Annotated in this window: 54 protein-coding genes (2 of these 54 only partly in view); 17 read left to right on the top strand and 37 right to left on the bottom strand. The window is 67.2% G+C overall.

Annotated features, from left to right (window positions below; translation table 11 throughout):
* Positions 1-315 carry the beginning of an acyl-CoA dehydrogenase gene (locus AC1RWI_RS08845; RefSeq protein WP_006162948.1) on the bottom strand. The gene continues 879 nt to the left of window position 1, outside the view, so the window shows 315 of its 1,194 coding nt (coding positions 1-315); its start codon is at positions 313-315; its stop codon lies beyond the left edge, outside the window.
* Positions 316-530: 215 nt separating this feature from the next.
* Between AC1RWI_RS08845 and AC1RWI_RS08840 the strand changes: the two genes are divergently transcribed.
* Positions 531-1,346 (top strand): IclR family transcriptional regulator, encoded by an 816-nt coding sequence (locus tag AC1RWI_RS08840; RefSeq protein ID WP_043348497.1) that lies wholly within the window; start codon positions 531-533, stop codon positions 1,344-1,346.
* Between the two features lie 61 nt (positions 1,347-1,407).
* Here AC1RWI_RS08840 and kynA read toward each other — a convergent pair whose 3' ends face one another.
* The 3 genes from kynA to kynB are packed head-to-tail and all read right to left on the bottom strand — an operon-like array spanning position 1,408 to position 4,272.
* Positions 1,408-2,283, bottom strand: coding sequence for a tryptophan 2,3-dioxygenase (gene kynA, locus AC1RWI_RS08835; RefSeq protein ID WP_043348493.1), 876 nt, complete (start codon positions 2,281-2,283; stop codon positions 1,408-1,410).
* 13 nt (positions 2,284-2,296) lie between these two features.
* Positions 2,297-3,553: a kynureninase gene (gene kynU, locus AC1RWI_RS08830; protein ID WP_043348490.1), complete on the bottom strand. Its 1,257-nt coding sequence runs from the start codon at positions 3,551-3,553 to the stop codon at positions 2,297-2,299.
* A gap of 53 nt (positions 3,554-3,606) precedes the next feature.
* A complete protein-coding gene (kynB, locus tag AC1RWI_RS08825; RefSeq protein ID WP_043348488.1) occupies positions 3,607-4,272 on the bottom strand; it encodes an arylformamidase in 666 nt (221 codons plus the stop codon).
* A 162-nt stretch (positions 4,273-4,434) separates the two neighbouring features.
* Here kynB and AC1RWI_RS08820 point away from each other — a divergent pair, with 162 nt between their 5' ends.
* The gene (locus AC1RWI_RS08820; protein ID WP_043348484.1) at positions 4,435-4,917 is read left to right on the top strand and encodes an Lrp/AsnC family transcriptional regulator; all 483 of its coding nucleotides are present in this window, start codon (positions 4,435-4,437) and stop codon (positions 4,915-4,917) included.
* 13 nt (positions 4,918-4,930) lie between these two features.
* Here AC1RWI_RS08820 and AC1RWI_RS08815 read toward each other — a convergent pair whose 3' ends face one another.
* Both AC1RWI_RS08815 and AC1RWI_RS08810 read right to left on the bottom strand, forming a co-directional pair.
* Positions 4,931-5,395, bottom strand: a complete 465-nt coding sequence (locus AC1RWI_RS08815; protein ID WP_043348480.1) for a MarR family winged helix-turn-helix transcriptional regulator — start codon at positions 5,393-5,395, stop codon at positions 4,931-4,933.
* Between the two features lie 16 nt (positions 5,396-5,411).
* Positions 5,412-5,966 carry a flavin reductase family protein gene (locus tag AC1RWI_RS08810; RefSeq protein ID WP_043348476.1) on the bottom strand — a complete coding sequence of 185 codons (555 nt, stop codon included), beginning with the start codon at positions 5,964-5,966 and terminating at the stop codon, positions 5,412-5,414.
* A 171-nt stretch (positions 5,967-6,137) separates the two neighbouring features.
* Between AC1RWI_RS08810 and AC1RWI_RS08805 the strand changes: the two genes are divergently transcribed.
* The 6 genes from AC1RWI_RS08805 (at position 6,138) to msrA (ending at position 11,897) form a co-directional block, all read left to right on the top strand.
* The gene (locus AC1RWI_RS08805) at positions 6,138-7,244 is read left to right on the top strand and encodes a 2,5-dihydroxypyridine 5,6-dioxygenase NicX family protein (RefSeq protein ID WP_492865790.1); all 1,107 of its coding nucleotides are present in this window, start codon (positions 6,138-6,140) and stop codon (positions 7,242-7,244) included.
* Positions 7,241-8,083, top strand: a complete 843-nt coding sequence (locus AC1RWI_RS08800; RefSeq protein ID WP_052494646.1) for an alpha/beta fold hydrolase — start codon at positions 7,241-7,243, stop codon at positions 8,081-8,083. The genes AC1RWI_RS08805 and AC1RWI_RS08800 overlap by 4 nt, the downstream gene beginning before the upstream one ends.
* 58 nt (positions 8,084-8,141) lie before the next feature.
* Positions 8,142-9,386: an acyl-CoA dehydrogenase family protein gene (locus AC1RWI_RS08795; protein WP_150984131.1), complete on the top strand. Its 1,245-nt coding sequence runs from the start codon at positions 8,142-8,144 to the stop codon at positions 9,384-9,386.
* Positions 9,383-10,936, top strand: coding sequence for a class I adenylate-forming enzyme family protein (locus AC1RWI_RS08790; RefSeq protein ID WP_043348468.1), 1,554 nt, complete (start codon positions 9,383-9,385; stop codon positions 10,934-10,936). Before AC1RWI_RS08795 ends, AC1RWI_RS08790 begins: the two co-directional genes overlap by 4 nt.
* A gap of 92 nt (positions 10,937-11,028) precedes the next feature.
* Entirely contained in the window at positions 11,029-11,304 is a 276-nt protein-coding gene (locus AC1RWI_RS08785; RefSeq protein ID WP_043348464.1) for a hypothetical protein, read from the top strand.
* 50 nt (positions 11,305-11,354) lie between these two features.
* Positions 11,355-11,897 (top strand): peptide-methionine (S)-S-oxide reductase MsrA, encoded by a 543-nt coding sequence (msrA, locus tag AC1RWI_RS08780; protein ID WP_492865787.1) that lies wholly within the window; start codon positions 11,355-11,357, stop codon positions 11,895-11,897.
* Between the two features lie 16 nt (positions 11,898-11,913).
* Here msrA and AC1RWI_RS08775 read toward each other — a convergent pair whose 3' ends face one another.
* The 5 genes from AC1RWI_RS08775 to AC1RWI_RS08755 all read right to left on the bottom strand — a co-directional run bounded on the left by AC1RWI_RS08775 (position 11,914) and on the right by AC1RWI_RS08755 (position 18,935).
* Entirely contained in the window at positions 11,914-12,999 is a 1,086-nt protein-coding gene (locus AC1RWI_RS08775) for a DUF72 domain-containing protein (protein WP_492865785.1), read from the bottom strand.
* 8 nt (positions 13,000-13,007) lie between these two features.
* Positions 13,008-14,240 (bottom strand): class I SAM-dependent methyltransferase, encoded by a 1,233-nt coding sequence (locus tag AC1RWI_RS08770; RefSeq protein ID WP_492865783.1) that lies wholly within the window; start codon positions 14,238-14,240, stop codon positions 13,008-13,010.
* A 170-nt stretch (positions 14,241-14,410) separates the two neighbouring features.
* Positions 14,411-15,049 (bottom strand): pyridoxamine 5'-phosphate oxidase, encoded by a 639-nt coding sequence (gene pdxH / locus AC1RWI_RS08765; RefSeq protein ID WP_043348454.1) that lies wholly within the window; start codon positions 15,047-15,049, stop codon positions 14,411-14,413.
* Between the two features lie 139 nt (positions 15,050-15,188).
* On the bottom strand, positions 15,189-16,382 hold the full coding sequence (locus AC1RWI_RS08760) for an MFS transporter (protein WP_492865781.1): 1,194 nt from the start codon (positions 16,380-16,382) through the stop codon (positions 15,189-15,191).
* Positions 16,383-16,676: 294 nt separating this feature from the next.
* On the bottom strand, positions 16,677-18,935 hold the full coding sequence (locus tag AC1RWI_RS08755; RefSeq protein ID WP_492865779.1) for an AsmA family protein: 2,259 nt from the start codon (positions 18,933-18,935) through the stop codon (positions 16,677-16,679).
* A gap of 188 nt (positions 18,936-19,123) precedes the next feature.
* Here AC1RWI_RS08755 and tcdA point away from each other — a divergent pair, with 188 nt between their 5' ends.
* Complete coding sequence (tcdA, locus tag AC1RWI_RS08750) at positions 19,124-20,023, top strand: tRNA cyclic N6-threonylcarbamoyladenosine(37) synthase TcdA (protein ID WP_236701918.1); 900 nt, start codon at positions 19,124-19,126, stop codon at positions 20,021-20,023.
* A gap of 16 nt (positions 20,024-20,039) precedes the next feature.
* Here tcdA and AC1RWI_RS08745 read toward each other — a convergent pair whose 3' ends face one another.
* Positions 20,040-20,618, bottom strand: a complete 579-nt coding sequence (locus AC1RWI_RS08745) for a P-loop nucleotide/nucleoside kinase family protein (protein WP_492865777.1) — start codon at positions 20,616-20,618, stop codon at positions 20,040-20,042.
* Positions 20,619-20,775: 157 nt separating this feature from the next.
* On the opposite strand from AC1RWI_RS08745, the gene AC1RWI_RS08740 reads away from it, so the two are divergent.
* Positions 20,776-21,225 (top strand): bacteriohemerythrin, encoded by a 450-nt coding sequence (locus AC1RWI_RS08740; protein WP_043348441.1) that lies wholly within the window; start codon positions 20,776-20,778, stop codon positions 21,223-21,225.
* Between the two features lie 5 nt (positions 21,226-21,230).
* Here AC1RWI_RS08740 and AC1RWI_RS08735 read toward each other — a convergent pair whose 3' ends face one another.
* Positions 21,231-21,620: a cupin domain-containing protein gene (locus AC1RWI_RS08735; RefSeq protein ID WP_043348437.1), complete on the bottom strand. Its 390-nt coding sequence runs from the start codon at positions 21,618-21,620 to the stop codon at positions 21,231-21,233.
* A gap of 65 nt (positions 21,621-21,685) precedes the next feature.
* On the bottom strand, positions 21,686-22,531 hold the full coding sequence (gene trxA, locus AC1RWI_RS08730; RefSeq protein ID WP_492865774.1) for a thioredoxin: 846 nt from the start codon (positions 22,529-22,531) through the stop codon (positions 21,686-21,688).
* 260 nt (positions 22,532-22,791) lie between these two features.
* Here trxA and AC1RWI_RS08725 point away from each other — a divergent pair, with 260 nt between their 5' ends.
* Positions 22,792-24,507, top strand: coding sequence for a long-chain fatty acid--CoA ligase (locus tag AC1RWI_RS08725; protein ID WP_043348430.1), 1,716 nt, complete (start codon positions 22,792-22,794; stop codon positions 24,505-24,507).
* 57 nt (positions 24,508-24,564) lie between these two features.
* On the opposite strand, the gene AC1RWI_RS08720 is transcribed toward AC1RWI_RS08725, so the two are convergent.
* Complete coding sequence (locus AC1RWI_RS08720; RefSeq protein ID WP_082054912.1) at positions 24,565-25,368, bottom strand: ankyrin repeat domain-containing protein; 804 nt, start codon at positions 25,366-25,368, stop codon at positions 24,565-24,567.
* Between the two features lie 16 nt (positions 25,369-25,384).
* Entirely contained in the window at positions 25,385-26,089 is a 705-nt protein-coding gene (locus tag AC1RWI_RS08715; protein WP_043352181.1) for a gamma-glutamylcyclotransferase, read from the bottom strand.
* Positions 26,090-26,214: 125 nt separating this feature from the next.
* Between AC1RWI_RS08715 and AC1RWI_RS08710 the strand changes: the two genes are divergently transcribed.
* Both AC1RWI_RS08710 and AC1RWI_RS08705 read left to right on the top strand, forming a co-directional pair.
* Positions 26,215-27,099: a DUF1223 domain-containing protein gene (locus tag AC1RWI_RS08710; RefSeq protein WP_144409827.1), complete on the top strand. Its 885-nt coding sequence runs from the start codon at positions 26,215-26,217 to the stop codon at positions 27,097-27,099.
* Between the two features lie 99 nt (positions 27,100-27,198).
* Positions 27,199-27,519 (top strand): hypothetical protein, encoded by a 321-nt coding sequence (locus AC1RWI_RS08705; RefSeq protein WP_043348426.1) that lies wholly within the window; start codon positions 27,199-27,201, stop codon positions 27,517-27,519.
* 120 nt (positions 27,520-27,639) lie between these two features.
* Here AC1RWI_RS08705 and AC1RWI_RS08700 read toward each other — a convergent pair whose 3' ends face one another.
* The 8 genes from AC1RWI_RS08700 to AC1RWI_RS08665 all read right to left on the bottom strand — a co-directional run bounded on the left by AC1RWI_RS08700 (position 27,640) and on the right by AC1RWI_RS08665 (position 32,987).
* The gene (locus AC1RWI_RS08700; protein ID WP_492865771.1) at positions 27,640-27,987 is read right to left on the bottom strand and encodes an FKBP-type peptidyl-prolyl cis-trans isomerase; all 348 of its coding nucleotides are present in this window, start codon (positions 27,985-27,987) and stop codon (positions 27,640-27,642) included.
* 96 nt (positions 27,988-28,083) lie between these two features.
* Positions 28,084-28,632, bottom strand: coding sequence for a YaeQ family protein (locus tag AC1RWI_RS08695; RefSeq protein ID WP_043348422.1), 549 nt, complete (start codon positions 28,630-28,632; stop codon positions 28,084-28,086).
* A 96-nt stretch (positions 28,633-28,728) separates the two neighbouring features.
* Entirely contained in the window at positions 28,729-29,433 is a 705-nt protein-coding gene (locus AC1RWI_RS08690) for an alpha/beta hydrolase (protein ID WP_052494645.1), read from the bottom strand.
* An 18-nt stretch (positions 29,434-29,451) separates the two neighbouring features.
* Positions 29,452-29,763: a hypothetical protein gene (locus AC1RWI_RS08685; protein WP_043348418.1), complete on the bottom strand. Its 312-nt coding sequence runs from the start codon at positions 29,761-29,763 to the stop codon at positions 29,452-29,454.
* Between the two features lie 145 nt (positions 29,764-29,908).
* A complete protein-coding gene (locus tag AC1RWI_RS08680; protein WP_043348415.1) occupies positions 29,909-30,511 on the bottom strand; it encodes a YceI family protein in 603 nt (200 codons plus the stop codon).
* Positions 30,512-30,522: 11 nt separating this feature from the next.
* A complete protein-coding gene (locus AC1RWI_RS08675; RefSeq protein WP_492865768.1) occupies positions 30,523-30,906 on the bottom strand; it encodes an MAPEG family protein in 384 nt (127 codons plus the stop codon).
* Between the two features lie 79 nt (positions 30,907-30,985).
* Positions 30,986-31,204, bottom strand: a complete 219-nt coding sequence (locus AC1RWI_RS08670) for an RNA-binding S4 domain-containing protein (RefSeq protein WP_043348411.1) — start codon at positions 31,202-31,204, stop codon at positions 30,986-30,988.
* A gap of 4 nt (positions 31,205-31,208) precedes the next feature.
* Positions 31,209-32,987, bottom strand: coding sequence for a glutamine--tRNA ligase/YqeY domain fusion protein (locus tag AC1RWI_RS08665; RefSeq protein WP_492865766.1), 1,779 nt, complete (start codon positions 32,985-32,987; stop codon positions 31,209-31,211).
* A 214-nt stretch (positions 32,988-33,201) separates the two neighbouring features.
* Here AC1RWI_RS08665 and AC1RWI_RS08660 point away from each other — a divergent pair, with 214 nt between their 5' ends.
* Positions 33,202-34,641 (top strand): CoA transferase, encoded by a 1,440-nt coding sequence (locus AC1RWI_RS08660; RefSeq protein WP_492865764.1) that lies wholly within the window; start codon positions 33,202-33,204, stop codon positions 34,639-34,641.
* 64 nt (positions 34,642-34,705) lie between these two features.
* On the opposite strand, the gene AC1RWI_RS08655 is transcribed toward AC1RWI_RS08660, so the two are convergent.
* From AC1RWI_RS08655 to AC1RWI_RS08635, 5 genes are all read right to left on the bottom strand, one after another.
* Positions 34,706-35,323, bottom strand: a complete 618-nt coding sequence (locus AC1RWI_RS08655) for an FMN-binding negative transcriptional regulator (RefSeq protein ID WP_043348400.1) — start codon at positions 35,321-35,323, stop codon at positions 34,706-34,708.
* A gap of 4 nt (positions 35,324-35,327) precedes the next feature.
* On the bottom strand, positions 35,328-35,948 hold the full coding sequence (locus AC1RWI_RS08650; RefSeq protein WP_043348398.1) for a pyridoxamine 5'-phosphate oxidase family protein: 621 nt from the start codon (positions 35,946-35,948) through the stop codon (positions 35,328-35,330).
* 123 nt (positions 35,949-36,071) lie between these two features.
* Positions 36,072-36,932 (bottom strand): PhzF family phenazine biosynthesis protein, encoded by an 861-nt coding sequence (locus tag AC1RWI_RS08645; protein ID WP_492865761.1) that lies wholly within the window; start codon positions 36,930-36,932, stop codon positions 36,072-36,074.
* 264 nt (positions 36,933-37,196) lie between these two features.
* Positions 37,197-38,822 (bottom strand): gamma-glutamyltransferase, encoded by a 1,626-nt coding sequence (ggt, locus tag AC1RWI_RS08640; RefSeq protein ID WP_043348394.1) that lies wholly within the window; start codon positions 38,820-38,822, stop codon positions 37,197-37,199.
* 70 nt (positions 38,823-38,892) lie between these two features.
* The gene (locus AC1RWI_RS08635) at positions 38,893-39,870 is read right to left on the bottom strand and encodes a Bug family tripartite tricarboxylate transporter substrate binding protein (protein WP_492865759.1); all 978 of its coding nucleotides are present in this window, start codon (positions 39,868-39,870) and stop codon (positions 38,893-38,895) included.
* Between the two features lie 259 nt (positions 39,871-40,129).
* Between AC1RWI_RS08635 and AC1RWI_RS08630 the strand changes: the two genes are divergently transcribed.
* Positions 40,130-41,047 carry a LysR substrate-binding domain-containing protein gene (locus tag AC1RWI_RS08630; RefSeq protein WP_043348388.1) on the top strand — a complete coding sequence of 306 codons (918 nt, stop codon included), beginning with the start codon at positions 40,130-40,132 and terminating at the stop codon, positions 41,045-41,047.
* 445 nt (positions 41,048-41,492) lie between these two features.
* Here AC1RWI_RS08630 and AC1RWI_RS08625 read toward each other — a convergent pair whose 3' ends face one another.
* Positions 41,493-42,995 carry a tripartite tricarboxylate transporter permease gene (locus AC1RWI_RS08625; RefSeq protein ID WP_043348385.1) on the bottom strand — a complete coding sequence of 501 codons (1,503 nt, stop codon included), beginning with the start codon at positions 42,993-42,995 and terminating at the stop codon, positions 41,493-41,495.
* A 12-nt stretch (positions 42,996-43,007) separates the two neighbouring features.
* Positions 43,008-43,469: a tripartite tricarboxylate transporter TctB family protein gene (locus tag AC1RWI_RS08620; protein WP_043348382.1), complete on the bottom strand. Its 462-nt coding sequence runs from the start codon at positions 43,467-43,469 to the stop codon at positions 43,008-43,010.
* A 317-nt stretch (positions 43,470-43,786) separates the two neighbouring features.
* Between AC1RWI_RS08620 and AC1RWI_RS08615 the strand changes: the two genes are divergently transcribed.
* Positions 43,787-45,517, top strand: a complete 1,731-nt coding sequence (locus AC1RWI_RS08615) for a potassium/proton antiporter (RefSeq protein ID WP_492865756.1) — start codon at positions 43,787-43,789, stop codon at positions 45,515-45,517.
* Between the two features lie 118 nt (positions 45,518-45,635).
* Here AC1RWI_RS08615 and AC1RWI_RS08610 read toward each other — a convergent pair whose 3' ends face one another.
* The 3 genes from AC1RWI_RS08610 to AC1RWI_RS08600 all read right to left on the bottom strand — a co-directional run bounded on the left by AC1RWI_RS08610 (position 45,636) and on the right by AC1RWI_RS08600 (position 48,569).
* Complete coding sequence (locus tag AC1RWI_RS08610; protein ID WP_492865754.1) at positions 45,636-46,658, bottom strand: tripartite tricarboxylate transporter substrate binding protein; 1,023 nt, start codon at positions 46,656-46,658, stop codon at positions 45,636-45,638.
* Between the two features lie 49 nt (positions 46,659-46,707).
* Positions 46,708-47,163: a DUF2214 family protein gene (locus AC1RWI_RS08605; protein WP_492865752.1), complete on the bottom strand. Its 456-nt coding sequence runs from the start codon at positions 47,161-47,163 to the stop codon at positions 46,708-46,710.
* A gap of 185 nt (positions 47,164-47,348) precedes the next feature.
* On the bottom strand, positions 47,349-48,569 hold the full coding sequence (locus tag AC1RWI_RS08600; RefSeq protein WP_043348367.1) for a CaiB/BaiF CoA transferase family protein: 1,221 nt from the start codon (positions 48,567-48,569) through the stop codon (positions 47,349-47,351).
* Between the two features lie 344 nt (positions 48,570-48,913).
* Between AC1RWI_RS08600 and alaS the strand changes: the two genes are divergently transcribed.
* The gene (alaS, locus tag AC1RWI_RS08595; protein ID WP_492865750.1) at positions 48,914-51,538 is read left to right on the top strand and encodes an alanine--tRNA ligase; all 2,625 of its coding nucleotides are present in this window, start codon (positions 48,914-48,916) and stop codon (positions 51,536-51,538) included.
* Between the two features lie 158 nt (positions 51,539-51,696).
* On the opposite strand, the gene AC1RWI_RS08590 is transcribed toward alaS, so the two are convergent.
* The 3 genes from AC1RWI_RS08590 to AC1RWI_RS08580 form a co-directional block, all read right to left on the bottom strand.
* Positions 51,697-52,458, bottom strand: coding sequence for a slipin family protein (locus tag AC1RWI_RS08590; RefSeq protein ID WP_174422523.1), 762 nt, complete (start codon positions 52,456-52,458; stop codon positions 51,697-51,699).
* Positions 52,459-52,460: 2 nt separating this feature from the next.
* Positions 52,461-53,897 carry an NfeD family protein gene (locus AC1RWI_RS08585; protein WP_043352169.1) on the bottom strand — a complete coding sequence of 479 codons (1,437 nt, stop codon included), beginning with the start codon at positions 53,895-53,897 and terminating at the stop codon, positions 52,461-52,463.
* Positions 53,898-54,006: 109 nt separating this feature from the next.
* On the bottom strand, positions 54,007-54,166 hold the final stretch of the coding sequence (locus AC1RWI_RS08580; protein ID WP_043348365.1) for a LysR family transcriptional regulator. Its footprint extends 719 nt past the window's final position; only the last 160 of its 879 coding nucleotides appear in the window; its start codon lies off the right edge, out of view — the gene reads right to left on this strand; its stop codon occupies positions 54,007-54,009.

The raw sequence follows: 54,166 nt of genomic DNA, 5'->3' as shown, positions 1-54,166 counted from the left end.
CGACTGCACGCTCATCATCGAGCGATAGCCCGAATCCACCCGCTCCACTTCGCGCGCGATCAGGCCGTAGGCCACGTAGTTCAGGCCGGGGCCGCCGTATTCCTCGGGAATGGTGGGGCCGAGCAGGCCCAGCTCGCCCATCTCGCGGAAGATCTCGATGTCGGTCTTCTCATTGCGGAACGATTGCAGTACGCGCGGGGCGAGCTTGTCCTGGCAATAGGCCAGGGCGGCGTCGCGCACCATGCGCTCGTCGGCGCTCAGCTGGTCGTCCAGCAACAGCGGGTCAGCCCAGTGGAATTCGGCGTTGGCAGCCATGTAGGTCTCCTTCGGTAGTGCAGGTCTAGTGCAGATCGGAATGGGCGGCCTCGCGAGCCAACCCTGAATTCAGGAAGTATCGGCGCATTCCGCGGTCCGCCGTGGTGCTTTTGCGGTTCCGCATTGCGGAACTGTGTTCCGATGATGTAGTATATCGCAATGCGCGATCCATGCAATAGGGCGCGCTGCCTCCATCCATTCCGCGGAGATCACTTTTGGCCACTGAATCGCAAGCCACGCCTGCGGCGGATGCCGCCAGCGCCACACCGCGCGAGAGCGATCCCAATTTTGTTGCCGCGCTGGCGCGCGGCCTTGAGCTGCTGCGTTGCTTTCGCACTGGCGAGTCGATGCTGGGCAACCAGGATTTCGTGCGCCGCACGGGCTTTCCCAAAGCCACAGTGAGCCGGCTGGCCGGCACACTGGTGCAACTGGGCTACCTGCGCTACGACGATAGCCTGGGCAAGTACGCACTCGATGCCGGCGTGCTGGCGCTAGGCTATTCCTACCTGTCCGCGTCCAATGTGGTGACGCTGGCGCGCCCGCACATGCTGGCGTTCGCGCAGGCTTACGGCGTGTCGGTCTCGCTGGGCAAGCGCGAGCGCATGGAGGTGATCTATCTTGAATCGATCCGCAACGATGCAGGCGTGATGCTGGGGCTGGGCGTGGGGTCGCGGCTCTCGCTGGTATCGAGTTCCATGGGCCGGGCTTACCTGGCGGCCTTGCCGGCGGCCAAGCGCGAACGGGTGCTGGCGGAGTTTGCCCTGGCCTATCCCGAACAGTGGAAAACCCAGGAGGCGGCCATGCGCGCCACGGTGGAGCAGGCGTCGACCCTGGGCTATGCGGCGTCGTTCCGCGACTGGCACCCGGCCATCCACGCATGCGCGGTGGCATTCCGTCCGGTGGGGGAGAAGGAGCTGCACATGCTGAGTTGCAGTGCGTCCTATGGCTCGGTCGAGGAAGCGGTGTTTCACGACAAGCTGGCGCCGGCCTTGCGCGCGCTGGCGGCGCGGCTGTCGGACCCGGCGCTCTGAAGCGAGGCGGCACCGGCCCTGGCCGGTGCCGCGATGCCAATACTGCCTGCTTCTGCCCCGTTTACAGATCCGTGCGCAGCTTCCACAACTCCGGGAACAGCACCACGTCGAGCATCTTGCGCAGGTAGCTGACGCCTTCGGTGCCGCCGGTGCCGCGCTTGAAGCCGATCACGCGTTCCACGGTGGTGACATGGCGGAAGCGCCACTGCCGGAAAGCATCTTCCAGGTCGACGAACTTTTCGCCTAGTTCATACAGTTCCCAGTGCGCCTCGGGCTTGCGATAGACCTCCAGCCATGCCGCTTCCACCGAGGCGTTCTCGCCGGCCGGCCTGGTCCAGTCCCGCTCGATGCAGGCCGCATCGATGGCAAAGCCGCGCCGCGCCATCAGGCGGATCGCTTCGTCATACAGCGACGGCGTGCGCAGGGCTTCTTCCAGCAGCGCCAGGTGCTGCGGCTGGTGCGCATGCGGGCGCAGCATGGCCGCGTTCTTGTTGCCGAGGATGAACTCGATCTCGCGGTACTGGAATGACTGGAAACCAGACGACATCCCCAGGTAAGGGCGCATCGCCGAGTACTCCGGCGGCGTCATCGTGGCTAGCACGTTCCACGCCTGCACCAGTTGCTCCATGATGCGCGAGACTCGCGTGAGCATCTTGAACGCGGGTGGCAGCTGGTCCTGGCGCACGCATTCGCGCGCGGCGCGCAGCTCGTGCAGCGCCAGCTTCATCCACAGCTCGCTGGTCTGGTGCTGCACGATGAACAGCATCTCGTTGTGCTCGGGCGAGAGCGGATGCTGGGCGTTGAGAATCTGGTCCAGCGCCAGGTAATCGCCGTAGCTCATGTCCTTGGCGAAATCCATCTGGGCGTCATGCCAGCTGGCATCGCTGGTCTCTGTGGCGCCTGCGCCCGACATCGGGCATCCCTTGTGGTTGCTCATGGCGTGCTCCTGCTCAGGTCACCAGGCCGCGCGTCTGGTGACGCTCTGCCTTGTAAGTGCCGCTGTCGAGCACGTCGCGCAGGATTTCCACTGCGTCCCAGACTTCGGTGAAGCTGGTGTACAGCGGCGTGAAGCCAAAGCGCGCGATGCGTGGCTCGCGGTAGTCGCCGATCACGCCGCGCTCGATCAGGGCCTGCACCACGGCAAAGCCGTCCGGATGGGCAAAGCTCACATGGCTGCCGCGGCGCGCATGGGCGCGCGGGGTCACCAGTTCGAGCGGGTGCGCGGCGCAGCGTGTTTCCACCAGCGCGATAAAGAGGTCGGTCAGCATCAGCGACTTGGCGCGCAGCACTGCCATGTCGGTCTGGGCATAGATATCGAGCCCGCATTCGACCATGGCCAGCGAGGCAATGGGCTGGGTGCCGCACAGGAAGCGCGCTACGCCTTCGCGCGGGCGGTAGCCGGGTTCCATCGCGAACGGCGCGGCATGGCCCCACCAGCCGGACAGCGGTTGCCAGAAAGCATCGCGCAGCGACGGCGCGACCCACAGGAAGGCGGGCGAGCCGGGGCCACCGTTGAGGTACTTGTAAGTGCAGCCGACCGCGTAGTCCGCACCGGATGCCTTGAGCGCCACGGGCACGGCGCCGGCCGAGTGGGCCAGGTCCCACACCGTGAGCGCGCCGCGGGCATGCGCCATCTCGGTCACGCTGGCCATGTCGAGCATTTCGCCGGTCTTGTAGTTGACATGGGTCAGCATCAGCACGGCGGTGTCGGCGTCCACCGCCGCATCGATCTCCTCGGGCGCATTCACCAGGCGCAGCGAATAGCCTTGCTGCAGCAGGTCGGCCAGCCCCTGTGCGATGTAGAGGTCGGTGGGGAAGTTGCTGGCTTCCGATACGATCACCTTGCGCTTCGGGTCGCGGGTCTGCTGCACGCGCAGCGCGGCCGCCAGCACCTTGAACAGGTTGGAGGAGGTGGTGTCGGTCACCACGACTTCGTCCTCGCCGGCGCCGATCAGCGGTGCCAGCATATTGCCCAGGCGCTGGGGCAGTTCGAACCAGCCGGCTGTGTTCCAGCTGCGGATCAGGCCCGTACCCCATTCCTCGCTCACCACTTCGGCGGCGCGTGCCGCGGCGCTGCGCGGGCGCGCGCCCAGCGAGTTGCCATCGAGGTAGATCACGCCTTGCGGGAGCGCGAACTGGTCGCGCAGGCGGCGCAGCGGATCTTCTTGGTCGAGGGCGAGGCATTGCTCGCGAGTCATTGCGGTCATGTGTGAGAGGTTTCCTGGGGGGAGGTTGGGTTCGGGTCGTTCAGTGCGATCGTTCAGGCCAGGCTGCGCAGCACGGCGCGCACCGGGCTTGCATCGAGTCCGGCAAAGCGCAGGGGCAGGGCAATCAGTTCGTAGTCGGCCTCGGCCACGGCGTCGAGCACCAGGCCTTCGAGGATGGCCAGGCGATGCCGGCGCACCATGTTGTGCGCGGCCATGGTCTTGGATTCCTGCGGGTCCAGCGAGGGCGTGTCGATGCCGACCAGCATCACGCCGTGCTCTGCGAGCAACGCGATGGTTTCCGGCGCGACCGCGCAGAAGTCCGGGTCCCACTTTGCCAGCGGCGCTTGCTGGTAAGTGCGCAGCAGCACACGCGGCGGTGCGCCTGCCAGCGCATGCCCGATGTGGCGGGGCTCGACCAGCGGGGCCACGCCGATGCAATGGATCACCCGGCACGGGCCGAGGTAGTGCGCCAGGTCCACCTCGCCGATGGGCGCGCCGTCGGCGGCGTAGTGCAGCGGCGCATCGGCGTGGGCGCCGGTGTGGGGCGACAAGGTGATGCGCCCGACATTGACGGGGCAGTGGGCGTCGATCTGCCAGTTGCGCTCGAGCTGGAACGGCGTGTCGCCCGGCCACACCGGCGTGTCGGGCGAGAGCGCGGGACTGATGTCCCAGAGCTGGCGCGGCCTATCGTTGGTATCGGGGGTGGGGCGGTTCGTCATCGGGGGCTGACGCCTGGGAGCGGCGTTCCAAGGCTCTTTATGAAGCGGATGACGGCATGATAGTCAATATTACGGACAAGAGGCTTGCGAAATGGCCAGTGGATTCCAGTGGTTTTCGCATAGAATTTCATTTATGAAGAGAATCATGGAAGAATCTGCGAAATGAACCTGGATCCCATCGATTTGCGCATCCTGACCTGCCTCCAGGAGAACGGGCGCATCAGCAACCAGGACCTGGCCGACCGCGTGGCGCTGTCGCCTTCGGCCTGCCTGCGGCGGGTGCGCTTGCTGGAGGAGGATGGTGTGATCGGCGGCTACCGGGCGTGGTTCGACGCCGAGCGGCTCGGCCTGGAACTGGAGGCGATCGTGCAGGTGTCGATGCGTCCCGAAACCGAGGGCTGGCACGATACCTTCAACGCGGCGGTGCAATCCTGGCCTGAAGTGGTGTCGGCCTACATCATCACCGGCGACAGCAATTACATCCTGACTGTGCAGGCGCGCAACCTCAAGCACTACTCGGATTTCATCGTGAACCGGCTCTACCGCACGCCGGGCGTGATGGATATCCGCTCGAACATCGTGCTGCAAAGGATCAAGACGGATGGCTCGCCGCTGGCGGTCGTCAAGGGCGAGCCGCGGCCCTGAGGGCTACCGGCGCTCAGCGCGGCGCGTGCAGCGCGATCAGGCGGCGCAAGGTGTCCTTGAGCTGGTTGCCCTGCGCGACGCCAAAGTCATCCAGCACTTGTTGCTCGTGCGCGGCGGCCTGGTCGAGCAGGGCGCGGGCGCGGGCGCGCCCGCGCGCGGTGATCGATACCAGCGCATGGCGGCGGTCCAGGGCACCGTTGCGCCGCGTGACGAGGCCGTCGGCGGCCATGCGGTCGATCAGCTTGGTCAGGGTGGGCTGCTTGGTGAGCGTGATATCGGCCAGCGCGCCGATGGTGCAGTCTGGCCGGTCGGCCAGCGTGGCCAGCACGCGCCATTCGGGCACGGAGAGCCCGGCTGCCTCGACCTGCCGGTGGAACTCGCCCGACACAAGGTGGCTGGCCCGCGCCAGCAGATAAGGCAGGTAGCCATCGACAAAAGCGTCTGGGGCCGCCGGGGCCGGCTTGGGCGAATCCTTCATGTGCTGCGCCCGGACTTCAGTCCGTCAGCGGATCGGTGGTGGCAAAGCGGCCGTCGTGGAACACCAGCGGGTTGCCCGCGTTGTCGTGCACGCCGCAGCGCTCCACCTCGCCCACGAAGATGACGTGGTCGCCCTCGTCGTAGCGGCTGCGGTTATGGCATTCGAACCAGGCCAGCGCGTTGGCCAGGATCGGCAGGCCGTTCTCGGACAGGCGGTAGTCGACACCCGCGAAGCGGTCGCCCTTGAGCGTGGCGAAGCGCTGGCACAGGTCCAGTTGCGAGGCCGACAGCACATTGATGATGTAGTGCGAGCCGTCGCGGAACATCGGCAGGCTGTTGGCGCGCGTGGCCATGCTCCATAGCACCAGCGGCGGATCGAGCGAGACCGAGTTGAACGAGCTGGCGGTAATGCCCACGAACGGCGCGCCCGGCGGCGAGCCAAGGCCCGCGCGGGTAGTGATCACCGTTACGCCGGTGGCGAACTGGGACAGCGTGCGCCGGAAATGCAGCGTATCGAAATCGGGAGAAGCGGCCTTGCCGATGATGCTTGGCGTGGCCTCAGGCATGCCCATAGTGCGGGCTCCACTGGGATCCATGAAATTTCATATATTATTTGCGCCAGCGACAAGAATCACAAGCACAAAGCTAATGCGTCCGGCGGGAGGCATCGGTGGGCTGGCGCACCAAAGCCATTCCCCCGGGACCCTGCCAGGATCGCAGCAGATCGCACCAGGAGGAGACCTATGCTCATCGAGCAAATCGAGCACCGCTGGCTGGCGGCTTTTCGACGCACCCTTGAACTGTGCGCCCTGTCCGCCCAGGAAGTGGTTGGGATTGTAACGGAGTCCCAATCCCGACGCGTCAATGTGGAGTTGGCGGAACTGGCGGTGCAATCGCTGGGCGCCACGCCCGTGCGCATCCGGGTGCCGTCCACGGCACTTTCCGCGCCCGCGCCAGTGCGTTCCACCGGCGCCAGCGATGCCTTGCAGCAACTCGCCCCGGTGGTGGCCGCCTTGCAGCGCTGCCACCTGGTAATCGATTGCACCGTGGAGGGCCTGCTGCATGCGCCCGAACTCCCGCAGATCCTCAAAGGCGCCGACGGCATCGTGCCGCGCCTGCTGATGGTCAGCAACGAACATCCCGAGATCCTGGAGCGCTGCCTGCCCGATCCAACGCTGGAGAGCAGCGTGCGAGCGGCCATGAAACGGTTGCGGGGCGCAGGCGAGATGCGCGTGCATTCGGCCGCCGGCACCGAGTTGCGCGTCGGGCTTGCAAGCGCGCGCGTCGGCGGCGTCTGGGGCTACTGCAACAAGCCGGGCCAGGTCGCGCACTGGCCGGGCGGCCTGTGCCTGGCCTTTCCCGCCGGCGGGCAGGTCAACGGCACGCTGGTGCTCGCACCGGGCGACGTCAACCTGACCTTCAAGACCTACCTGCGCGACACCATCGTCTGCCATATCGAGGATGACTACATGGTCGGCATCGAAGGGCAGGGCATGGACGCCGACATGATGCGCGGCTACTACGCGGCGTGGGCCGACCGCGAAGGCACGCGCGACGCCTACGCGGTTTCGCACGTGGGCTGGGGTTTGAACCCTCAGGCCCGCTGGGATGCGATGACGTTCTACGACAAGCGCGACTGCAATGGCACGGAGCTGCGCGCCTTTGCCGGCAACTTCCTCTACTCCACCGGCGCCAACGAGGTTGCCGGGCGCCACACGCTGGGCCACTTCGACCTGCCGCTGCGCAACTGCACGATCACGCTCGACGGCGTGGGCGAGGTGGACGAGGGCCGGCTCGTCGGTCCGGCCACGCCCGAAGCGGCCCATTCAAACAACAAGGCAAGCGCATGAACGAGAACGTGAATCCTGGCACGACCCAACCCCAACCCCAGACACATGCCAATGGCATCTCCACCATCGCGCAGGGCGCCGGCCCCGTGTCCGTCGTGATGTTGCATGGCATCGGCGGCGGCAAGGCCGCGTGGCCGGCGCAGATCGCTGCACTGGTGCAAGCGGGCTATCGCGCGGTGGCATGGGACATGCCTGGCTACGGCGACAGCGCCATGATCGATCCCTGTGATTTCGCCGGGCTGGCGCAAGCCTTGCAGCCGCTGCTGAAGGCCGAGCGCGATGCGGGCCGGCGCGTGGTGCTGCTAGGCCACAGCATGGGCGGCATGGTCGCGCAGGAAGCTTACGCAGCCATGCCCGGACTGATCGACGGCATGGTGCTGTCCGGAACGTCGCCGGCATTCGGCAAGGCCGATGGCCAGTGGCAACGCGATTTCGTGGCCGCGCGCACGGCGCCGCTCGACGCCGGCAAGACCATGGCGGAGATGGCCAACGGGCTGGTGCGCGCCATGGTCGCGCCGCAGGCCGAGCCTCGCGCGGTGGCGTTCGCCGCCAGCGTGATGGCGGCCGTGCCGCCCGACACCTATCGCGCCGCCCTGCAGGCGCTGGTGCGCTTTGACCGGCGCGAAGTGCTGGCGCGCATCACCGTGCCGGTGCTGGTGCTGGCCGGCGAGCACGACGCCAATGCCGCGCCCGCCGTGATGGAGCGCATGGCGCAGAAGATCACCGGCGCCGAGTACCTGTGCCTGCCCGCGGTGGGCCACCTGGCTTGCATGGAATGCCCGGCGGATTTCAATGCCGCCGTGCTCGGCTTCCTGGGGCGGCATTTCCCGCTGCACTGAATCCACAAGAACATCGCGGCATCGCCACGCGCGTGGCCGATGCCCGGGAGACACGATCATGCCACTGGACTTCATCCCCGCTGTCGGCAGTGCCGATTTCACCGAGGCGCAGGAGCGCCTGCTGACGCTCGCCAACCGGCTCGGCCGCGAGCGCTTTGCCCCGCGCGCGGCGCAGTGGGACCGCGAGGCCAGCTTCCCCTTTGCCAACTATGACGATTTGCGCGAGGCCGGCCTGCTGGCCTTGTGCGTGCCGCGCGAGTTCGGGGGAGAGGGCGCGGACTTCGCCACGTATTGCATGGTGGGCGCGGAGATCGGCCGCTTCTGCGGCGCCACCGCGCTGACCTACAACATGCACATCTGCTCCACCATGTGGACCGGCATGCTGGCCGACGGCATCGCCATGACGCCCGAGCAGCGCGCCGAGCACGAGGCCCGGCGCGAGTTGCACTTTGCGCGCGTGGTGAAGGACGGCGCAATCTACGCTCAGCCCTTCTCGGAGGGCTCGGCCGCCGCCGCCGGGCGCGCGCCCTTCGGCACCAGCGCGCGCAAGGTCGAAGGCGGCTGGGTGCTCAATGGCCGCAAGATCTTTGCATCGCTGTCGGGCGCCGCGGACTACTACGGCATCCTCTGCACGGAGGAGTGCGCGGACCATTCGCCCGATATGCGCGACACGCTCTACATCGCGGTGCCGGGCAAGGCCGAAGGCCTCACCGTGACCGGCGAGTGGGACCCGATGGGCATGCGCGGCACCGTGTCGCGCACGCTGCTGCTCAAGGACGTGTTCGTCGCCGACCAGGAGCAGCTGATGCCGCGTGGCGTCTATTACAAGGCGGCGCAGACCTGGCCAGCCATGTTCTTCACGCTCTCGCCGACCTATCTCGGCGTGGCGCAGGCCGCATACGACTTCACCGTGCAGTACCTGCGCGGCGAAGTGCCGGGCCAGCCGCCGGTGAAGCGCCGCATGTATCCCACCAAGCAGATCGCGGTGGCGCAGATGCGCATCCAGCTGGAGAACATGCGCTCGATCTTCTGGCGCGTGATTCATGAAGCCTGCGCCAGCCCGGGGAAGGATGCGCGCATGCGGCTGTACGCCGCGCACTACAGCGTGATGGAAGGCGCCAACGATATCGCCCGGCTGGCGATCCGCACCTGCGGCGGCCAGTCCATGCTAAAGGACCTGCCGCTGGAGCGGCTCTATCGCGATTCGCGCTGCGGCGCGCTGATGCTGCCCTGGACCGCCGAGCTGATCCTGGACCGCATGGGGCGCGAGACCCTGTACGAGTCGGGCGAGCGCGACGAATGAGCGAGCGCGCCAACCGGCTGTTCGCTGGCACGCCGGAGCCGGGGGCGCTGCTGCGCACGCTGCATGCGCATGTCAGCGCCGCGCCCCTGCGCCCAGCGCTGCATAGCCTTGGCTATACCATCGACTACGGCAAGCTGTGGCGCCGCGTGGAACGCGTCTGCGCGCACCTGGCCGGCACCTGGGGCGTGCAGCCGGGCGATCGCGTGGGCACGCTGTGCCTGAACCACGATCTGCAGCTCGCCATCCTGTTCGCGTGCGCAAGGCTCGGGGCCATCTTCGTGCCGCTGAACTTCCGGCTGGCCGTGCCGGAGCTGAGCGCCATCGCCGCGCATGCGGGCATCCGCGTGCTGTTCCACGATGCGCCGCACGCGCAGGCTGCGGCGGCGGTGGCTGCCGCCCTGCCGGAGCCTGCCGCGCGGGCGCCGATCGATAGCCTGATCGACCGGCCGGCGCCGCTGGACACCCCCCTGCCGAGGCCATCGCAGCCGCCCGGCGAGGCGCCGCTGCTGCTGGTCTACACCTCCGGCTCCACTGGCCATCCCAAGGGCGCGCTGCACACGCAGGCCGGCTTGCTGGCCAACGCGCGCGCGAGCTGGTGGGCGCACGGCATGACGCGGGACGACCATGTCTTGTCCGTGCTGCCGCTGTTCCATGTGGGCGGCTTGTGCATCCAGACGCTGCCGGCATTGCTGGCCGGGGCGCAGGTGACGTTGCACCAGCGTTTCGCGCCGGATGCCTGGCTCGATGCGTGCGCGCAGGCGCAGCCCACGCTGTCGCTGATGGTGCCAGCCACGCTGCGCGCGGTGCTGGAACATCCCGGCTGGCCAGGCGCGGACCTCTCTTCGCTGCGCGGCGTGATGGCTGGCTCCTCGCCGATTCCCCGCGCGTATATCGATGCCTTCCATGCGCGCGGCGTCGCGCTCGGGCAGGTCTACGGCGCTACCGAGACCGGTCCCGTATCGGTCGTGCTGCGGCTGGACCAGGCCAAGGCCCGGCCCGGCTATGCCGGCTGGCCCCAGCCGGAGGTGCAGGTGCGGCTAGCCGATGCGCAAGGCATTGCGGTCGCCGACGGCGACGTGGGCGAACTCTGGCTCGCGGGCGCCAACCTGATGCAGGGTTACTGGCGGCAGCCGGAGCATCCGGATTTCCGCGAGGGCTGGTTTCGCTCGGGTGACCTTGCGCATCGCAATGCCGATGGTTGCATCGAGGTGGTCGGCCGCAGCAAGGACATGATCATCTCGGGCGGGGAGAACATCTATCCGGCCGAGATCGAGAACGCGCTGCTGGGCCTGCCCGGCGTGCTGGATTGCGCGGTGGTGGGGCTGCCGGACGCGCGCTGGGGCGAGGTGCCGGTTGCAGTCGTGGTGGCAGCCGCCGGCGCGGACCGCGCCGCGCTGGCGCCAGAGGCGCTGCGTGAAACGCTGGCGCTGTCGATTGCGCGGTTCAAGCTGCCGCAGCGGGTGGTGCTGGTGGACAGCCTGCCCAGGAGCGCGCTTGGCAAGGTGCTCAAGCCCCAGTTGCGGGCGATGGTGGCGGCGTCGTTGCGCTAGCGTCCGGCTGGCCTTGTAGAACCCCGGCCAGGAACGCCACGAACGCGCCCACCTTCCGTTGCAGGTGCCGGTGGCTGGCATAGAGCGTATAGATGCTCCGGCCGGCCAGCGCATGCTCCGGCAGCACCCTGACCGGCTCGCTGCCCGGCAACTGCATCACGGTCCATACCTATTTGCTGGCGCAGCAGGGCGCACCGATCATCGAGCTGGTGAACCTGGATGCCTTGTCGCGCGAGCGCGTCTACCAGTTCGCTCTTATCGGCGCCTCATTGAAGTTTCGCGGGGCGGCGCCGCGCCGATCTGGCCGGTCGCTTTGCCGAACCGTTAGGCGCGGCGTTCATTGCACATTGCAGTCTGCGGCGGCGTGACGGGTGGCGAACGAGTATGCTACCTATTGTCATGAGCCGGAGAGATCAAGATGGACAACGAGCATGAGATTGCCACGCTGGGCGGCGGTTGCTTCTGGTGCCTGGAAGCGGTGTACCAGCAAGTCAAGGGCGTACGGGCCGTGGAGTCGGGCTATACCGGCGGCCACGTAAGCCATCCGACTTACGAGCAGGTGTGCGGCGGCGACACCGGGCACGCCGAAGTGGTGCGCGTGACCTTCGATCCCACGGTGATCAAGTTCCGCGAGATCCTGGAGATCTTCTTTGCCATCCACGATCCCACCACCCTCAACCGGCAAGGCAACGATGTCGGCACGCAGTACCGCTCGGTGATCTTCACCAACACGGAGCCGCAGCGCGCCATGGCCGAGTATGTGATGCGGGAAGTGACGGAGCAAAAGCTCTACGATGCGTCGCTGGTGACGCAGGTCGAGCCCACGCAACCGTACTGGCGCGCGGAGGAAGGCCACCAGAATTACTTCCAGAACCACCCGAACCAGGGCTATTGCTCGTTTGTGATTTCACCCAAGCTGGCCAAGTTCCGGCAGAAGTTCGCGCATTACCTGAATCGCTGATGCGCCGGGCCTGCGCTCAGCTTGCTTCCAGGCGCTCGGCAATGGCCTCGGCCAGCCGCACGCAAGTCAATGGCGCCGAGCCTTCGGCCTTGTTGCTGACGATCACATAGGCGGGCTGGCCCGCGCGCAGTGTGCGCACCACCTGCTCGGCGAGCACCGCGCGGGTATGCGGGTCTTCGTCGATCAGCCGGTCAAATGGCGCGTAGCGGGACTCGGCTTGCTCGTAGGCAAAGCCCGCATGCAACATCCACCGCAGCACCAGCGGTCCTGGTGCGCCCTCGTCCATGAGTGCTTGTGCCGGCAGTTGCCGTTCGGCCGGCGGCATGCGCTCGCGCGCGGACAGGCAGAAACGCACGCCGCGTGCGCGCAGCAGCTTGATAAAGCGCGGCGTGAGCAAGGCGGCATCGCGCAACTCTACAGCGTAGCAGGCGTGCGGTGTCGTGGTGGCGTCGAGCGCGGGCAGGGCGCCGAGGAAGGCGTCGAGCCGCGACAGGAAGCCGGCGCTGTCGGTGGCCATCGGGCCTAGCGGGGAAAGCTGGAACAGCAGAGGCCCGCACTTGGCGCCGAGGCCCGTGGTGGCCGGCGCGACGAAATCGCGTGCGGCGATCCCTGCATCAAGGAAGCTGGCGTTAGCCAGCCGGCCGGCGCCCTCGGACGTGCGCAGCCACGGATCGCAAACGCTGGCAGGCGCCTTGACCAGGAAGCGGAAGTGGGCGGGCACCTGGGCAGCATAGGCCAGGTAATCGGCAAGCGGGATCGGCGCGTAGAACCCGCGGTCGATGCCGGCGGCGCGCAGCAAGGGATGCTGCGAGTAGGCGGCCAGGCCTTTGCGCGAGAGCAGGCTGTCGGTGTACTCCCCCTGGTAGACCAGGCCGTTCCAGCCGCCATAGGACCATGACGATGTGCCCAGATGCAGCCCGGCCGGCAGGCGTTCGGCCAGCGCGAGCAGGGCAGGGTCCGGGGGCGGCGCCAGCACACTCTTGCCGCGGGATGGCTTGGCGCCGGCGGCATCGGTCGGGGTGGCCGCGGCAAGTGGTGCGGCATTGCCGGCAGCGGCCACCCCTGGCGGCTCCAGCAGGCCGCCAAACAGGTCTTCAGTCAAGCCGATTTTCAGTCAAGCGATTTGTCGTAGATATAGCGGCGCGACCAGGGCAAGCTCTGCGACGAGAGGCCGGCCTTGTGGCAAACCACCTGGTAGATCGACATCTGGTCGGTATCGAAGGCATGGCCGCAGCCAGCCAGGTAGACACGCCAGATGCGGTATTTCTTCTCGCCCACCATGGCGCGGATGGTATCACCCTGCGCTTCGAAGTTGTCCGCCCAATGCTGCAGCGTGCGCCGGTAGTGGCCGCGCATCAACTCCACATCGGTGGCCTCCAGGCCGCCGCGCTGCAGGGCGTTGAGCACCATGCCGATGTGCGGCAGCTCGCCCTGCGGGAATACGTAGCGGTCCATGAACTCGGAGCCGTCCATGGGCGTGGCGCCGCTGTCGGGGTCGGGCGACGTGATGCCGTGGTTCATGGCGAAGCCATCATCGGCGAGCAACTCCCGCATGCGGCCGAAATAGGCGGGCAGGTTGTCCTTGCCGACGTGCTCGAACATGCCGACGCTGGTGATGCGGCCGAAAGTGCCGGCCGTGTCGCGGTAATCCTGCAAACGGATTTCGATGCGGTCTGACAGGCCTGCCTGCCTGACGCGCTCGGTCGCCAGGTCGAACTGGTTCTGCGACAGCGTGATGCCCACGCAGCGCGCGCCGAACTTCTGCGCCGCGCGGATGACCAGCGCGCCCCAGCCGCAGCCGACGTCGAGCAAGGTCTGTCCGGGCTGCAGCCGGATCTTGGTCAGGATGTGGTCGATCTTCTTGCGCTGGGCGGTGGCAAGGTCTTCATTGCCATGCTCGAAGTAGGCGCAGGAGTACACCATGCCCGGGTCCAGCCAGAGCCGGTAGAACGCGTTGGATACGTCGTAGTGATACTGGATCGAGGCCTTGTCCGCCGCCTTGGTGTGGGCGAAATGCTGGGCTACCCGTGCCAGCGCGCCACCGGCCTGCGCGCTGGCGGCAGCCGAGAAGCGGTAAGCCACGGCGATGATGTCGCTGAGCGTGCCGTCCAGGTCGATCTTTTCCTGGACATAGGCTTCGCCCAGATTGTCGAGGCTGGGCGTGAGCAGCAGGGGCAGGGCACCCACCTCGCGTATGGTCAGGGTCACCGCGGGATGATCGAAGCGGCCGAGCGGATACTCGTTGCCGTTCCATAGCCGCAGCCTCACAGGGAGATTGGCCCGGTCGCGCAGATCGGCGATCCAGTGGTCCAGTTGCTTGTCCAGTGCTTGCTTGAAAAACATGCGGCCTCCCTCCTGATGGTTGCGGCACACTCCTCGAACTACAGCACAGGGCAGGCGGGGCCTGCTCCTGGTGGCCGCTTCCTCACAAAACCGGAAAGCGCCCCTGACTCACTTTACGACAATTCCTAATTTTGTGCAGTGCGCGGCCTTGGCGGCAGGCGGCTCCACGCTCAGGGCGACAGACGCACGATTTGCCAGCTGCCGTCCGGCGCCAGGCGGTAGGCGATCCGGTCGTGCAGGCGCGACGGGCGTCCCTGCCAGTACTCGATGCGGGTCGGCACCAGCCGATACCCGCCCCAATGCGCCGGCCGCGGCGGGTTATCGCCAAACTTGGCGCGAAAATCCGCTTCGCGCTGCTCCAGCACCGTGCGGTCCGCCACCTCGCGGCTCTGCTCCGAGGCCCATGCCCCGAGGCGCGAGCCGAGCGGACGCGTCGCGTAGTAAGCATCGCTCTCGCTATCGGTAACTTTTTCAACGCGTCCTTCCACGCGCACCTGGCGCTCCAGCTGCACCCAGTGGAACAGCAGCGCCGCGCGCGGGTTGGCGGCAAGGTCCAGGCCCTTGCGGCTTTCGTAGTTGGTGAAGAACGTAAAGCCCTGGGTGTCCATGGCCTTAAGCAGCACAATGCGTGCCGAGGGCTGGCCGTCGGCGTCGACGGTGGCCAGCGTCATGGCATTGGGTTCGGGGAGCTTGGCGTGGATGGCTTCATCGAACCAGCGCTGGAACTGGCTGATGGGATCGGGCGCCACGTCGGATTCGGACAGCGATCCGAGTACGTAGGTGCGGCGGAGGTCGGCGAGTTGGGTCATGTCGGATCAGGTATCGAGTCAGCAGGCCGCGCGCGGGGCAAGCATGCACGGCGCCAGCGGCCTGTTTGATTTGAGTATAGCGAAAGCGCAGCGAACCGCATTTGCGCCTGAGCAACTCATGCGCGATGCCGTGGGCGCCTCAGGCCGGCGGCTGGGGCAGCTTGCGGGCCTGGCCGCGCGAGTAATAGCCGGCCACGCCCATCGCCCCTGCCATCGACAGGAAAATCGGCAGCATGCCAAGCGCCGTGCCGACTACGCCAAAGGTCAGCGGCCACACCACCTGGCTGGTATTGAGCACGGCCGAGCGCAATCCCAGGGCCTCGCCGGCGCGCCCGGTGGGCGAGGCCGTGTGCAGGATGTTCATGACGTTGGGCTGGGCGCTGCCGAGCGCCAGGCCCAGCACGAAGGCCAGGCAGCACATCAGCCAGAACTCGGCCGCGAAGGGGTAGAGCAGGTAGGCTACCGCCCCGACCAGCAGCGCGACCCGAATCACCTTCCACTCCGAGAGCCGGCGCGACACCAGCGGCATTGCCACGCGGATGGCGAAGGTGGCAATGGCGAAGGCGCCCAGCACCCAGCCTACCGACGACGGCGAAAGGCCAACCCGGGTGCCCTGGATGGGAATGAGGAAGGCGTGCAGGTCCCACGCCGCCGACAGGACCGCGCTGGCGATAAACACCGCGCGCAACTCCGGGTGGGCAAGCAAGCCCAATGTGGAGTTGCGGGTGCCGTCCACGATGGCGCCGCGCGCAGCGCGCCCGCCGTACGCCGGCAGCCGCCCGCGCATGAAGTACAGGCCGGCCAGCCCTGCGGCCGCCACCGCCACCAGCACAAAGAATGCCGGGCGGTAGCCAGCGTGCTCGATCACATAGCCCATCATCACCGGGCCCAGCGTGCCGGAGAACGAGAATCCCAGCGCCTGGAGCGTGTAGTTGCGCAGCCGCGTGCCATCGGTGGAAATCTGCCCGATCAGCAACTGCATGGCGACCTGCACCAGCATGAAGCCGATGCCGATCAGCGCGCAGGAAAGGTAGAGCGCCGTGATGCCCGGCCACACCGCCGGCAGCAGCGTGCCCGCGACCACCATCAATGACCCCGCGGTCATCGGCTTGCGCGGCCCGATCTCGTCGATGCGCTTGCCGGCATGGATCGCCAGCAGCATCGGCAGCAACGCATAGAGCGACATCAGGATGCCGAGCGTGACGGTCGACGCTTTGAGCGAGAGGGCAAACAGTGAAACCACGACGCGGCTGGCATTGAAGGCTACGTGGTTGCACACCGTTAGTGCGATCAGGCAGCTGATCGGCGGGACGGTGGCATGTAGCGGCGTCATGCAGGGGGCGGGGGCTGGAGGGAAAATCGGGAAAAACAAGTGCGGCCGAAGCCGCACCCTGAGAAGGATGCCAGCCTCGAAATGCATCGGAGCCGGACATCCGCTTCACGCCATGTATTGGAAACGTCGTTGTAAATGGCCGTTTAATTATGCGGCCGAATGTGGGCGATGCACAACGATGCCTTGCGCTGCAATGCACCAAAGTGTTGCGTAATTGCGTCGACGGCGGAAGGGGTGTCGCAAGGTGTCGCAAACAGGTAGCGCCCGGCCTGCAACCGGGCGGCGCACCGCCGGTCAGCCGCCCTGATAGAGCGAATTGCCTGGCGCTGGCCGATCGGGTGCGCCGGGGCGCGACGGTGCAGCGGGCTTGACCGGTGCCGAGGCGGCCGGCGCGGCCTGCACGTCCGGCGAAGGGGCAGGGCCGGCCGCCCGGCTGGTCTTGCCGGTCTTCGGGTCGCGGTAGGCCTGCCCTGGCGGCGGCGCGGTCGGGCGCTTGCGAATCTCCGCGAGCAGCTTGCCGCACTGGCTGTCGGGCGCAGTCGATAGATCGATCAGGGGCAGGACTGCCGTGGCCACCGGCGCGACCAGCGCCAGTGCCACCACGCCGCCGGCGCGCAAGGCCAGCACGCCGATGTCCGGGCTGACCGAGGGCTTCTTCAGCGTGCCGCCCACATAGAGCGGCGAGCGCAGCGAGAAGACGCGCAGTCCCTTGGAATCCGGCCGCACGGTGAGCGCTAGCCGCTCGCTGCCAAGGTCGATGGCACCGCTGGTGTCGATCAGGGCGTCCTGGGTGTCGATGACGAAGACGCGCGAGCGCGCCACGCCGTTGGTGAAGCTGAAATCGCTGACGCCGCAATGGATCTGCACCGGCTTGTCACCGAACAGCTTGGAGATCACCACGCTGCCCACGTTCAGGCCCATCGCCTCGAGCAGGAACTTGCTGACCGTGCCGTTTTCCACCAGCAGCTTGGCCTCGCCATTGGACGAGCCCAACAAGGCCGCCACCGAGTTGCCGGTGGCGCTCAGCTTGGCGCTGCCGTTGACCTCACCCACGCTGGCGCGCATCGACTCGAACTTCGGGAACAGTTGCTTGAGCTGGAGGTGGCGCGCTTTCATGTCGATGGTGGCGGCGAGCGGCTCGCGCTTGCCGTTGAGCTGCAGCGACGACATCAGGTTGCCGCCTGCCACGCCAAAGTTCAGCGGGTCCAGCGTCAGCACGCCGTCATCGAGCTTGAGGTGGGTGACGAGGTCGGTGACCGGCAGGTCGGCGGTGCGGATGATGCGCTTGCCGGTGAACTTCACGTCGGCGTCGATGCTGTCCCAGCGCTCGGTGCGGAACGGCGCCACTGGCAGCGCCTTGTCGGCGGGCTGGCGCACTGTGCTGTCGGATGCCGCCTGCCCGGGCTTGGCGTCCGCACCGATCAGCGGGGCCAGGTCCTCGAAACGCAGTTGCTTCGATTCCAGTTCGCCCGACAGCAGGGCGCGTGGCTGGCGCTGCGTGTAGGTGAGCGAGCCGTTCAGGTCGCTGCCACCGACGCGTCCGGAAAACTTGTCGTACCGGTACACGGAAGCACCTTTGCGCAAGGTGGCAACCAGCCGGCCGCGGGTCTCGTAGGGCGGGGTGCTCGGCAGCACGATGCCGGTCAGCGCGTACAGCTTGGCCATATTGTCGCCGGACAGCTGCAGGTGCATGTCGAGCGCGCCCAGGTGGGCGGGGTTGGTCAGCGTGCCCTCCACGACCGCGCGGGTGTTGCCCACCCGCACATCGGCCTGCAGCGGGAAGGGGGCCTGGGTGTCGCGCAGGCTCAGCACGGTGCCGGCCTTGCCGGTGGCGTTGATGGTGGCCTGGTTGTAGCGTCCCGTGGCCTTCCAGCGCAGGCCATAGCGCTGGCTGGCGTTGCCGGCGGCGCCAGCGCCGCCGGGCTGGCCAACCGTGGCGGATTCCGGGGGCGCGATCAGGGCCCCGTCGCGGGTCTTGTCATAGAGGGCGGCGTCGCCGATGGTGTCCAGGCGCGCCTGCAGCTCAATCTTCATTGCCTGGTCGTTCAGCGCCAGGTCGCCACGCGCCAGCGAGATCTCGCCGATGTCGAGCCGCCATGGCGATGGCGCCTTGCTGGTGGGCGTGACGAAGGTCCAGTTGTTGCGCTGGTCGGCCAGCCGCTCCAGCCAGACCGCCGGGCTGTCGACGGTAATGCTGGTGATCGAGATCTGGTGGGAGAGCAGGGGCAGCGGGCGTAGCACGAAGATCAATTCGCGCACGGTGGCAAAGTTGGCCTCCTGTGCCCATTCCGGGTTGCCGACGGTGATGTCCCGGGCAGACAGGCGTGGCCAGGGGACCCAGGTGTGCCAACCGGTCTCGCCTTCGGCGCTGCGCCAGGTCAGGGTGAGGTCCCCATTGACGGCAAAGGGCCGGCCGATGGCCTCGGTGACCTTCTGGTTCAGCCACGGCTTGAGGCGATTCCAGTCGAAGGTCAGAATGATCACGACAAGCGCCGCGATCAGCGCCAGCGGTGTCAGTACACTCCAGAGAACGGCCTTGCGGCGCAGGGGCATGGGATCGGTTTCCTGGTTGGCGCCGGCAGCCGTGCGCGCTCTGCGAGACAATGCGGCGGTCGAACCACTGCTATGGGTATTGTATAGTTGCGCGCCCCGCTCCCCTGTCGGCGCCTGGCTGACAAGGTGCGGCAACGCGCGCTTTTCCCCCGCAGTGTCCTCCAATTCAGCCAGCTTCGAGCGTAGAAATGAGCAACTCCGTCCCCGCAACCTCCACCCAGCCGGAACCGGAGCTGGCGCAACTGCCGCCGGCCCTTACCCACGAGAGCCCGGAGGATGACGACTACCACCGGCGCTTCGGTGGCGTGGCGCGCCTGTATGGAGCGGCGGGCCTGGCGCGGCTGGAGGCGGCCAGCGTTTGCGTGGTCGGCATCGGCGGGGTGGGCAGCTGGGCAGCCGAGGCGCTGGCGCGCAACGCGGTCGGCCGTGTCACGCTGATCGATCTGGACCATATCGCGGTGTCCAATACCAACCGCCAGATCCACGCGCTGGGCGACGCCTATGGCCGCGCCAAGGTGCAGGCCATGGCGGAGCGCATGGTGCAGATCAACCCGCGCTGCCGGGTGACCGAGGTGGACGATTTCGTGACCCCGGAGAATCTGGTCGAACTGCTCGACGGGCACGACTACATCATTGATGCGATCGACTCGGTCAAGGTCAAGATCGCCATGCTGGGCTGGGCACGCCGCGTGGGCCGGCGCATCATCACCTGCGGCGGCGCCGGCGGCCAGCTCGACCCGACCCGCATCCGCGTGGTGGATTTCTCCCGCACCGTGCAGGATCCGCTGCTGGCCAAGGTGCGCTCCACCCTGCGCAAGGACTGGGGCTGGCCGCGCAACCCCAAGCGCAAGTTCGGCATCGACGCGGTCTTCTCCGACGAGCCGCTGCGCTATCCGGAGCCCGAGCAGCAGTCCTGCGAGATCGACGAGGCCCCGCAAGCCGCGCCAGGCGCCTCGGCCGGCCCGCAGGGGCTGGCCTGCGCCGGCTTCGGCTCCTCGGTGGCGGTCACCGCGGTGTTCGGCATGGTGGCGGCGTCCAGCGTGCTGGCCGCCCTCACGGCGCCGGACGTTTCCACGGCGCCGGAATGAGCATCGCGGCGGCTGGCTACGCCGCGAGCGTGGCCAGCAGCGCGTTCAGCGCGGCGTCGTCCGGCGCCGTATTGTCGAAGTAGGCCAACTCGGGGTACTGCGCTGGCTCGGGCATGAAGCGCCGGGTGCGGTAATCGTCCCAGTGCGCCAGCTTGTAGGCATCGTTGGGATTGGCGCGCTTGACGATGCGCGCATGCGCCTCGTCCTCCGGCAGGTGCACCCACAGGGTGCGCACGATGGTGCCGGCGGGCACGCGCAGCCATTCGGGATCGTGCAGCAGGTGGTCGCGCACCTCGCGCGATAGCGGGCCCACCACGATCACGCTGATGCCCAGGGCGAGGTTCTCCCGCGCGGTATCCAGCAGGCCATCATATTCCGCATTGCGCAGGTACTTGAGGTAGGTCGGGCTGTCGCGGTCGTTCGGGTCGCCGGTCAGCGCGCCCATTGCCGCGGCGCTGTATCCGCCGTAGAGCGTGTCCTTGTCGAGCAGGCAGAACGGCTCGCCGGTGACCTGCATCAGTGGGCCGATCAGGCGGTGGGCCAGGGTGGTCTTGCCGGTGCCGGCATGGCCGCAGAAGAAGAGCAGTCGGGGCATGGGAAGCCAGGGATCAGCCTGGTGCAGTGATGGAGCCAGCCTTGAGCATACCCTGCGCGTGCCGCCGTCCTTGGCGGCGCTGTGGTTTGTCCTGGATCAGTCCGGGCCGCCGCGGATTCGGTATCCTTGCGGTTTTCGCGATATTGTTCCCCCCGATATGACCGATTCCTCTTTGACCGGCACCGCCACGCTGGCCCCCGACCTGCTGCTGGGCGAGCCGGTCACCGATGCCACCCACGCCGAATTCGTCCAACTGCTGGACGCCGCCACGCGCGCCGACGATGCGGGCTTCCTGGCAGCCCTGGACGCGTGGATCGACCATACCCGCCATCATTTCGGCCAGGAGGAAGCGTGGATGGAGGCGATGGCCTTCGGCCCGCAGCATTGCCACCGCGGCGAGCACGAGCAGGTGCTGGCGGTGGCCGGCGCGGTGCGCGACAAGGTGGCCGAGGGCGACCTGGCGCTGGGCCGACGGCTCTTGTCGGAGTTGCCCGGCTGGTTCGACCAGCACGTGAAGGGGATGGACGCGATGATGGTCAACCACATGCGCGAGAACGGCTTCAGCCTGATCGAGGCGCCGCCGGAGCAGGCGGGCCAGATGGCCTAGATTGCCTAAATTGCGTCGGCGGCAGCCCGGTCCAGCACGACAAAGTGCTTGCGCACCGGTTCGAGCACCTCGAACAGGCCGGTGAAGCCGGCTGGGATCACGCAGGCGTCGCCGGGCCCGAATTCATGGGCGTTTCCCGCGTCGTCGCTGATGCGCAGGCGGCCGCTGATGACATGGAAAAACTCCTCCTTGCCAGCCGGAAACGCAATGCGCCACGCGCCCGGCTCGCAAGCCCAGATGCCGCAATCGAAATCGCCCTGGCTGGCGCTGTAGTGCGTCCAGGTGGTGCGGTCCGGGTTGCCGGCAACCAGCCGTTCCGGGCGTGGGCGATCGTGGCTCGGAAGCGGTTCGGGGTCGGTCTGGAAGTCGATCAGGCGGGGCGGGGAGGCAGTCACGGTGGAGCAGGGCGGTTGCAGGGAAATAAAACGGCGGGCCCGGCCCGCCGCGTTCACCCGCCAGTTTAATTGAGCGCCGAGGCCAGCAGCCGGCGATAGCGCGACACCACGTCGGGCTGGTCGCTCATCAGCTTGAATACCGACAGCATGGCCGTGCGGCCGATATCGTCCTCGAAGGTGCGATCCGTGCGCGCGATGGCCAGCAGTTGCTCCAGCGCCGGCTCATATTGCCGATGCGCGATCAGCGCGCGCGCCAGGTCCAGCCGCGCCTGCAGGTCACCGGGGGCGTCGGCGACACGGGCCGCCAGGGTCGCCGCGTCGGGCAGGTCCGAGGCACCGCGCATGGCCTCGATCCGGGTGCGCAGCGCAGCGTAGCCGTCCTCCTGGGCCGCGTTGGGAGACAACATGCCGAACTCCGGCTGGGCCTGGTCCAGCGCATCCTCGTCCAGCAGGAAGCCGATGTATTCAAGGCGAGCGGCATCGAAGCCAGGATCGAACGCCAGTGCCGCCTGGAACGCCGACCTGGCCGCCTCGCGGTCGCCCGCGCCGGCAGCGTCGCGGGCAGCACGCAGGGCCACCCTGCCCGGGTCGGGCATTACCCGGGCAATAAACTCGCGCAGCCCGGATTCCGGCAGCACGCCGATGAACTGGTCCACCGCCTGGCCATCGGCGAACGCCACCACGTGGGGAATGCTGCGCACGCCGAAATGCGATGCCAGCTCCTGGTTCTCATCCACGTTCACCTTGGCCAGCCGCCATTTGCCGGCCGCTTCGCCCTCAAGCTTTTCCAGCATCGGCCCCAAGGTGCGGCAAGGGCCACACCACGGTGCCCAGAAATCCACCAGCACGGGGATGTGGCGCGACGTCTCGATCACGTCGGCGTCAAAATTCTGCAGGGTTACGTCGCTCATGGCTTGGCCTCGGAGTGTGGAACGCCCGCGCGAAAGGCTCCACTCGCGCAACGACGTCTTCTCTTTCATATTGGGACCGCCCCGCCGAATGCAACCTTTGCACGCCGCGCGGCGTGGATGCCGGCGCAGGCAAGGGTAAGCGATGGATTGAAAAAAGAACGGTCGTTCGGTTATATTGCTTGACTGATTGTTGGTTTCGACAAATTCATCTCTCGCCTCGCATCCAAGACCAGGTCGGATAGACCGCACAGGAGACCTTTATGCAGACCCCCCAGCCCGCGCGCCCGCATTTCCAGTTCTGGCCCAAGCGCGCGCCCACCAAGATCGTGCTGCCGGAGACGTCGCTCTGGTACAACCTGGTGGTCTCCGCCCATCGCTACGCCGACAAGGCGGCCATCCGGTATTTCGGCAACGCCATCACCTTCCGGGCGCTGGAAGCCCAGGCCAGCGCCATGGCGGGCTGGCTGCAGCAAAAGGCCGGCGTGAAGAAGGGCGACCGGGTGCTGCTGTATATGCAGAACTGCCCGCAGTTCATCATTGCCTATTACGCGATCCTGCGCGCGGATGCCGTGGTCGTGCCGGTCAATCCGATGAACAGGACTGAGGAGTTCAAGCACTACATCACTGACGCGCAGGCCAGCGTGGCGATCTGCAGCGCGGATCTGGCCATGGGCGCCGAGCAGGCCAATAACGAGTTGCCGCCCGAGCAGCGCCTGCAGCACCTGCTGGTCACGCAATACAGCGATGCGCTGCCGGCCAGCTACGAGAACCCCGAAGACGCGCCGGGCGCCTGGCTGACCACACAGCATCCGCTGCCGGCCGGCGCCACCCCCTGGGCCGATGCGCTTGCCGCGCAACTGGTGCCTGGGCCGCATACCGCGGGCCCGGACGATATGGCGGTGATGCCCTATACCTCGGGCACCACCGGCTTTCCCAAGGGTTGCATCCACACCCACCGCTCCGTCATGCATAACGCGATCGGCGGCGGCATTTGGAGCGGCAGCGGCGCCGAATCGACGATCCTGGCGGTGCTGCCGCTGTTCCACGTGACCGGCATGCAGTACGGCATGAACGGCCCGATCTACAGCGGCGCTACCGTGGTGATGCTGCCGCGCTGGGACCGCGAAGTCGCGGGCCGGCTGATCTCGCGCTTCCAGATCACGCACTGGACCAATATCCCGACCATGGTGATCGACTTCCTGGGCAGCCCGAACCTGGACCAGTTCGACCTGTCGAGCCTGCGCTATATCGGCGGCGGCGGCGCGGCCATGCCGCAGGCGGTAGCGCAGCGCCTGAAGCAGCAGTTCGGCCTTAACTACGTTGAAGGCTATGGCCTGTCCGAGACCATGGCGCCGACCCACAGCAATCCGGTCGACCGCCCCAAGCTGCAGTGCCTGGGCGTGCCCACCTTCAATACCGACGCGCGCGTGATCGATCCGGTCACGCTCAAGGAAGTGGCGCTCAACGAGACTGGCGAGATCATCGTGTGCGGCCCGCAGGTGTTCAAGGGCTACTGGGGCAAGCCGGATGCCACGCGCGATGCCTTCATCGAGTTCGATGGCAAGACCTACTTCCGCACCGGCGATCTGGGCCGCATGGACGAAGAGGGCTACTACTTCATCACCGACCGGCTCAAGCGCATGATCAACGCGTCGGGCTTCAAGGTGTGGCCGGCAGAGGTGGAGAACCTGCTGTACAAGCATCCCGACGTGCAAGAGGCCTGCATCATCGGCACGCGCGATGCCTATCGGGGCGAAACCGTGAAGGCGGTGGTGGTGCTCAAGACGCATGCCAAGGGCAAGACCACGCCCGAGGAAATCATCGAATGGGCCAAGGAAAACATGGCGGCCTACAAGTACCCTCGCGTGGTGGAGTTTGTCGACGCGCTGCCCAAGTCGGGCACGGGCAAGGTGATGTGGCGCGCGCTGCAGGAAAGCGAGAACGCGCGCAGCGCGGAGTCGAAGCCGGCGGCCTGAGTGGCCTGAGCGGATAGCGTTGCGTCAGCGGGATGCGCGGGCACATCCGTGCCCGCGTCAGTGCCCGCGCACGCGCACCAGCATCTTCACCATGGTCTTGTAGCTGCGCTCGCGGGCGTGCCGGGTCGGGGTGGTGCCATCCCGGTCGGCAAGGTTGGCGTCCGCGCCCGCATCCAGCAGCAACTGCACGGTGTCTTCATACCGCGCGCTGCCATCGCCCATGACGATGGTCTCCAGCAACGCGGTCCAGCCCTGGCGATTGATATGGTCGACCGCCACGCCGGCTTTCAACAACACCTTCACCACTTCGGTATTGCCATGCTCGCACGCGGCGATCAGGGCGGTGTTGTCGTAGCTGTCCGTGCTGTTGAGATCGGCGCCATGCGCCAGTGCCTGCTGCACCAGCTCAAGCTGCCCGGTGGCCGCGGCCAGCAGGAAGGGGCTGTTGGATTCCATGTCCTTGCGGTTGACATCGGCGCCGGCCGCCACCAGTGCCTTGGCAACCTCGGTATGGCGGCTGTAGACCGCCACCAGCAAGGCACTGCGGCCGCGTTCGTCGGCGGCCTGGGCGGAAGCGCCCGAAGCCAGCAAGCGCTTGACCAGTTCGAGATCTCCCAGCGTTGCCGCGGCAAGGAGATTGCGGTCGAGCCCGCCAACGCTATCGTGCGCGGCAGCGGCGGAGCCCGCGGCGCCTTGCCCGTGCGAGCGCGGCGATGACTGGGCCGGGCCGTTGCCGGCAGGGCGCGCGGCCAGCGTCGATCCGCCGGGGCCGGCCAGCAGCGCGCCGCCCATCAGCAAGCCGGTCAGCCCCAGCACTTCAGCAAGCACCAGTCGGCGGGGGCGGGCAGCAGGGCGTGGCATCCTGGTCGATCCTGGGTCAGGCGGGTTCGCTGACAGCCTGTGCGGCCGTGGCATCCGTATCCTGCAGCCGGCGCCAGAGCCGGCCCAGGTAGGGATCGTCGACCCCGTTGGTGGCAAGGCCAAGCAGCGTCTGTTGCAGGTACTCGCGGGCCGGGCCATACAGGCCACAGGCGTGGCGCAGGCAGGCCACCACGCGGTCGTCCGGCAAGCGTCCGGCATAGGCTTCGTGCCCGCGGTTCATCACGAAGGCCAGGGCGCGCTGCCGCGGGCTGCCGTTCATCTTCACATTGAGCCAGCGGGGGTGGTAGGCGCCGGTCAGCATCTCGCGGCGCCACAGCAGGCGGAATTCCTGCTCGATCATGTGATGGGGGATGCGGAAGACGACGCCCTGGCACGAGCCGCCGCGGTCCAGCGCGAGCACCAGGCCCGGGTCGTCCCAGGTGCCGCGGTTGATGCGCGAGTACAGGTAGAAGCCGCGGTGGTAGCCATGCACGGTAGCCAGCTGGCGGTCCGTGTGTATCACCATCGGGTTCCAGATCAGCGAGCCATAGCCGAACAGCAGGACATCGCCGGCCAGCCCAGGCGTATCCGGCCGCTGGTCCAGCGTCGCGCGCAGAGAACGCTCGAAAGCTTCTTCGGGAAGTAGCGAGGAAGCCACCGGCGTGCTGCAAAGAGAAGCACGCAGCCGATCTGTTTCGAGATCTTGTCGGGTGATGGCCATGATGCAAGCATAATCCAAAGCTGCGTGGCAGGCGGCATGGAAACCACATGGCACGCAGAAATGTCTGTAAGGTCCGGCAGGCTGTATGCGACTGACAACGGTCAGGCAGCCTTCGGAGGTCCAGCATGCACAAGTATCTCAAACAATCGGCTCAGGCCGATGCCATCGCGCAACGGGCAGCCGGGCCGCGCACCCCTGCGCGTAAATCCTGCAAGCCCAGATCTTGGCCAATGCGCTGGGCGCCGATGCTGATGCTCGCCGCGCTGGCCGGCCCGGTGCGCGCTGCGGCCAGCGCCGTGCCGGCCGCGTGCCTGCATGACAGCCCACCCCAGCGGCTAGCGCTGATCGAGCTCTACACGTCGGAGGGCTGTAGCAGCTGTCCGCCGGCCGATCACTGGCTCGGCACGCAGGCCGCTCGGTTGCCGGCCTCGCAGGCGCTGGCGCTGCACGTCGACTACTGGGACAGCCTGGGCTGGCGCGACCGCTTTGCCAGCCCGGTGTTCACCGCTCGCCAGCGCACGCTGGCGGGCGCGGTCGGCAGTCATACCGTATATACGCCCGAGGTGTTTGTCGGCGCGCGCGAGCAGCGCCGCTGGCACGACGCAGGCGAGGTCGCGGCGCGCGTCGCCGAGATCAACGCGCAAGCGCCCGGCGCCTCGCTTCGGCTGGGCTGGCAGGCGCTCTCCGCCGGGCAAGCGCAGGTCGCGCTGAACGTGACACCGGCGGCCCGCTCCGGGCCACTGCAGGCCTATGCCGCGCTGGTCGAGGACGGGCTGGTGTCGTCGGTGAAGGCCGGCGAGAATCAAGGCGCCACGCTGCGTCACGAGCGTGTCGTGCGGCTCTGGCTGGGCCCCTTCACGGTGCCGGCCGAGGGGCTGGCCTGGTCGGGCAGCGTGCCGTTGCCAACCGGGGCCGACCCGCGCAAGCTGGCCTGGGTTGCCTTCGCGCAGCAGCCCGGCGCCGAGGTGGCGCAGGCGGTGCTGGCGCCGCGCTGCGAACTGCCCCGGTGACGCAGGGATTCCTGTCGCGGACTGGCACTATCTGCTGGGCAAGGTGGCGGTATCACCTGCTATGTCTTTACAATGGGGCATCAACCAGGAGAACAGGCTATGGCGCGCACGCTCACGGTAGTTTTCGGTACCGGCAAGGAATTTGGCTTCACCATTGGCGACGCAGAGTTGGCGGCGGTCACCGAGGATGCTGGCTGGCGCTGGTTCGACCGCGAGTACGCCGAGCTCGATTGCCAGGCCTCCAGTCCGGTCGGCAAAGTGCTGGTGATCGACAAGATCCTCAGCGTGGCCAAGTTCTCCGGCGAGCAGCGCTTCAGCGGCGATGCCGCGTGGGCCCAGGACTACGCCCGCCATGCCGCCCGCCTGCTGGACCGCGACAAGGTCCGGGTCGACGTGGGCAACGCCGCGATCAGTTTCTGATCGCGGCCTGTCGGCAGCGCAATGCAAGGAGGGGCGCCCGTGGGCGCCCCTCTTTCTTGTCCCTTCCGCGCAAGGTGCGGATGGATGCGCCCGGCCGCCGCCGCAGCGGCGGCCAGGCGATCAGACTGCCAGCAGTTCCACTTCGAACAGCAGCGTGGCGTTGGGCGGGATCACGCCGCCCGCGCCGCGCGCGCCGTAGCCCAGCTCGGCCGGGATCACCAGGCGGCGGGTGCCGCCAACCTTCATGCCTTGCACGCCTTCATCCCAGCCGCGGATGACGTGGCCGGCGCCCAGCGGGAACACGAACGGGTCGTTGCGGTCCTTGCTCGAGTCGAACTTGCGGCCGGCGTGCTCGTTCTCGTAGAGCCAGCCGGTGTAGTGCACCGTGACATGCTTGCCTGCCGTGGCTTCGGCGCCTTCGCCGGTGACGGTGTCTTCAAATTGCAGGCCGGAGGGAGTGGTATTCATGGATGGCTTCCTTGTGCTGTATCAGCGAGGGTCACGGGTTCGGTGAGGCTGGCGGCAAGCCGGCCGCACCGGGCGGATTGGTTGAACGGGTTTGGCTCAGCCCGCGGGCTGTTGCAGGACTTCGAGCGTGATGCGGACGTTGTGGTCGTCGTCGCTGACCCAGATCTCGCTATCCTGGATCGTCACCGACAGCCGCATGGCGCGCTGGGCCAGGGCGGCAAGTGCTTCCACCGCCTCGGCCGGCACATTGTAAATGGTCACGTTGCGCAGCTTGCCCGCCTTGCCGGCCATGCCCTTCCACCATTCACGCGCGCTCGCACCATTGTAGGTGAACACGGTGACGCGATCGGCACGGGCCGCGGCGCGCTTCAGGCGCGATTCGTCGGGCTGGCCCAGCTCGATCCAGTGTGCGATGTCGCCAGTGAGGGTCTTTTCCCACAGGTCCGGCTCGTCGGGCTCGTCCAGGCCGCGGGTGAAGGTCAAGGTGTCGCTGGCTTCGCAGGCAAAGGCCAGCAGCCGCACCATCATGCGCGCGTCGTTCTCCGACGGGTGCTTGGCAATAGTCAGGGCGTGGCTGCCGTAGTAGGGCCGATCCATGTCGGAGACGGACAGTTCGGCCTTGTAGATGGTGGATTTAAGAGCCATGAAGGAAGCGGGGGCGGCAAAGGCTGCGAGAAGCGAAAGGCCGCATCATACGTGAATCGGGCAGGGCGATCTCGCGCCGGACTTTCAAGTGCGCGCTCAGGCGCCCACGGCGCGTAGCGCGATCGCACTCAGCCTGTTGGCAAAGCCGGGCTGGTTCTGCCAGGCCTCGCCCAGCAAGTGGCCGGTATCCGGCAGGTCGATCACCTCCACGCGCTCGGCCAGGCCGGCGCGTTCGGCGAGCGTATCGGCGATGCCGGGCGGAATGACCGCATCCCCGGCGCCGCGCACCAGCGTCAGGCGGCCGCGGAACCCCGTAATGAGGTCGAAGGCGAGCGAGGCGCGCCAGCTGCCGGGGGTGCGCAGCACTGCCGTAAAGGCCGGGCCGAAGGGGAGTTCGAACGCGGCGGGGTCATAGGCGGCGCCTACCAGCGTCAGCAGCCGTCCGATATGGTTGCGCGGGTCGGCGGCCAGCCGCACGGCGATTTCCCCGCTCATGCTGATACCGATCACGGCCCGGGGGGCGGTGCCGTCAAGGTGCGCCAGCGCCGCCTGGGCCTCGCGCAGGCGCTTGGCCAGCGAGTTAGGCGTGCGCGCCGAGCTTTCGCCGTGGCCGGAAAAATCAATGGCAACGCTGCCCACGCCCTGCGCGGCAAGCGCCTGGCGCAAGGCCAGCCAGCGCGCGCGGTGGCTGGTGCCCGCGCCGTGCAGCAGCAGGCAGCTTGCCCCGTTGCCGGTGTCGATGCGGTCGGCAGCCAGCGTTTCGGCGCCGGCCTCGATGTCAAAGCGCAGGGGCGTGCTCATGGCGGGCCTTGCGGCGCTTCAGCGGGATTTCTTGTAATCGCTCAGGTAGTAGCGCAGCAGCGCCGACGCCAGCGTCAGGCAGAGAAAAGCGATGGCGATCACCATGGCGTGCCCGGCAGGGCTGTCGATCTGTCCCGACAGGGCCAGGCTGGCCAGCCAGCTGCCTACCGGCAGGATCAGCAGGGGCACCAGCAGTGCGCGGCGCCCATAGGTGCGCAGGGCCCACGCGGGGAAATTGCGCAGGAAGGCCATCGGGATGCTGCAGAGCAGGCAGGCGCCCGCGGCGGCTAGCGAGGCCGCCACCACATCCCCAACTTGAATCGTGATCATTGTTCTCGGGTTTCCCGTTCAGGCGGAGGCCGCGAGAGGGCCTGCCGAAAAAATGCAAACCGCTGATTCTACAGAAGAATTCCGGCTTTCAGGTGTCGCGGGGCCGACATGCCGCAGCGGCAAGAAGGCAAGCGTGACGTGGCTGTCACTCCAGCGCCGGCAGTGCCGGCATGGCTTCCACCGACATGGTCAGAACCACGGTATCGCCTACGTCCGGCAGGAAGCGGGTCATGCCAAACGCGCTGCGCGAGAGCACGGCGCGGAAATCTCCGCCGCAAACGTGGCGCTTGATGCCGAACAGTGAGATCTCGCCGCAACTGAAGCGCTCGGCTTCCAGCCGCAGCGGCTGCGTGACGCCGTGCAGGGTCAGTTCGCCTTCCACGGCTACCAGCCGGTCCCCGTCCCGCACGAAGCGATTCGCGCGCAGCCGGACCACGGGAAAATTCTGGGCATCGAGAAACTGGGCCGAACGCAGGATGCCGTCCAGCGTGCGGTTGCCGGAATCGACCGAGTCGGCATCGACCGTGAAATCGATCGCGCCGCTGCCGCTGGCCTCGTCAAAGCTGATGCGGCCATCGATCTTGCCGAAGCGGCCGCGCACCGAGGTGCGCTCAAAGTGGCTGGCGGCGAAGTACACCGTGGTGTGCGTCGGGTCCACCGTGAAGTTGACAGGCTGCGCCTGCACCGTGCCGGGCAGGCATGGCGCCAGCAGGCAGAGCGCGCAAGCGACAGTTGCCGAAAGCCGCATGATGCGTGTCCTCAGTGGACGAACACCGGCAACAGGAAGATACCGATCACCGACAGGAAGCCGACGGTCCAGCACAGCGTGCGCAAGGTGGCGCGATCTGCCAGGTAGCACACGGTGTACAGGATGCGCGCGGCGAGGAAGACCAGCGCCAGTTCATCGATGCGCGCCGCCGGTGCTTGCAGGTGCGTGGCGCTCAGCACGGCCGCGGCGAAGAAGGGGAAGGCCTCGAAGTGATTGCGGTGCGCCATGTCGGCGCGCCGCGCGCGCCCGGCCTGCTTTTCCAGCCAGCCGCGCGGGTCATGGTTGTCGAAGGCGCGTCCGCTCGCCTTGGCCACGCCCACCGTCACGACGGGCAGGATCCCCGCCAGCAGCACACACCAGAATGCGATCGGCATCGTCATTTCCTTTGCTTGGAGGAAAACGCCCGGCGACCGGACTGGCCGGCCGCCGGGCGTGCTCGCGAACGCGACGGCCTCAGGCTGCCACCACGCGGATCTTCACGCCAGCCACGCTGACCACCTGGCCGGCGCGGATCTTGGCGGTCTTGCGCGATTCCACCGCGCCGTCGACCGAGACTTCGCCGGCCGCCACCAGCGCCTTGCCGGCGCCGCCGCTGTCGCACACGCCGGCGACCTTGAGCAGGTCGTTCAGGGCGATATGCTCGCCCTCCAGCGGGAAGGTTACGGTTTGCATGGGCCTATTTCCCCCAGCTGTCGCGCAGCCCGACGATGCGGTTGAAGACCGGCTTGCCCGGCTTCGAATCCACGCGGTCGGCCACGAAGTAACCCTGGCGCTCGAACTGGAAGCGATCCTCCGGAGCGGCTTGCGCCAGGCCGGGTTCCAGGTAGGCGGTGACGATCTTCTTCGAGTCCGGGTTCAGCGCGTCGAGGAAGTTCTTGCCGCCGGCGTCCGGGTTCGGGTCGTTGAAGAGGCGGTCGTACAGACGCACTTCGGCTTCATAGGCATGCGCCACACTGACCCAATGGATGTTGCCCTTGACCTTGACGCTGTCCGCGCCCGGCGTGCCGCTGCGGGTCTCGGGCAGGTAGTTAGCGTGCACGGCGATGACCTTGCCGTCGGCGTCGCGGTCCACGCCCGTGCATTCGATCACATAGCCGTGGCGCAGGCGCACCTTGCTGCCCGGGGTGCCGTCCTCCTTGGGCGCAAACAGGCGGAAGTAGCCCTTGGGCGGCGCTTCGCTGAAGTCGTCGCGCTCGATCCACAGCTCGCGCGTGAGCGGGAAGACGCGCATGCCCAGTTCCGGCTTCTTCGGATGCACCGGCGCCGTGCAGTCGTCGCTCTGGCCTTCAGGGTAGTTGTCCAGGATCAGCTTGAGCGGATCCAGCACGGCGGCGCCACGCGCGGCGCGCGCGTCGAGGTCGTCGCGCACGGCGCCCTCCAGCGTGCTCATGTCGATCCAGCTATCGGACTTGGCCACGCCGATACGCTCGCAGAACAACTGGATCGATTCCGGCGTAAAGCCGCGGCGGCGCACGCCCACGATGGTGGGCATGCGCGGATCGTCCCAGCCGTCCACGCGGTTTTCAACCACCAGCTGCAGCAACTTGCGCTTGCTGGTGATGGCGTAGGTCAGGTTCAGGCGGGCGAACTCATACTGGTGCGGCAGCGGCTCGCTGAACACGCCGCATTCGCGCAGCTGCGCCAGCACCCAGTCGTACAGCGGGCGGTTGTTCTCGAACTCCAGCGTGCACAGCGAATGCGTGATGTTTTCCAGCGCGTCCGAGATGCAGTGGGTGAAGTCGTACATCGGGTAGATGCACCACTTGTCGCCCGTGCGGTGGTGATGCGCGTGGCGGATCCGGTAGATCACCGGATCGCGCATCACGATGTTGGGCGCGTTCATGTCGATCTTGGCGCGCAGCACGTGCTCGCCGTCGGCGTACTTGTCGTCGCGCATGTCGCGGAACAGCTGCAGGTTTTCCTCGACGCTGCGCTCGCGGAACGGCGAGGGCGTGCCCGGGCGGGAGAAGTCGCCGCGGTTGGTGGCGATCTGCTCGGCGCTTTGGCTATCCACGTAGGCGACGCCGCGCTCGATCAGTTTTTCGGCGAAGGCGTAGAGCTGGTCGAAGTAGTCGCTGGCGTAATACAGGTGCGACTGCTTGCTGCCGTCCTTGGCCGTGGTGTCCCAGCTGAAGCCGAGCCAGTGCACCGCGTCGATGATGGAATCGACGTATTCGGTGTCTTCCTTGACCGGGTTGGTGTCGTCGAAGCGCAGGTGGCAGCGGCCGCCGAAATCGCGCGCCATGCCGAAGTTCACGCAGATGCTCTTGGCGTGGCCGATATGCAGGTAGCCATTGGGCTCCGGCGGGAAGCGGGTGATGACGGGGGGCAACGGCTCGCCCTGGGCATCCTGGCGGCCGGCGTAGGTGCCGGCGGTGAGGTCCTGGTCGATGATGCTGCGCAGGAAATTGGATGCGGCGGTCGTGCTGTCGTTGGCTTTGGGGTCGTTGCTCATGGTGGCGCCGGTGGGCGGTTAAGTCAGGAGGCGGGGCGGCGGCCGGAGTCTGGCGCGCAGCCTGCCGCGCTGCTCGATTGCATGGCGGAATGCCGGATCGGGTGATTTTACCGTGCCGGGGACCAGAGTCGTGCAAACTCCGCGCCCGGGCGCAAAAACACCCGGCGCGGCCTAGGATGGAGAGAGCGCACCCGCCCTGTGGAGCCTTGCCGCCATGCCGACGCCAACTATTTCCCAAACCACCCGCCCAACCCCGCCAGACGCCGTAGCCGGGCTCTGGCTGGCCGCCGGGCTGCCAGCCGCCGCTCTGGACCGGCTGCAGCTCAGCGGTGCCGATCCGGTGCTGCCGTCGTCGTTCGCCGTGGGCACGGCCGCCCAGGCCAGCCTGGGCGCGTCGGCGCTGGCCGCCGCCATGCTGTGGCAGCAGCGCAGCGGGCGCTGGCAGGACGTGGCCGTCGACATGCGCCACGCCGTGGCCGAGTTCCGCAGCGAGCGCTACCTGCGTGTGGGCGGCGAGCCCGCGCCGGAGTTCCGCGACAAGGTGTCTGGCCTCTACCGTTGCGGCGACGGGCGCTGGGTACGCGTGCATGCCAATTTTCCCCATCATCGGGACGGCGTGCTGCGCATCCTGGGTTGCCTGCACGATCCCGCCGCGGTGCGCTCAGCGTTGCAGAAATGGGATGCCGAGGCCTTCGAGGCCACCGCCTCCGAGGCCGGCCTGGTCGTGGCGGCCCTGCGCAGCTTCGACGAATGGGACCGCCATGCACAGGGGCAGGCGTTGCACGGCATGCCGCCACTGACCATCGAGCGCATCGGCGAAGCGCAGCCGCAGCCGCTTGCCGCGCTGCCCGCCACCGGCGCGCGCCCACTGTGCGGCGTGCGCGTGCTGGATTTCACCCGCATCATCGCCGGGCCGGTAGCCGGACGCACGCTGGCCGCGCATGGCGCCGATGTGCTGCATGTGAGCGCGGCCCATCTGCCCAGCATTGCCCCGCTGGTGATCGACACTGGGCGCGGCAAGCGCGCCTGCCAGCTGGACCTGCGCGACCCCGACGACAAGCGGGCCCTGCACAAGCTGCTGCACGGCGCCGACGTGCTGATCCAGGGCTATCGCCCGCAGGGGCTGGCGGAGTTAGGGGTGGGGCCGGAGGCGGTGGCCCGCGCCCGCCCGGGCATCGTCTATGTGACGTTAAGCGCCTATGGGCACGTGGGTCCCTGGGCTGGCAAGCGCGGCTTCGATTCGCTGGTGCAGACTGCCAGCGGCTTCAATCATGCCGAAGCGCTCGCGGCGCACAGCGAGGAGCCGCTGCCGCTGCCGGCGCAAGTGCTGGATCATGCAGCCGGCTACCTGCTGGCGCTAGGCGCCATGGCCGGCCTGCATCGCCGTGCTGCCGAGGGCGGCAGCTGGCATGTGCGGGTGTCGCTGGCGCAGGTTGGCCAGTGGTTGCGCGGCCTGGGCCGGGTCGAGGGCGGGTTGCAGGCGCCGGACCCGTGCTTCGAGGACGTGGAAGACCTGCTGGTGACGTTGCCGTCGGGCTTTGGCGAATTGCGCGCGGTGTCGCATGCGGGGCGATTGTCCGAGACGCCCGCGTACTGGGCGCTGCCATCGGTGCCCCTGGGCACGCACGCGCCTGAGTGGCTGCCGCGCGCCTGAGCGGCGCATGGGCTGGGTTCGAAGCTGGCCGTGAGGGGGGCTTCAGGGGGTCTTCAGGCGTTCTTCATGCGCCCGTCATGCGCGCCATCCAGTCCGCCATGTCGCGCTCGGTGGGGCTGCCTTCCTGCTGGGCCGCGAGAATGCGGGCGCGGTCGCCCGCCGGGCGGTTCTGGCTGAGCTTGAACTTGGCTTCGATGCGCGTGGGCACGATGCGCAGGCCCACGATCGCGCCCAGCATTTTCTGCTGGAAATCCTCCGGCAGCGCGCGCCACTGCGCAGCGTAGCCGGGCTCGTTCTGCGTGATCAACCGCTTGAGCAGCGCATCCTTGGCGTCGGCGTCATGGATGGTGGCGATCTCTGCGTACACGTGCACGGCCACGTAGTTCCAGGTCGGCACCGACAGCTTTTGCTCGTACAACGATGGCGACACATAGCCATGCGGCCCCTGGAACACCAGCAGGGCGCTGGGCGTCTGCTCCAGCCAGCGCCAGTGCGGGTTGGCGCGCGCCATATGGCCTTCGATCTGCCAGGCGTCGCCGCTGCGCTGGGCCACCACCGGCAGGTGGGTGGCGAACGGCAGCCCGTCGGCGTCGTTGCCGACCAGCGTGGCAAAGGGGTAGCGGCGCATGACCTCGTCGATGGCGTCGCTTTCGGTGCTAGCGAAGTGGGATGGGGTGTACATGGGATCAATACAGGGTTTGTTTCATCCGCGCGGGCTGCGACTCGTCGTAGGCGACGCCGTCGAAGGGATCGCGGCTCACGGCGGCAAGGATGGTGCCGTTGCTCGGCAGGCTGCTGCGCGCCACCTGGGATTCCGGTGCCCACAGACTGGAGCGCACCAGCGCGCGGGCGCACTGGAAGAACACCGACTGGATCGAAATCACCAGCACGGTCGCCGGCGCCTTGCCATCCACGATGCAGCGCGCGATCAGCGCCGGGTCCACCGAGACGTGGGCGGTGCCCGCCACGCGGATGGTCTCGTTGACGCCCGGGATCAGGAACAGCAGGCCCACACGCGGGTCGGCGATGATGTTGCGCAGGCTGTCCAGGCGGTTGTTGCCGCGCCGGTCCGGCAGCAGCAGGGTGCGCTCATCGAGCACCTGCACAAAGCCCGGCGCATCGCCGCGCGGGGAGACTTCCGCGTACTCCGCGCGCACCGTGGACAGCAGGCAGAGCGGGGCGGCCTCGACGAAGGCACGGTAGTGCGGGTGCAGGTAGTCGACTTCCTTGGCGAGCGAGGCTTCGCCGGCTTCGGCGTAGTGGGCCTCCAGCTCGGCCAGCGTGGTCAGGGCGTGCGGCGTGGTCATGTTGGGTGGCGCATATGGGGCGGCGCATGTGGGGCGCTCGTCGGGGCGTTGGGAAGACCGGGCAGACGCTCACTGTAACGCAGTAGCGCGCCCTCTGTTGCGTTGACGCCGCAGTCCTGCGCGTTACAGGTTGATGGTGCCGCGTCCCAGCTCGATCACGCGCCCGCCCACGCGGATGGCCTGCTCACCGGTGACTTCCAGGCGCAGCGTGCACGGCCGGTCGACCGCCTCGCCCTGCGCGACCTGGTAGGCGGCCGGCAGCGCGTGGTCGTTGGCGATCAGCCAGCCGCCCAGGTTGGCGCAGGCCGAGCCGGTGCCCGGGTCCTCGGCCACGCCACCACCTTGCTTGGTGAAGAAATAGCGCGACACCACCTGGCCCGGCCGGGTCGGGTCGAACGCGAAGACGTAAGCGGTCTTGCGGCCCAGGCTGCTCTGCGGCCAGGACGCCAGGCGTGCGCCGTCAGGCTGCGCACGGCGCACCGCGTCCACGCTCTTCACGGGCACCATCAACTGGTCGGCGCCAGTGTCGACCCAGATCGGTGCCGCCAGCAAGTCGGTCTCGGCGAGCCCGAGCAGCGATGCCATCTGCGCATCCGGCAGGCCCGCCGGCGCTGTCCTGGGCGCACCCGCATGCGGCGCCGTGAAGGTCCACACGTCGCCCTGCGCGGTCACCGGCACCACGCCCGCCTTGAACGCCAGCGTGAGCGCGTCGCCGGTAGCGGCCAGGTCGCGCACCACATGGGCAGTGCCCAGCGTGGGATGGCCGGCAAAGGGCATTTCGTAGCCCGTGGTGAAAATCCGGACGTGCGCGCTGGCCTGCTCGGAGGGAAGGATAAAGGTGGTTTCGGACAGGTTGAACTGCAGTGCCAGGGCCTGCATGGTGGCGGTGTCGAGCCCGCGCGCATCCTCGAACACGCACAGGGGGTTGCCGCCGAAGGTGGATTCGGCAAAGACGTTGAGCAGGCGGAAAGCGTAGGTGGTCATGGCGGCCGGGGCGAAAGCAAAGGTGAAGGCCTCAGTGTAGTGCCCTACGCGGCGCACGCCATGCACAGTCGTTGCTTTGGCAAGCAGGCCAGTTGCGGACAGTTGGGTGAAGCGCCCGGCTCAGCGCATGGCTCTCAGCGACGCAGCCGATGCCAACCAGCAAACGCCCGTCGGCGCGCACGCCGTGCAGTTCCGTATCCAGGGCAGTGCAGGCAAAAAAAAGCCCACCTTGCGGTGGGCGCTCCCAGTACTACCTACCGGTACTCAAAATCCTACGGCCTGCCCGTCGCGCCGGCTGTCGCTGGCGGCCACATAGCCATGCTCGGCATCATCCGACAGGCGCCAGATAAACTGCCCCGAGCCGAAATCCATGTACGGGTCGTCGACCGACTTGAGCTGGTGGCCGCGCGCCTTCAGGCCGGCAACGACCGCCGGATCCATGGTGGATTCGACGTCCAGCGTGAAGTCGCGGTTGACCTTCCAGCGCGGCGCGCAGCAGGCCGCCTGCGGCTGCTGGTTGTAGTCCACCATGCGCACCACGGTCTGCAGATGCCCCTGCGGCTGCATGTCGCCGCCCATCACGCCGAAGCTCATCACCGGCTGGCCGTCCTTGGTCAGGAAGGCCGGGATGATGGTGTGGAAGGGGCGCTTGCCGCCGGCCACCACGTTGGGGGATTTCGGGTCCATCGAGAAGCCTACGCCGCGGTTCTGCAGGCTGATGCCGGTGCCCGGCACGACCACGCCGGAACCGAAGCCCATGTAGTTCGACTGGATGAACGAGATCATCATGCCGTTCTCGTCGGCGGCGCTCAGGTAGATGGTGCCCCCGACCTTGGGCATGCCGAAATCGAAGTGCGTGGCGCGCTCCATGTCGATCAGCTTGGCGCGTGATTTCAGGTATGCGTCGTCCAGCATCTGCTCGGGCGTGACTTCCATGCTGCCAGGGTCCGCCACGTAGCGATAGAGGTCGGCAAAGGCCAGTTTCATCGCCTCGATCTGCAGGTGCTGCGACTCGACCGAGTCCACCGGCAGCGCGGCCAAGTCGAACTGGCCGAGGATGCCCAGCGCCACCAGCGCGGCGATGCCCTGGCCATTCGGCGGGATCTCGTGCAGCTCAAAGCCGCGATAGGCCTTGCTGATCGGCTTGACCCAGTCCGGCTTGTAGTTGCGCAGGTCGTCGGCCGTCATGGCGCCGCCGCATTCCTTGCTGAAGGCGACGATCTTCTCGGCGATCTCGCCGTCGTAGTAGGCGCGGCCATTGCTGGCGCCGATCTTGCGCAGCGTGTCGGCGGCAGCCTTGAGCGTGAACTTCTCGCCCACGTTGGGTGCGCGGCCATTGGGCATGAAGGCTTCGGCGTAGCCAGGCTGGTCCTTGAGTTCCGGCACGGCGGCGGCCCACTTGTGCGCCACCACCGGCGGCACGGCATAGCCGCGCTCGGCGATCTCGATGGCGGGCTCCATCAGCTCGGCAAAGGGCAGCTTGCCAAAGCGCTCATGCAGCGCGGCCCAGCCGGCGATCACGCCCGGCACGGTGACGGCGTCCCAGCCGCGCACGGGGCGCTTGGCGATGCCGTTGGCATCCGTGCCGTACTTGCTCTTGAAATACTCGGGGCTCCATGCCGCCGGCGCCACGCCCGAAGCGTTCAGGCCATGCATTTCCTTGCCGTCCCACAGGATCGCGAAAGCATCGCTGCCCAGGCCGCACGAGACCGGCTCGACGATGGTGATGGCCGCCGCCGCGGCGATGGCTGCATCGACCGCGTTGCCGCCCTTGAGCAGCATGCGCAGGCCGGCCTGCGCCGCCAGCGGGTGCGAGGTGGACACCACGTTGCGCGCGAACAGCGGGATGCGCACGGAAGGGTAGGGATTGGTCCAGTTGAAGTTCTGCATGCTTGTCTCGGTTCGATGCGCTGGCAGCGCTTGGCCGCAATGCCGCGGCGGGCTTGCCAGCGCTCGTACGTTATTCCACGGTGATCTTGCGATCCTTGATCAGCTTACCCCAGCGCGCGCTGTCCTTCTTGACCATCGCGGCGAACTGGGCCGGCGTGCCGCCAACGGGTTCCGCGCCCAGCTTGCCCAGGCGCTCCTTCACGTCGGGCGCCTGGATCGCCTTGTTGAACTCGGCGTTGAGGCGGTTCACCAGCTCGGCTGGCATGTGCTTGGGGCCATAGATGCCGAACCAGGTATCGGACTCGAAGCCGGGCAGGCCAGACTCGCTGGCGGTCGGGATCTCGGGTGCCAGCGGCGAGCGCTTCAGGCTGGTCACGGCCAGCGCCTTGAGCTTGCCGTCCTTCACGTGCGGCAGGCCCGAGACGATGCTGTCAAACAGGATCTGCACCTTGTTGGAGATCAGGTCGGGCACGGCCAGCGCGGTGCCGCGATACGGGATGTGCGTGATGAACACGCCGGCCTGCGCCTTGAAGGCTTCGGCGGTCAGGTGCACCACGGTGCCATTGCCGCTGGATGCGTAGTTCAGCTCGCCAGGATGCTTCTTGGCGTAGTCGATCAGCTCCTTGACGTTCTTCACCGGCAGGCTGTTCGGCACCACCAGCACGTTGGTGGCGATCGCCACCTGGCCGATCGGCGTGAAGTCGGTCTCGGTGTTGTACGGCAGGCGCGTGTTGATGTACGGCCCGATCGAATGCGTGCTGGTCGTGGCGATCAGCAACGTGTAGCCGTCGGCCGGGGCCTTGGCGGCCATGTCGGAGCCGATGGCGCCGCCAGCGCCGGGCCGGTTGTCGACCACGATCTGCTGGCCCATGTTGGTGCCCACTTTCTGCGCGATGGCGCGAGCCAGCAAATCAGTCGCGCCGCTGGCCGGGAACGGCACGATCAGGCGGATCGGCTTGTTGGGGTAGGTGTCGGCGAGTGCCGGAACGGCGCTCAGCGCAAGTCCCGTGGCGAGGCTCGTGCCAACGAGGCGCAGCCAGTGTTTCATGGTGATCTCCGGATCGGGGAAGCAAGGCAAACGCAGGCCGGGGCCGGCCCTCGGGCAACACACCCCGCCGCGGATGCTGCCAGGCGGTGCTGCGGATCAATTATTCCGTGCAGGTCATCATAATGAAAGCTAATATTTCTTTCTTATGTCTAAAGGTTTTCTTAAGTATTGGTGCGCCGTATTGGTGCGCCGAACAAGACATAGGCCAACCCGCACACCAACCCGCACACACCAAGCCGCACATCATGACGTTCTCCCCATGAGCACCATCCGTTTCCTGCGCACGTTCGTCGCCGTGGCCGACCACGGCTCTTTTGCCGCGGCCTCCGAGCGGGTGGCCCTGACCCAGGCCGCGGTCAGCCTGCAGATGCGCGCGCTGGAGATGGAGCTGCGCCGCGAGCTGTTCGACCGGGGCGGCCGGGTGGTGGCGCTCAATGCCGGCGGGCGCGAACTGTTGCCGCAGGCGCGCCGCATGCTAGCGCTCTACGACGAGATGCGGCTGCCTCCGGAAGCGCCGGACGCGATGGCTGGCGCGGTAGCGGTGGGCGCGGTGGTGTCGGTCATGGGCGGCCTGTCGCATGTGGTGGCGCGCATGAAGCGCGAGTACCCGGCACTGGACGTGCGCCTGGTCAGCGCCAAGTCGATCGAGCTGGCGGCGCAGGTGGAGTCCGGTGAGCTGGATGCGGCGATGCTGGTGGAAGGGGCAGGCCGCCTGCCCGGCACATTGGTGTGGACGCCGCTTTACCAGGAGCCGCTGGTGGCGATTGCCGGGCGCGACAGCCCGGGCGCGAACGCGCGTGAAGCGCTGGCGGCCAACCCCTTCCTGCGTTTCGACCGCGGACAGCGCACCGGCATGCTGGTTGCGCGGGCGCTGCGCCGCGCGCATCTGCGCGTCAATGAGTTTCTCGAGCTGAACTCGATCGAGGCGCTCGTCGAGCTGGTGCGCCAGCAGGTGGGCGTGACCGTGGTGCCGTTGCTGCAGCGTGCGCGCTGGCTGGAGGACGAGGCGCTGCGCATCCTGCCGCTGGAAATCGGCGGCGCGCCGGTGCTGCGCACCATCGGCATGCTGGAGCGGCGCGACCAGGCGCGCCGCCACGTCACGGCGGCCGTGCGGGACGCCTGCGCAGGCCTGTTCGATGCCCCTGGCGCCGGCGAAAGGCACCTCGGGGGGGCTTGAGTCTGTCCCTGAGGGCACGCCTTACCCTGTTAAGCGCTTGCGGCAAGGTTCGCGCCATCAGCCAAGCCAGGGCCAACCGCCGGATGCCACTGGCGTTTCGTACCAATCGCCGAGCTTTCCCGAGCAACTCCTGAACGGCCGCTCGGCGCATCTGCTGGTGACCATGGATACGCCGCCCCGGTATTTCAAATGGATCTACCGCATGCCGGGCATCCGCCAGATGCGCAAGACCGCGCTGGAGTTCTGCGGGATCAAGCCGGTCCGCACCATGGCGTTCGGCCCGGTACCGGGCTCGCAGCCCGGGCAAAGGGCTGGCTGGCGCGCTTGCCGCCAGCATCCGGGCGCCGCAGCGGGCATGAAAAAAGGTGCCTTGCGGCACCTTGAGGGACTTCTGTGGCAGCGTCGCTCGCAGCCGGCACGGATACCGGCCGCGGGACTTGCTCTCTTATTCTTCCTGGAAAGCTTCCTCGCGCTTGTTCTTGATCGACGGCAGCGCCACGATCAGGACCAGCACGGCGGCCGCGATCAGCAGGCCAAGCGACAGCGGGCGGGTCAGGAACACGCTGAACTCGCCGCGCGACAGCAGCAGGGAGCGGCGGAAATTCTCTTCCATCATCGGCCCCAGCACGAAGCCCAGCAGCAACGGCGCCGGCTCGCACTTGAGCTTGATGAACAGGTAACCGATCACGCCGAAGGCCGCGGTCTGGAACACGTCGAACGTGGTGTTCTGGACCGAGTACACGCCGATGCAGCAGAACACCAGGATGGCCGGGTACAGGTAGCGGTAAGGCACCTTGAGCAGCTTGACCCAGATCCCGATCAGCGGCAGGTTCAGGATGATCAGCATGAAGTTGCCGATCCACATCGAGGCGATCAGGCCCCAGAACAGCGCGGGGTTGCTGGTCATGACCTGCGGGCCCGGCTGGATGTTGTGGATGGTCATCGCGCCCACCATCAGCGCCATCACGGCGTTGGGCGGAATGCCCAGCGTCAGCAGCGGGATGAAGGAGGTCTGCGCCGCGGCGTTGTTGGCCGATTCCGGACCTGCCACGCCTTCGATGGCGCCCTTGCCGAACTCATGCGAGAACTTCGAGGTCTTCTTTTCCAGCGAGTAGGCTGCAAACGAAGCCAGCGCCGCACCGCCGCCCGGCAGGATGCCCAGCGCGGAGCCCAGGAACGTGCCGCGAAGCACTGCCGGGATCATGCGCTTGAAGTCAGCCTTGGTCGGGAACAGGTTGGTGATGTGGTCCGTGAAGGTTTCGCGGGCATCTTTTTGCTCCAGGTTCGCGATGATTTCCGCGAAGCCGAACACACCCATGGCGACCGAGACGAAATTCAGACCGTCGGTCAGCTCAGGCACGTCGAACGAGAAGCGCGCTGCGCCCGAGTTCACGTCGGTGCCGACCAGGCCCAGCAGCAGCCCCAGCACGATCATGGCGATGGCCTTGACCAGCGAGCCCGAAGCCAGCACCACGGCGCCGATCAGGCCCAGCACCATCAGCGAGAAGTACTCGGCTGGGCCGAACTTGAAGGCCAGTTCCGACAGCGGCGCAGCGAACGCGGCCAGGATCAGGGTTGCCACGCAGCCGGCGAAGAACGAGCCTAGGCCGGCGGTGGCTAACGCCACCCCCGCTCGCCCTCGCCTGGCCATCTGGTAGCCATCGATGGTAGTCACCACCGACGACGATTCACCCGGCAGGTTGACCAGAATGGCGGTGGTGGAGCCACCGTACTGGGCGCCGTAGTAAATACCGGCCAGCATGATGAGCGCGGCCACCGGCGGCAGCGTGTAGGTCACCGGCAGCAGCATGGCGATGGTGGCCAGAGGCCCCAGGCCCGGCAGCACGCCGATCAGGGTGCCCAGCACGCAGCCTAGGAAGGCGTATGCGAGGTTTTGCAGGGTCAGGGCGGTCGAGAAGCCCAGGCCCAGGTTGGCTAGTAGTTCCATATGGCCGTCTCCTTATCCTGCCAAGAATGCCGGCCACACCGGCATCTGAAGATTGATGCCGTAGACGAAGGCGCCCAGGCTGATGATCACCAGGACGATGGCGTTGACAACGGCACCCTTCCAGCTGAATTCATGGCTGGCCATCGACGACACCAGCACCAGCACCAGCACCGACAGCACCATGCCCAGCGGCTTGAGCATCAGGCCGAACAGCACCACCGAACCCAGGATCCACAACAGGGTCTTGATGTCCCAGCGTGCGAGCTGGTCTTCTTCCTTCTTGGCGGACAGGGAACTCCACAGCACCAGCGCGCCGAGCAAGGCGAGCACGATGCCGAGCCAGAACGGGAAATACCCGGGGCCCATCTTCGCGGCAGTACCCATGGAATACCCGCGTGCGACCCAGGAAAAGCTGAATCCGACCAGGATGAACATCAGGCCGGAGGCAAAGTCCTTTTGGCTACGAATGCGCAAAATGATTCTCCTCGAAAAAACTGCTTGAAATCCGTGCGGCTAAGGATGTTGCGGTGCATCAAAAGCGCGCGCGCAACCGTCCCGCCGCTGGCAGGGAGGAAATTAAGGGGGCGACCTTTCAGCTACCTTTCAGATGTCTGCAAAAATGGTCAATCTGCGGGTATCTCCCTAGGAGACATCCAGGGGCCGCTTTCACGCCTGCGCGGCAGAGTGGTCATAGGGCTGCGCTATCATCAACGGCTGCACTGCCGTTGCCGATGCGTGCGCAGCCCGTGGCCGATGCGGCACGGCATGGAAAGGGAAAAGGGAAAGCCGTTTTGGAAAGCATCGACCATGTCATCCTGATCGGCGCCGTCGTGATGTCGCTGGGCATTGTGGTGGGCGCCTTCTCGGCGCGCGTGGGCGTGCCGTTCCTGCTTGTGTTTTTATCGGTAGGCATGCTGGCCGGCGTGGATGGCCCCGGTGGCATCCGCTTCTCCAATACCTGGCTGAGCTTCCTGGTCGGCAACCTCGCGCTGGCGGTGATCCTGCTCGATGGCGGCTTGCGCACCCGGCTGGCCACCTTCCGGGTGGCGCTGAAACCCTCGCTGTCGCTGGCGACCGTGGGCGTGCTGGTCACGACCGGCCTGGTGGGCCTGTTTGCCGCCTGGGTGCTGGAGATCGACTGGAAGCTCGGCCTGCTGCTGGGCGCCATCGTCGGCTCGACCGATGCCGCGGCGGTGTTCTCGCTGCTCAATACCAGCGGCATCCGGCTCAAGGAACGGGTGGCGAGCGTGCTGGAGATCGAGTCCGGCATCAACGACCCGATGGCCATCTTCCTGACCCTCACCCTGATCGACTGGATCGCCGCGCCCGCGGGCCTGAGTCCCGGCGCACTGTTGTGGCGCCTGGTAGTGCAGTTCGGGGTCGGCGGATTGCTCGGGTTGGGCCTGGGCTACTGCATGGCCAACGTGATGGAGCGCATTCGCGTGGCCGAAGGCCTGCAGGCCATCCTGCTGTGCTCGGGCGGCGCCATGGTGTTCGCCATCGTGCAGACGGCGGGCGGCAGCGGCTTCCTGGCCGTCTACCTGACCGGCATCCTGGTGGGCAACCGCGACCGCGCGGTAGGCCCCGACACCATGCGGGCGATGGACGGCATGGCCTGGCTGTCTCAGTCCGCGATGTTCCTGCTGCTTGGCCTGCTGGTGGCGCCGCACCGGATCTGGGAGGTGGCGCTGCCGGCGGTGGCGGTGGCGGCATTCCTGATGCTGGTGGCGCGCCCGGCTGCGGTCTGGCTGGCGCTGCTGCCGTTTCGCTTCAGTGCCCGGGAGAAGGGCTTCGTGGCCTGGATGGGCCTGCGTGGGGCGGTGCCGATCGTGCTGGCGCTGTTTCCCATGCTTCAGGGCATGCCAGATTCCGGCTTGCTGTTTCGCATCGCCTTTGCGGTGGTGCTGACCAGCCTGCTGCTGCAGGGCACCACCGTGCCGCTGGCGGCGCGGCTGGCGCGCGTGCTGCGTCCCGCCTATCCGGAGCCGCTGGCCCGCTCCCGGCTGCGGGGCACGCATGGGCCGGCGCTGGAGGTGATGCAGTTCAGGGTCGAGGCCGATTCGCCGGCTGAAGACCTGCGCGCCGACCAGCTCGAATTGCCGCCCCGTTGCCGGCTGCTGACCGTGGTGCGGGACGAAGCGCTGGCTGCGCCCGATCAGACCGTGCTGCGGGATGGGGATATGGTGTCGATCCTGGCGCCGGGGACCAGCGTGCCGATGCTGGCACTGTTGTTCCATCGGCCTGGGCCGGCGCTTGCCTGGGGCAAGGCTAGCCATGATTTCCTGCTGTCCGGGGAGGCCATGCTGCGGGATGTGGCGGGGCTTTACGGGACACGGGAGTTGAGTCCTGCCGAGGCGGCACGGACCCTGGAAGCCGCTATGCAGGAGGCCTTTACATCACCACCAGTGGAGGGCGACGCCGTCGAGATAGCAGGGCTGAAGCTCACGGTGACGCGGATGGACGGGCCGCGGATTATTCAGGTGGGGTTGTTGTTGCCTCGCGCGGAGCAGGAGGCGACCTGACAAAGCAGGATTTGCGCGGGTGGTCTCCCTCTCCCACTGGTGGGAGAGGGAGAGACAGCCGTCGTCATGGCGCGAGGCATTGGCCTGTTCGGCGGCTTCGGCAAATGCTCCGAGCGTATCAATCCACCTTGGCGCCCGACACCTTCACGATCTGCGCGTACTTCTTCAGCTCGCGCTGCACCAGTGCGCCGAACTGCTCCGGCGTGGTCGGTGCCGGCTGGGCGCCGATGCGGGCCAGCTTTGCCTTCATGTCGTCGGTCTTGAGGATGGCCACGATCTCGTGGTTGAGGCGGTCGACGATCTCTTTCGAGGTGTTGGCCGGGGCGAACACCCCGAACCACGTGGAGATGTCGAAGCCTTCCAGGCCGAGCCCCTTGCCGGCTTCCGCGATAGTGGGCAGCTCGGGCAGGGCGGCGGCGCGGGTGGCGGTGGTGACGGCGAACGCCTTGAGCTTGCCGGCTTTGATGTTGGCCGCGGCGGATGCGAGGTTATCGAAGATCATGTCGGTCTGGCCGGACAGCACCGACAGCTGCGCGGGCGAGGCGCCGTTGTAGGGGATGTGGACCATGCTGACCTTGGCCATGCTCTTGAACAGCTCGCCCGACAAATGTCCCGCGCTGCCGTTGCCACCCGAGGCGTAGTCCAGCTTGCCGGGGTTCTTGCGCGCGTATTCCACCAGCTCACGCACATTGTTGATATGCAACTCGGCGGCTTTGCCAGGGTGCATGACGAGTACGTTGGGCACGTCGGCCACCAGCGTGATCGGGCTGAAGTCCTTCACCGGGTCGTACGGCATCTTGGCAAAGAGGCTGGGGTTGATGGCGTGGGTGGCCACGGCGCCCATCACGATGGTGTAGCCGTCGGCCGGCTGCTTGGCCACGTAGTCGGCGCCGATATTGCCGCCGGCTCCCGGGCGGTTTTCCACCACCACGGGCTGGCCCAGGCTGTCCTTGAGCTTGTCGCCGATGGCGCGCGCCACCGTGTCCAGCGGGCCGCCGGCCGGGTAGGGCACGACGAACTTGAGCGGCTTGGACGGGTAGGCGGTGGCCGCGGCGGCAGGCGTGGCGCTAACGGCAATAAAGGTGCCGATAGCGGGCAGGGCGGCGGCGAGCAATGCCGCGGCGAGTTTTTTCTTGAGCATGGAGATGCGTCGGGTTGGATTGGGAATCTGGTGCACCAGGCGCTGCGGCCTATTTCATGCCGATGCCGCGCGCCATCATCACCGCGCACAGCGGCAGCAGGATCAGCAGGTGGGCCTGGATCATGACCCAGCGCCGCGCGGACTTCAGCTCGGCCGGCATGGGCACGAAGTCTGGCAGGCTGCGCGCCTGGCGGCGCCACCGCCGGATGGCGAAGGTGGGCGGCAGCGAGCACAGGGCGATCACCACGAACACGGTGATCTTGGCGTGGAACCACGGGTTGTGCAGGTAGAACTGTGCGCCCTTGGCGCCGTAGAACAGCCGCAGCAGGCCGCTGGCCAGCACCGCCATGGCAGTGAGGAAGTAGAGCAGGTCGTAGATCGACAGGCGCTTGAGCACGGGCGGCGTCATGCCGGGGCGCAGCACGACCGCTTCGGCGGTCATCAAGGCGATCAGCAGGAAGATGAAGGTGTAGTGCAGGAAGGCCAGCAGGGCGTCGGTCAGCATCCAAACTCCTCTTGTGGTCAGGCATGCGCCGTACGCCGGCGCGCGCGGGGTCAGGGTTCTTGCTTTTTTCGCTACGGCAACGGCTATGGCAACAACGAAGGCAACAACGAAGGCAATTGCAACGACGACAAACTTCGGCTTGCCGCTGTGCGCCCCGCCACTGCAGGCACACAGCGGCAAGCACCTTACAGCACGCCCTTGGCGCGCAGCGCGGCAATCTGGTCCGGCGTATAGCCCAGCATGTCGCCAAGCACCGCGTCGGTGTGCTCGCCCAGCAGCGGCGGGTGGCGCACGGCCTCGGGCGGCGTCGCGCTCATCTTGATCGGGCTGCCCACCAGCTTGACCTCGCCGGCGCTCGGGTGCGGCAGGTCCACGCGCAGGCCGCGCGCCTTGACCTGGGCATCCTCGAACACGTCGTCCAGCGTGTTGATCGGGCCGCAGGGCACGCCGGCGGCTTCCAGGTCGAGGATCCACTGGGCGCGGGTGCGCGGCCTGACCATGTCGGCGATGATCGGCACCAGCACGTCGCGATGCGCAACCCGCTGCGGGTTGGTGGCGAAGCGCGGGTCGTCGGCCAGTTCGGGGCGTCCGCCGGCAACGACGAACTTGCGGAACTGGCCGTCGTTGCCTACCGCCACGATGATCCAGCCGTCGGCCGCCTGGAAAGTCTGGTAGGGGACGATATTGGGGTGGGCGTTGCCCCAGCGCCTGGGCGCTTCGCCGCTGGCCAGGTAGTTGGTGTTCATGTTGGCCAGCATGGCCACCTGCACGTCGAGCAGGGCCATGTCGATGTACTGGCCTTCGCCAGTTCGCTCGCGGTGGGCCAGCGCGGCCAGCACGGCGATGGTGGCGTACTGCCCGGTCATCAGGTCGGAGATCGCCACGCCGGCCTTCTGCGGGCCGCCGCCGGGCAGGTCGTCGCGCTCGCCGGTCAGGCTCATGAAGCCGCCCATGCCCTGGATGATGAAGTCGTAGCCCGGGCGCGCCGCATAGGGGCCGGTCTGGCCGAAGCCGGTCACCGAGCAATAGATCAGGCCCGGCTTGATCGCCTTGAGGGAGTCGTAGTCCAGGCCGTACTTCTTCAATTGGCCGACCTTGTAGTTCTCCAGCACCACATCGCTCTGGGCGGCCAGCGCGCGCACCAGTTCCTGGCCTTCGGGCGTGCTGATATCGCAGGTCACCGAGCGCTTGTTGCGGTTGGCGGCCAGGTAATAGGCAGCTTCCGCGGTATTGCGGCCTTCGCCGTCCTGCAGCCAGGGCGGCCCCCAGGTGCGGGTATCGTCGCCGGCGCCGGGGCGCTCGATCTTGATCACGTCGGCGCCAAAGTCGGCAAGGTTCTGGGCGCACCATGGCCCGGCGAGAACGCGGGTCAGGTCGAGAACGCGGAGGTGGCTTAAAGCTCCCATGGGGTGGTTTGCGGATCCGGCAAGGGGTGGGCGAGGGAAGGCCGGGCGGCCCCGCCGTCTGGTCTGGGTGGCGGCTTGCAGGGCAATCGGAGGCTGGCGCGAAACCAGGCTCGGGGGCGTCCGGCTGGGACAGCCAGCACTTTACCACCGGCAGGCCGCCGGGAGCACATCGCGGCCGGCTGCGGATCGCGGCGGGGCGCGGTGTTGCGGGCGGTGCGAGGCGAAACCCCGGCGAATCCCCGGCGGAATGCCGCGCGCTCAGGCTTCCCCGTATAATCAACGGTTTGCAAAACCATCTTGACCGACAGCGCCCTGCCATGACGTGGGACGCCCTTGCCCAGAACATGAAAGTCTCCGACATCCGCAGCAAGTTCCTGCAGTACTTCGAATCGAAGGGCCATACCGTGGTCCGCTCGTCCAGCCTGGTGCCGGGGAACGATCCGACGTTGCTGTTTACCAACTCCGGCATGGTGCAGTTCAAGGACGTGTTCCTGGGCACCGACAAGCGCTCGTACACCCGCGCGACCTCGTCGCAGCGCTCGGTGCGCGCCGGCGGCAAGCACAACGACCTGGAGAACGTGGGTTACACCGCACGTCACCATACCTTCTTTGAAATGCTCGGCAACTTCTCGTTTGGCGACTATTTCAAGCGCGAGGCGATCCAGTACGCGTGGGAACTGCTGACCAAGGTCTACCAGCTGCCGGCCGAAAAGCTGTGGGTCACGGTGTACGCGGAAGACGACGAAGCCTATGACATCTGGGCCAAGGAAGTCGGCGTGCCGCCCGAGCGCATCGTGCGCATCGGCGACAACAAGGGCGCGCGCTACGCCTCCGACAACTTCTGGCAGATGGCCGACACCGGCCCCTGCGGCCCATGCTCGGAAATTTTCTACGATCACGGCCCCGATGTGTGGGGCGGCCCCCCGGGATCTCCCGAGGAAGACGGCGACCGCTACATCGAGATCTGGAACCTGGTGTTCATGCAGTTCAATCGGGACGAGCAAGGCAATATGCCGCGCCTGCCCAAGCCCTGCGTCGATACCGGCATGGGCCTGGAGCGCATCGCCGCGGTGCTGCAGCACGTGCACAGCAACTATGAGATCGACCTGTTCCAGGCACTGATCAAGGGCGCTGCGCGCGAGACCGGCACCACCGATCTCAACAACAATTCGCTGAAGGTCATCGCCGATCACATCCGCGCGTGCTCCTTCCTGATCGTCGACGGTGTGATCCCCGGCAATGAAGGCCGCGGCTACGTGCTGCGCCGTATCATCCGCCGCGCTATCCGCCACGGCTACAAGCTGGGCCGCAAGACCCCGTTCTTCCACAAGCTGGTGGGCGATCTGGTGGGTCAGATGGGCCAAGCCTATCCGGAACTGTCCGACGCCGAAGCGCGCGTCGTGGAAGTGCTCAAGGCAGAAGAGGAGCGCTTTTTCGAAACCATCGAGAACGGCATGTCCATCCTTGACGCGGCACTGGCCGACGTCAAGGCCAAGGGCGGTACCGTGCTCGACGGCGAACTTGCCTTCAAGCTGCATGACACCTTTGGCTTCCCGCTGGACCTGACGCAGGACGTGTGCCGCGAGCAGGAAATGACGGTGGACGAAGCCGCCTTCGACGCGGCCATGAGCCGCCAGCGCGAGCAGGCCCGCGCCGCCGGCAAGTTCAAGATGGCGGCCGGCCTGGAGTACAAGGGCGACAAGACCACCTTCCACGGCTACGAAAAGCTGGGCGTGGACGGTGCGAAAATCACCGCGCTGTATGTGGACGGCGCATCCGTCGACACGATGCGCCCGGGCCAGACCGGCGTGATCGTGCTGGATAACACGCCGTTCTACGCCGAGTCCGGCGGCCAGGCCGGCGACCAGGGCGAACTGAAGAGCGGCAGCGCAGTGTTCAGCGTGGTCGATACCACCAAGGTGCAGGCCGATGTGTTCGGCCACCAGGGCACCCTGGCGGGCGGCGCGCTCAAGGTCGGCGACAGCGTCACCGCGCAGGTGGATGCGCAGCGCCGCGCGCGCACCGTGCGCAACCACTCGGCCACTCACCTGATGCACAAGGCATTGCGTGAAGTGCTGGGCAGCCACGTGCAGCAGAAGGGCTCGCTGGTCGACGCGGACAAGACCCGCTTTGACTTCTCGCACAACGCGCCGATGACTGACGAGCAGATCCGTCGCGTCGAGGAGATCGTCAACGCCGAGATCCTGCAGAACGCAGCCACCGGTGCTGAAGTCATGCCCTTCGACGACGCGGTCAAGAGCGGCGCGATGGCGCTGTTCGGCGAGAAGTACGCCGACGATGTGCGCGTGCTGTCGATCGGCAGCTCCAAGGAACTGTGCGGCGGCACCCACGTGACCCGCACCGGCGATATCGGCGTGTTCAAGATCGTGGTGGAAAGCGGCGTGGCAGCGGGCATCCGCCGCGTCGAAGCCATCACCGGCGACAACGCGCTGCATTACCTGCAGGCGCTGGACGCCAAGCTGAACGAAGCTGCCGCCGCGCTCAAGGCGCAGCCGTCCGAACTGGTGCCGCGTATCGGGCAGGTGCAGGAACAAGTGCGCGCGCTGGAGAAGGAACTGGAGCGTCTCAAGAGCAAGCTGGCCGCCTCGCAAGGCGACGAGCTGGCGGCGCAGGCCATCGACGTCAAGGGCATCAAGGTGCTGGCCGCACAGCTCGACGGCGCCGACGTCAAGACGCTGCGCGAAACCATGGACAAGCTCAAGGACAAGCTGGGCACCGCGGCCATCGTGCTGGGCGCAGTGGCCGACGGCAAGGTCAGCCTGATCGCCGGGGTGACTGCCGATGCCACCGCCAAGGTCAAGGCCGGCGAGCTGGTCAACTTTGTCGCGCAGCAGGTCGGCGGCAAGGGCGGCGGCCGTCCGGACATGGCGCAAGCTGGCGGCACGGAGCCGGCCAACCTGCCGCAGGCGCTGGCAGGCGTCGGCGAGTGGGTCGCGGGCAAGGTCTGAGGCAGATCTGAGGCATTCGCCGAAGCCACGGAACGGGCCAAAACCGCGTGCCATGACGACGGCGGTCTCTCCCTCTCCCCTCAGGGGGAGAGGGGCGCAAACTGGCAGCAGTCCGAATCCTCCCAGTAGCATCCCAAAGGCGCCCCAGGCGCCTTTTTTCACGTCGACTCGCGGCTCAGCTTCCCCATCAGCGTCAGGATGTCGATGGGCAGCGGAAACACGATCGTCGAGCTCTTGTCGCCGGCAATCTGCGTCAGCGTCTGCAGATAACGCAGTTGCATCGCCTGCGGTTCCCTTGCCAGCATCTGCGCGGCTTCCAGCAGTTTCACCGAGGCCTGCAACTCGCCCTCGGCATGAATGACCTTGGCGCGCCGTTCGCGTTCGGCCTCGGCCTGGCGCGCGATGGCGCGGATCATCGTTTCGTTGAGGTCGACGTGCTTGATCTCCACGTTGGAGACCTTGATGCCCCAGCTATCGGTCTGGGCATCGAGCGCTTTCTGGATGTCGATGTTGAGCTGCTCGCGCTCGGCCAGCATCTCGTCGAGCTCATGCTTGCCCAGTACCGAGCGCAAGGTGGTCTGCGCCAGCTGGCTGGTGGCCTCGAGGAAGTTCGCCACCTGGATGATGGCGCGTTCCGGGTCGATCACGCGGAAGTACACCACCGCATTCACCTTGACCGACACGTTGTCGCGCGAGATCACGTCTTGCGGCGGCACGTCCATCACCACCGTGCGCAAGTCCACGCGCACCATCTGCTGCACCGCCGGGATCAGGATCACAAGCCCCGGACCCTTCACTTTCCAGAAGCGCCCCAGCATGAACACCACGCCGCGTTCGTACTCGCGCAGCACGCGGATCGAGGAAACAATGAGCAAGGCAATGATGAAGACCAGACCGCCTGCGCTGAATCCGAACGCCATGATCATGCTCCTTGAGTGGATGGGGGAATGGGGGTGGCGCTTGCCTGCGCGCCGTCCATGGCGCGCACCTCGAGCAGCAGCCCGTGGCGTCCGATGACCAGCACGCGCTGGCCGTGCGTCATCGGCATGGCACTGTGCACCTGCCAGCGTTCGCCGCGTATTTCGGCCCAGCCGTCATCCCACAGATCCTCCAGCACCACGCCGGGCATGCCGATCATCGCGTCGCCGCCATTGATCGAGGGCATGCGACGGGCGCGCCAGAGCAGCGTCCAGACGGCGAACAGGAACACCGCGCTGGCCAGTGCCAGGCTGCCGATCAGCCACAGCGGAATGCCGAAGCCGGGGACATTCGTATCGATCAGCATCACCGCGCCGAAGATGAAGGCGATGATGCCGCCCACGCCCAGTGCGCCAAAGGTGGGCAGGTATAGCTCCGCCACCATGCAGCCAATGCCCAGTGCGATCAGCCCCAGGCCTGCGTAGCTGACGGGCAGCATATGCAGCGCGAACAGCGCCAGCAGCAGGCAGATCGCGCCGCCAATGCCGGGTACCACCATGCCCGGCGTGGAGAACTCGAAGATCAGGCCGTAGATGCCGGCCATCATCAGGATCAGCGCCACGCTGGGATCGGTGATGACCTCCAGGAAGCTGTCGCGCCAGTCTGGCTCCAGCACCTGCACCGGCGCGTGCGCCGTGCGCAGCACGCGCTCCGTGCCGGCGGCCTGGATGTGCTTGCCGTCCACGGCGCGCAGCAGGGCGGGCAGGTCGGGGGCGATCAGGTCCGCGACCTTCTGCGCGACCGCCTCGCTGGCCGACAGGCTGACCGCCTCGCGCACCGCGCGTTCGCCCCACTCGGCATTGCGCCCGCGCAATTGCGCCAGACCGCGTATATAAGCCGAGGCGTCGTGCATCTGCTTGCGCTCCATGGTGTCCTGCGGCGGCGCGCCGGCAGGGGCGGAGGCGGAGCCTGGGGCCGCCTCCGGTTTCTGTGGCCCGCCAATGCCGATCTGCACCGGGCTGGCCGCGCCCAGGTTGGTGCCAGGCGCCATCGCGGCGATATGGCTGGCGTAGAGGATGTAGGTGCCGGCGCTGGCCGCGCGCGCGCCGCCCGGATAGACGTAGCTCGCCACCGGTACCGGCGAGGCCAGGATGCCCTGGATGATCTCGCGCATGGACAGGTCCAGTCCGCCCGGGGTGTCCATTTCCAGCACGATCAACTGTGCGCCGGCATCGCGAGCGCGCGCCATGCCACGCTCGATAAAGCTCGCGCTGGCCGGGCCGATCGCGCCTTTGAGCGGTATGACGAAAACGGGGGGAACGGCGCCGGCGGCCGCGTTCGCGCTCGCCTGCGCATTGGCCAGCGTGGCGGGGACCAGCGGTGTCGCCACCAAGGCAGCGAGGGCTAGCCAGACGGCCGTTGCAAGCCATCTCAGGAGCATCGGGACATGCTTCATGGCAATGGCGCCGGCACGTGGAGTGCAAACGCGGCGCCACTTCCAGTGTAGGCGACCGGGCACATCTTGCCCGGCTTGGCGGCCGCGGGTGGACTCAGGCGGCCGCGGCCAGGCCTGGCCGTGGGGCGCGCAGGGTGTCGGCCAAGGCGCCCAGCGCGGTATTGGCCATGGCCGGATGCCAGGCCAGCAATGTGGTGACTTTGCCAGCCTGGCCGAGGCCGTGGAGGCTGATCTTGGGCAGGTCGCGGTACAGG

It is taken from the genome of Cupriavidus sp. MPR-AND1C, from assembly GCF_058809705.1.
The sequence above is the reverse complement of the archived record's forward strand: the minus strand, read 5'-3'. Positions and strand labels throughout refer to the sequence as shown.

Excerpts from the sequence above, each read along its gene's own strand:
- kynA (WP_043348493.1), bottom strand. The coding sequence starts at position 2,283 with ATGAGCAACCACAAGGGATGCCCGATGTCGGGCGCAGGCGCCACAGAG.
- kynU (WP_043348490.1), bottom strand. The coding sequence starts at position 3,553 with ATGACCGCAATGACTCGCGAGCAATGCCTCGCCCTCGACCAAGAAGAT.
- kynB (WP_043348488.1), bottom strand. The coding sequence starts at position 4,272 with ATGACGAACCGCCCCACCCCCGATACCAACGATAGGCCGCGCCAGCTC.
- AC1RWI_RS08820 (WP_043348484.1), top strand. The coding sequence starts at position 4,435 with ATGAACCTGGATCCCATCGATTTGCGCATCCTGACCTGCCTCCAGGAG.
- AC1RWI_RS08815 (WP_043348480.1), bottom strand. The coding sequence starts at position 5,395 with ATGAAGGATTCGCCCAAGCCGGCCCCGGCGGCCCCAGACGCTTTTGTC.
- AC1RWI_RS08810 (WP_043348476.1), bottom strand. The coding sequence starts at position 5,966 with ATGGGCATGCCTGAGGCCACGCCAAGCATCATCGGCAAGGCCGCTTCT.
- AC1RWI_RS08805 (WP_492865790.1), top strand. The coding sequence starts at position 6,138 with ATGCTCATCGAGCAAATCGAGCACCGCTGGCTGGCGGCTTTTCGACGC.
- AC1RWI_RS08800 (WP_052494646.1), top strand. The coding sequence starts at position 7,241 with ATGAACGAGAACGTGAATCCTGGCACGACCCAACCCCAACCCCAGACA.
- AC1RWI_RS08795 (WP_150984131.1), top strand. The coding sequence starts at position 8,142 with ATGCCACTGGACTTCATCCCCGCTGTCGGCAGTGCCGATTTCACCGAG.
- AC1RWI_RS08790 (WP_043348468.1), top strand. The coding sequence starts at position 9,383 with ATGAGCGAGCGCGCCAACCGGCTGTTCGCTGGCACGCCGGAGCCGGGG.
- AC1RWI_RS08785 (WP_043348464.1), top strand. The coding sequence starts at position 11,029 with ATGCTCCGGCCGGCCAGCGCATGCTCCGGCAGCACCCTGACCGGCTCG.
- msrA (WP_492865787.1), top strand. The coding sequence starts at position 11,355 with ATGGACAACGAGCATGAGATTGCCACGCTGGGCGGCGGTTGCTTCTGG.
- AC1RWI_RS08770 (WP_492865783.1), bottom strand. The coding sequence starts at position 14,240 with ATGTTTTTCAAGCAAGCACTGGACAAGCAACTGGACCACTGGATCGCC.
- pdxH (WP_043348454.1), bottom strand. The coding sequence starts at position 15,049 with ATGACCCAACTCGCCGACCTCCGCCGCACCTACGTACTCGGATCGCTG.
- AC1RWI_RS08760 (WP_492865781.1), bottom strand. The coding sequence starts at position 16,382 with ATGACGCCGCTACATGCCACCGTCCCGCCGATCAGCTGCCTGATCGCA.
- AC1RWI_RS08755 (WP_492865779.1), bottom strand. The coding sequence starts at position 18,935 with ATGCCCCTGCGCCGCAAGGCCGTTCTCTGGAGTGTACTGACACCGCTG.
- tcdA (WP_236701918.1), top strand. The coding sequence starts at position 19,124 with ATGAGCAACTCCGTCCCCGCAACCTCCACCCAGCCGGAACCGGAGCTG.
- AC1RWI_RS08745 (WP_492865777.1), bottom strand. The coding sequence starts at position 20,618 with ATGCCCCGACTGCTCTTCTTCTGCGGCCATGCCGGCACCGGCAAGACC.
- AC1RWI_RS08740 (WP_043348441.1), top strand. The coding sequence starts at position 20,776 with ATGACCGATTCCTCTTTGACCGGCACCGCCACGCTGGCCCCCGACCTG.
- trxA (WP_492865774.1), bottom strand. The coding sequence starts at position 22,531 with ATGAGCGACGTAACCCTGCAGAATTTTGACGCCGACGTGATCGAGACG.
- AC1RWI_RS08725 (WP_043348430.1), top strand. The coding sequence starts at position 22,792 with ATGCAGACCCCCCAGCCCGCGCGCCCGCATTTCCAGTTCTGGCCCAAG.
- AC1RWI_RS08720 (WP_082054912.1), bottom strand. The coding sequence starts at position 25,368 with ATGCCACGCCCTGCTGCCCGCCCCCGCCGACTGGTGCTTGCTGAAGTG.
- AC1RWI_RS08715 (WP_043352181.1), bottom strand. The coding sequence starts at position 26,089 with ATGGCCATCACCCGACAAGATCTCGAAACAGATCGGCTGCGTGCTTCT.
- AC1RWI_RS08710 (WP_144409827.1), top strand. The coding sequence starts at position 26,215 with ATGCACAAGTATCTCAAACAATCGGCTCAGGCCGATGCCATCGCGCAA.
- AC1RWI_RS08705 (WP_043348426.1), top strand. The coding sequence starts at position 27,199 with ATGGCGCGCACGCTCACGGTAGTTTTCGGTACCGGCAAGGAATTTGGC.
- AC1RWI_RS08700 (WP_492865771.1), bottom strand. The coding sequence starts at position 27,987 with ATGAATACCACTCCCTCCGGCCTGCAATTTGAAGACACCGTCACCGGC.
- AC1RWI_RS08695 (WP_043348422.1), bottom strand. The coding sequence starts at position 28,632 with ATGGCTCTTAAATCCACCATCTACAAGGCCGAACTGTCCGTCTCCGAC.
- AC1RWI_RS08690 (WP_052494645.1), bottom strand. The coding sequence starts at position 29,433 with ATGAGCACGCCCCTGCGCTTTGACATCGAGGCCGGCGCCGAAACGCTG.
- AC1RWI_RS08685 (WP_043348418.1), bottom strand. The coding sequence starts at position 29,763 with ATGATCACGATTCAAGTTGGGGATGTGGTGGCGGCCTCGCTAGCCGCC.
- AC1RWI_RS08680 (WP_043348415.1), bottom strand. The coding sequence starts at position 30,511 with ATGCGGCTTTCGGCAACTGTCGCTTGCGCGCTCTGCCTGCTGGCGCCA.
- AC1RWI_RS08675 (WP_492865768.1), bottom strand. The coding sequence starts at position 30,906 with ATGCCGATCGCATTCTGGTGTGTGCTGCTGGCGGGGATCCTGCCCGTC.
- AC1RWI_RS08670 (WP_043348411.1), bottom strand. The coding sequence starts at position 31,204 with ATGCAAACCGTAACCTTCCCGCTGGAGGGCGAGCATATCGCCCTGAAC.
- AC1RWI_RS08665 (WP_492865766.1), bottom strand. The coding sequence starts at position 32,987 with ATGAGCAACGACCCCAAAGCCAACGACAGCACGACCGCCGCATCCAAT.
- AC1RWI_RS08660 (WP_492865764.1), top strand. The coding sequence starts at position 33,202 with ATGCCGACGCCAACTATTTCCCAAACCACCCGCCCAACCCCGCCAGAC.
- AC1RWI_RS08655 (WP_043348400.1), bottom strand. The coding sequence starts at position 35,323 with ATGTACACCCCATCCCACTTCGCTAGCACCGAAAGCGACGCCATCGAC.
- AC1RWI_RS08650 (WP_043348398.1), bottom strand. The coding sequence starts at position 35,948 with ATGACCACGCCGCACGCCCTGACCACGCTGGCCGAGCTGGAGGCCCAC.
- AC1RWI_RS08645 (WP_492865761.1), bottom strand. The coding sequence starts at position 36,932 with ATGACCACCTACGCTTTCCGCCTGCTCAACGTCTTTGCCGAATCCACC.
- ggt (WP_043348394.1), bottom strand. The coding sequence starts at position 38,822 with ATGCAGAACTTCAACTGGACCAATCCCTACCCTTCCGTGCGCATCCCG.
- AC1RWI_RS08635 (WP_492865759.1), bottom strand. The coding sequence starts at position 39,870 with ATGAAACACTGGCTGCGCCTCGTTGGCACGAGCCTCGCCACGGGACTT.
- AC1RWI_RS08630 (WP_043348388.1), top strand. The coding sequence starts at position 40,130 with ATGAGCACCATCCGTTTCCTGCGCACGTTCGTCGCCGTGGCCGACCAC.
- AC1RWI_RS08625 (WP_043348385.1), bottom strand. The coding sequence starts at position 42,995 with ATGGAACTACTAGCCAACCTGGGCCTGGGCTTCTCGACCGCCCTGACC.
- AC1RWI_RS08610 (WP_492865754.1), bottom strand. The coding sequence starts at position 46,658 with ATGCTCAAGAAAAAACTCGCCGCGGCATTGCTCGCCGCCGCCCTGCCC.
- AC1RWI_RS08605 (WP_492865752.1), bottom strand. The coding sequence starts at position 47,163 with ATGCTGACCGACGCCCTGCTGGCCTTCCTGCACTACACCTTCATCTTC.
- AC1RWI_RS08600 (WP_043348367.1), bottom strand. The coding sequence starts at position 48,569 with ATGGGAGCTTTAAGCCACCTCCGCGTTCTCGACCTGACCCGCGTTCTC.
- alaS (WP_492865750.1), top strand. The coding sequence starts at position 48,914 with ATGAAAGTCTCCGACATCCGCAGCAAGTTCCTGCAGTACTTCGAATCG.
- AC1RWI_RS08590 (WP_174422523.1), bottom strand. The coding sequence starts at position 52,458 with ATGGCGTTCGGATTCAGCGCAGGCGGTCTGGTCTTCATCATTGCCTTG.
- AC1RWI_RS08585 (WP_043352169.1), bottom strand. The coding sequence starts at position 53,897 with ATGCTCCTGAGATGGCTTGCAACGGCCGTCTGGCTAGCCCTCGCTGCC.